The sequence below is a fragment of the Aeromonas sp. SG16 genome (assembly GCF_024436135.1).
Classification (GTDB): Bacteria; Pseudomonadota; Gammaproteobacteria; order Enterobacterales; family Aeromonadaceae; genus Aeromonas; species Aeromonas jandaei.
Map to the genome: position 1 here is coordinate 864,998 of NZ_JANFNW010000001.1, position 57,671 is coordinate 922,668.

The 57,671-nt window shown below is 51.5% G+C and carries 40 protein-coding genes and 3 pseudogenes (2 of these 43 running past the window's edge); 17 read left to right on the forward strand and 26 right to left on the reverse strand.

The genetic code is table 11. From position 1 onward, the window contains the following. Together fadJ and fadI are read right to left on the reverse strand one after the other, a co-directional pair. On the reverse strand, positions 1-1,425 hold the 5' portion of the coding sequence (gene fadJ / locus NOM67_RS03915) for a fatty acid oxidation complex subunit alpha FadJ (protein ID WP_255933962.1). It extends 699 nt beyond the left edge of the window; only the first 1,425 of its 2,124 coding nucleotides appear in the window; its start codon is at positions 1,423-1,425; its stop codon lies off the left edge, out of view. Next, the gene (gene fadI, locus NOM67_RS03920) at positions 1,425-2,735 is read right to left on the reverse strand and encodes an acetyl-CoA C-acyltransferase FadI (protein ID WP_255933964.1); all 1,311 of its coding nucleotides are present in this window, start codon (positions 2,733-2,735) and stop codon (positions 1,425-1,427) included. The genes fadJ and fadI overlap by 1 nt, the downstream gene beginning before the upstream one ends. A 183-nt stretch (positions 2,736-2,918) precedes the next feature. Here fadI and NOM67_RS03925 point away from each other — a divergent pair, with 183 nt between their 5' ends. From NOM67_RS03925 to NOM67_RS03975, 11 genes are all read left to right on the forward strand, one after another. Continuing rightward, positions 2,919-3,869 (forward strand): MoxR family ATPase, encoded by a 951-nt coding sequence (locus tag NOM67_RS03925; RefSeq protein WP_203976340.1) that lies wholly within the window; start codon positions 2,919-2,921, stop codon positions 3,867-3,869. Continuing rightward, positions 3,860-4,762, forward strand: coding sequence for a DUF58 domain-containing protein (locus NOM67_RS03930; RefSeq protein WP_255933967.1), 903 nt, complete (start codon positions 3,860-3,862; stop codon positions 4,760-4,762). Before NOM67_RS03925 ends, NOM67_RS03930 begins: the two co-directional genes overlap by 10 nt. Continuing rightward, entirely contained in the window at positions 4,747-5,289 is a 543-nt protein-coding gene (locus tag NOM67_RS03935; protein ID WP_156852710.1) for a DUF4381 domain-containing protein, read from the forward strand. The genes NOM67_RS03930 and NOM67_RS03935 overlap by 16 nt, the downstream gene beginning before the upstream one ends. After that, complete coding sequence (locus tag NOM67_RS03940; protein ID WP_156852709.1) at positions 5,286-6,275, forward strand: VWA domain-containing protein; 990 nt, start codon at positions 5,286-5,288, stop codon at positions 6,273-6,275. The genes NOM67_RS03935 and NOM67_RS03940 overlap by 4 nt, the downstream gene beginning before the upstream one ends. Beyond that, positions 6,266-7,729 (forward strand): VWA domain-containing protein, encoded by a 1,464-nt coding sequence (locus NOM67_RS03945; RefSeq protein ID WP_156852708.1) that lies wholly within the window; start codon positions 6,266-6,268, stop codon positions 7,727-7,729. The genes NOM67_RS03940 and NOM67_RS03945 overlap by 10 nt, the downstream gene beginning before the upstream one ends. Continuing rightward, positions 7,723-9,219, forward strand: coding sequence for a hypothetical protein (locus NOM67_RS03950; protein WP_255933972.1), 1,497 nt, complete (start codon positions 7,723-7,725; stop codon positions 9,217-9,219). Before NOM67_RS03945 ends, NOM67_RS03950 begins: the two co-directional genes overlap by 7 nt. A 20-nt stretch (positions 9,220-9,239) precedes the next feature. Beyond that, positions 9,240-9,842, forward strand: a complete 603-nt coding sequence (locus NOM67_RS03955; RefSeq protein ID WP_255935127.1) for a sigma-70 family RNA polymerase sigma factor — start codon at positions 9,240-9,242, stop codon at positions 9,840-9,842. Continuing rightward, positions 9,835-10,593 carry a DUF3379 domain-containing protein gene (locus NOM67_RS03960; RefSeq protein ID WP_156852706.1) on the forward strand — a complete coding sequence of 253 codons (759 nt, stop codon included), beginning with the start codon at positions 9,835-9,837 and terminating at the stop codon, positions 10,591-10,593. The genes NOM67_RS03955 and NOM67_RS03960 overlap by 8 nt, the downstream gene beginning before the upstream one ends. A 388-nt stretch (positions 10,594-10,981) precedes the next feature. Further along, complete coding sequence (locus tag NOM67_RS03965) at positions 10,982-12,304, forward strand: outer membrane protein transport protein (protein WP_156852705.1); 1,323 nt, start codon at positions 10,982-10,984, stop codon at positions 12,302-12,304. Between the two features lie 252 nt (positions 12,305-12,556). Next, the gene (locus NOM67_RS03970; protein ID WP_156852704.1) at positions 12,557-13,825 is read left to right on the forward strand and encodes an OmpP1/FadL family transporter; all 1,269 of its coding nucleotides are present in this window, start codon (positions 12,557-12,559) and stop codon (positions 13,823-13,825) included. A 116-nt stretch (positions 13,826-13,941) separates the two neighbouring features. Then, entirely contained in the window at positions 13,942-15,165 is a 1,224-nt protein-coding gene (locus tag NOM67_RS03975; RefSeq protein ID WP_041207627.1) for an EAL and HDOD domain-containing protein, read from the forward strand. Here the strand turns inward: NOM67_RS03975 and NOM67_RS03980 are convergent. Beyond that, positions 15,162-16,325 carry a thiolase family protein gene (locus tag NOM67_RS03980; RefSeq protein ID WP_255933977.1) on the reverse strand — a complete coding sequence of 388 codons (1,164 nt, stop codon included), beginning with the start codon at positions 16,323-16,325 and terminating at the stop codon, positions 15,162-15,164. The genes NOM67_RS03975 and NOM67_RS03980 overlap by 4 nt on opposite strands. 122 nt (positions 16,326-16,447) lie before the next feature. On the opposite strand from NOM67_RS03980, the gene NOM67_RS03985 reads away from it, so the two are divergent. Next, a complete protein-coding gene (locus NOM67_RS03985; protein ID WP_033112630.1) occupies positions 16,448-16,843 on the forward strand; it encodes a MerR family DNA-binding transcriptional regulator in 396 nt (131 codons plus the stop codon). A gap of 107 nt (positions 16,844-16,950) precedes the next feature. Here the strand turns inward: NOM67_RS03985 and rplY are convergent, their stop codons facing one another. The 7 genes and pseudogenes from rplY to NOM67_RS04020 form a co-directional block, all read right to left on the reverse strand. Continuing rightward, positions 16,951-17,238 carry a 50S ribosomal protein L25 gene (gene rplY / locus NOM67_RS03990; protein ID WP_042030867.1) on the reverse strand — a complete coding sequence of 96 codons (288 nt, stop codon included), beginning with the start codon at positions 17,236-17,238 and terminating at the stop codon, positions 16,951-16,953. A gap of 115 nt (positions 17,239-17,353) precedes the next feature. Next, positions 17,354-18,187 carry a hypothetical protein gene (locus NOM67_RS03995; protein ID WP_255933982.1) on the reverse strand — a complete coding sequence of 278 codons (834 nt, stop codon included), beginning with the start codon at positions 18,185-18,187 and terminating at the stop codon, positions 17,354-17,356. 94 nt (positions 18,188-18,281) lie between these two features. Then, positions 18,282-22,181: an ATP-dependent RNA helicase HrpA gene (hrpA, locus tag NOM67_RS04000; RefSeq protein WP_255933985.1), complete on the reverse strand. Its 3,900-nt coding sequence runs from the start codon at positions 22,179-22,181 to the stop codon at positions 18,282-18,284. A 216-nt stretch (positions 22,182-22,397) separates the two neighbouring features. Further along, a complete protein-coding gene (locus NOM67_RS04005; RefSeq protein WP_216994397.1) occupies positions 22,398-22,817 on the reverse strand; it encodes a CBS domain-containing protein in 420 nt (139 codons plus the stop codon). Positions 22,818-22,915: 98 nt separating this feature from the next. Further along, positions 22,916-24,196 (reverse strand): HD domain-containing phosphohydrolase, encoded by a 1,281-nt coding sequence (locus tag NOM67_RS04010; RefSeq protein ID WP_255933988.1) that lies wholly within the window; start codon positions 24,194-24,196, stop codon positions 22,916-22,918. 774 nt (positions 24,197-24,970) lie between these two features. Next, positions 24,971-26,045: pseudogene (locus NOM67_RS04015) on the reverse strand (IS3 family transposase). Positions 26,046-26,237: 192 nt separating this feature from the next. Continuing rightward, positions 26,238-26,651: a hypothetical protein gene (locus tag NOM67_RS04020; RefSeq protein ID WP_232354330.1), complete on the reverse strand. Its 414-nt coding sequence runs from the start codon at positions 26,649-26,651 to the stop codon at positions 26,238-26,240. Positions 26,652-26,661: 10 nt separating this feature from the next. Here NOM67_RS04020 and NOM67_RS04025 point away from each other — a divergent pair. Then, positions 26,662-26,883, forward strand: a pseudogene (locus tag NOM67_RS04025) (integrase core domain-containing protein); the annotation flags it as partial. Positions 26,884-26,962: 79 nt separating this feature from the next. Here the strand turns inward: NOM67_RS04025 and NOM67_RS04030 are convergent. The 11 genes from NOM67_RS04030 to NOM67_RS04080 are packed head-to-tail and all read right to left on the reverse strand — an operon-like array spanning position 26,963 to position 48,240. After that, positions 26,963-31,009, reverse strand: coding sequence for a DUF2357 domain-containing protein (locus NOM67_RS04030; RefSeq protein ID WP_156852699.1), 4,047 nt, complete (start codon positions 31,007-31,009; stop codon positions 26,963-26,965). A gap of 3 nt (positions 31,010-31,012) precedes the next feature. Continuing rightward, positions 31,013-33,739, reverse strand: coding sequence for a chromosome partitioning protein ParA (locus NOM67_RS04035; protein WP_156852698.1), 2,727 nt, complete (start codon positions 33,737-33,739; stop codon positions 31,013-31,015). Beyond that, positions 33,739-35,880 carry a hypothetical protein gene (locus NOM67_RS04040; protein WP_255933989.1) on the reverse strand — a complete coding sequence of 714 codons (2,142 nt, stop codon included), beginning with the start codon at positions 35,878-35,880 and terminating at the stop codon, positions 33,739-33,741. Before NOM67_RS04040 ends, NOM67_RS04035 begins: the two co-directional genes overlap by 1 nt. Beyond that, positions 35,877-39,257 carry a DEAD/DEAH box helicase gene (locus NOM67_RS04045; RefSeq protein ID WP_156852696.1) on the reverse strand — a complete coding sequence of 1,127 codons (3,381 nt, stop codon included), beginning with the start codon at positions 39,255-39,257 and terminating at the stop codon, positions 35,877-35,879. The genes NOM67_RS04040 and NOM67_RS04045 overlap by 4 nt, the downstream gene beginning before the upstream one ends. Beyond that, positions 39,254-40,750: a serine/threonine protein kinase gene (locus NOM67_RS04050; protein ID WP_255933990.1), complete on the reverse strand. Its 1,497-nt coding sequence runs from the start codon at positions 40,748-40,750 to the stop codon at positions 39,254-39,256. Before NOM67_RS04050 ends, NOM67_RS04045 begins: the two co-directional genes overlap by 4 nt. Next, positions 40,747-41,475, reverse strand: coding sequence for a PP2C family serine/threonine-protein phosphatase (locus NOM67_RS04055; RefSeq protein ID WP_156852694.1), 729 nt, complete (start codon positions 41,473-41,475; stop codon positions 40,747-40,749). The genes NOM67_RS04050 and NOM67_RS04055 overlap by 4 nt, the downstream gene beginning before the upstream one ends. Then, positions 41,468-42,055: a VWA domain-containing protein gene (locus NOM67_RS04060; protein WP_156852693.1), complete on the reverse strand. Its 588-nt coding sequence runs from the start codon at positions 42,053-42,055 to the stop codon at positions 41,468-41,470. Before NOM67_RS04060 ends, NOM67_RS04055 begins: the two co-directional genes overlap by 8 nt. After that, positions 42,052-43,812, reverse strand: coding sequence for a Card1-like endonuclease domain-containing protein (locus tag NOM67_RS04065; protein ID WP_255933992.1), 1,761 nt, complete (start codon positions 43,810-43,812; stop codon positions 42,052-42,054). Before NOM67_RS04065 ends, NOM67_RS04060 begins: the two co-directional genes overlap by 4 nt. Position 43,813: 1 nt before the next feature. Beyond that, complete coding sequence (locus NOM67_RS04070) at positions 43,814-45,955, reverse strand: AAA family ATPase (protein ID WP_255933994.1); 2,142 nt, start codon at positions 45,953-45,955, stop codon at positions 43,814-43,816. Positions 45,956-45,957: 2 nt separating this feature from the next. Continuing rightward, entirely contained in the window at positions 45,958-47,529 is a 1,572-nt protein-coding gene (locus NOM67_RS04075) for a hypothetical protein (RefSeq protein WP_255933996.1), read from the reverse strand. 9 nt (positions 47,530-47,538) lie between these two features. Further along, positions 47,539-48,240 (reverse strand): VWA domain-containing protein, encoded by a 702-nt coding sequence (locus NOM67_RS04080; protein WP_156852689.1) that lies wholly within the window; start codon positions 48,238-48,240, stop codon positions 47,539-47,541. Positions 48,241-48,551: 311 nt separating this feature from the next. Here NOM67_RS04080 and NOM67_RS04085 point away from each other — a divergent pair. Continuing rightward, positions 48,552-49,228 (forward strand): annotated as a pseudogene (locus tag NOM67_RS04085) (IS5 family transposase); the annotation flags it as partial. Positions 49,229-50,471: 1,243 nt separating this feature from the next. On the opposite strand, the gene NOM67_RS04090 reads toward NOM67_RS04085, so the two are convergent. Then, complete coding sequence (locus NOM67_RS04090; RefSeq protein WP_232354329.1) at positions 50,472-51,116, reverse strand: ADP-ribosylglycohydrolase; 645 nt, start codon at positions 51,114-51,116, stop codon at positions 50,472-50,474. 6 nt (positions 51,117-51,122) lie between these two features. Continuing rightward, positions 51,123-51,413 carry a DUF4258 domain-containing protein gene (locus NOM67_RS04095; protein ID WP_075113529.1) on the reverse strand — a complete coding sequence of 97 codons (291 nt, stop codon included), beginning with the start codon at positions 51,411-51,413 and terminating at the stop codon, positions 51,123-51,125. 100 nt (positions 51,414-51,513) lie between these two features. Between NOM67_RS04095 and NOM67_RS04100 the strand changes: the two genes are divergently transcribed. Then, the gene (locus NOM67_RS04100) at positions 51,514-52,440 is read left to right on the forward strand and encodes a WYL domain-containing protein (RefSeq protein WP_255934004.1); all 927 of its coding nucleotides are present in this window, start codon (positions 51,514-51,516) and stop codon (positions 52,438-52,440) included. Between the two features lie 131 nt (positions 52,441-52,571). Here NOM67_RS04100 and NOM67_RS21725 read toward each other — a convergent pair whose 3' ends face one another. The 3 genes from NOM67_RS21725 to NOM67_RS04110 are packed head-to-tail and all read right to left on the reverse strand — an operon-like array spanning position 52,572 to position 55,699. Further along, a complete protein-coding gene (locus tag NOM67_RS21725) occupies positions 52,572-52,844 on the reverse strand; it encodes a YkgJ family cysteine cluster protein (RefSeq protein WP_156852686.1) in 273 nt (90 codons plus the stop codon). Continuing rightward, positions 52,841-54,475 (reverse strand): hypothetical protein, encoded by a 1,635-nt coding sequence (locus tag NOM67_RS04105; RefSeq protein WP_255934007.1) that lies wholly within the window; start codon positions 54,473-54,475, stop codon positions 52,841-52,843. The genes NOM67_RS21725 and NOM67_RS04105 overlap by 4 nt, the downstream gene beginning before the upstream one ends. A 48-nt stretch (positions 54,476-54,523) precedes the next feature. Beyond that, entirely contained in the window at positions 54,524-55,699 is a 1,176-nt protein-coding gene (locus NOM67_RS04110) for a hypothetical protein (protein ID WP_198037946.1), read from the reverse strand. Positions 55,700-56,018: 319 nt separating this feature from the next. Here NOM67_RS04110 and sbcB point away from each other — a divergent pair, with 319 nt between their 5' ends. Next, positions 56,019-57,446 (forward strand): exodeoxyribonuclease I, encoded by a 1,428-nt coding sequence (gene sbcB / locus NOM67_RS04115; protein ID WP_156852684.1) that lies wholly within the window; start codon positions 56,019-56,021, stop codon positions 57,444-57,446. Positions 57,447-57,580: 134 nt separating this feature from the next. After that, positions 57,581-57,671: the start of a hypothetical protein gene (locus tag NOM67_RS04120; RefSeq protein WP_124242060.1), read on the forward strand. It continues 410 nt past the right edge of the window; the window shows 91 of its 501 coding nt (coding positions 1-91); its start codon is at positions 57,581-57,583; its stop codon lies off the right edge, out of view.

Below are 57,671 nucleotides of genomic sequence, written 5' to 3' on the forward strand. Positions count from 1 at the left end.
CGTGGTGGCCACGGTCTCGGCACTGGTGCCGGCGTGGGGGATGATCTCCGCCAGCGGCATCTTGTCGACCGGACTGAAGTAGTGCAAACCGATAATCCGCTCGGGGTGGCTCGCCACTGAAGCTATCTGGTTGATGGGCAGTGACGAGGTATTGGAGGCAAACACTGTGTGTTCACCACACTCACGCTCCACATCCTTCACCATCTGGTGTTTGAGATTGAGATCTTCAAACACCGCCTCCACCACCATGTCGACCCGGTGGAAACCGGAGTAGTCCAGAGTACCGGTCAGCAAGCTCATCTGCTTCTCAAGCTCACTGCGCAGGATATGACGGCGCTTGAGTTTCTTGGCCAGGATGTCGTAGCTGTAGCGCATGGCATTGCCGATCCCGGCGCTTGCCACATCCTTGATCCGCACCGGTACGCCCGCCTTGGTGGCGGTGACGAATGCGATGCCCCCCCCCATCAGACCACCACCCAGCACGGCCGCGTGGCCCACCTTGCGCGGCTCGGCCCCCTGATAGGTGACCTCTTTCTTCATTTCTGTGGTGGCAAAGAAGATAGAACGCAGGGCAGCAGACTCGGCTGTCATCACCAGCTCGCCGAAGTGGCGGGACTCGGCGGCGAGGCCAGCCTGCATCCCCTCCTCCACACCAATGCGCACCACATCCAGGATCCGCTCCGGCGCAGGGTAGTTACCACGCGTCTTGCTCATCACCCCTTTACGTGCCTGATCGAACAGCACCTTGCGGCCAAGCTTGTTGGTCTCCAGCAGCTTGCCCTGCAGATCCCGCTTCAACTCGTGGCGGGGCTTGCCCTTCTTGGCCAGCTTTATTGCAGCATCCAGCAAGATGGAGGGCGGCACCATATCGTCCACCAGCCCCAGTTTTTTGGCCTGTTTGGCCCGCACATGCTTGCCGGTCAGCATCAGATCAAGCGCCTTGGCCACCCCGATAAGGCGCGGCAGGCGCTGGGTACCACCGGATCCTGGCAGCAGACCAAGTTGCACCTCGGGCAGACCAAGCACGGTTTTACCGTGATCGGTCACCACCCGACCATGACAGGCCAGCGCCAGCTCCAGCCCGCCGCCGAGGCAAGGGCCGTGAATAGCGGCGATCACCGGGATGGTCAATGACTCGATCTCGGCAAAGATAACCTGTCCTTCTCGCGACAGGGTTTCTGCATCCTTGGCACTGGTGCAGGCGGCCAGCATAGTGATGTCGGCTCCGGCGATGAAAGAGTCCTTCTTGCCGGAGGTGATCACCAGACCGATCAAATCCTTGTTGCGTTTCACCTCGGCCAGCACGGTGCGGATCTCCTCCACAAAGGCGGCTTTCAGGGTATTCATGCTCTCGCCTGGCACATCCATGGTGAGAATACCAATGCCATCATGGCGAACATCCAGGGAAAAAGTCTTAGCGCTCATTATTCAACCTCCAACACCATAGCCACGCCCAATCCACCCGCCGCACAGGCGGTGTTGAGTCCCAATCCCCCACCACGACGACGCAGCTCATGCAGGGTCTGGGTTATCATCCGCGCACCGGTCGCGGCAAAGGGGTGGCCATAGGCCAGCGAACCACCGAGGACGTTGAACTTCTCCATGTCCACCTCGCCGATGGCCTGATCGCGGCCTAGCTTGTCACGGGCAAACTCGGTGCTGGCAAACATCTTGAGATTGGCCAGGGTCTGGGCGGCAAAGGCTTCGTGCATGTCGATCAAGGTGAGATCACTGAGCGTGATACCGGCTCTGTCCAGCGCCAGTGGCGAGGCATAGGAGGGCCCCATCAGCATGTCTTGCCACACATCGATAGCCGAGAAGGCGAAGCTGCGGATATAGCCTAGCGGTTCCAGGCCCAGCTCTTTCGCCCGCCCTTCCCGCATCAGCAACACAGCGGCGGCGCCGTCGGTCAGCGGGGTGGCGTTGGCTGCAGTGACGGTGCCATGAATCCGATCAAACACTGGCTTGAGCTTGGCGTAGCTCGCCAACTCCGAGCTTTCGCGGATATTGTTGTCCCGCTCGAGCGGCGACTTGTAGGGCGGTACATGGGCGGTAAACACCTCGCCACTAAGCTTGCCCTCGGCCCAGGCCTGTGCGGCCAGGGTGTGAGAACGATGAGCCAACGCATCTTGCGCTTCGCGGCTGATCTGGTGGCTCTTGGCCATCTGCTCGGCGGTCTGCCCCATGGAGAGGCCAGTGGAGTATTCCGCCACCGCAGGCGGCACCGGCAGCAGATCCTTGACCCGCAACTGGCGCAAAATATTGAAACGCTGCTGCAGATTGCGCGCCTTGTTGAGATCCACCAGAGCGCGTGCCAGCTTCTTGCTCACCCCGATAGGCAACACGGAAGAGGAGTCAGCACCACCGGCGATGGCGATATCTACCGTACCGGCCATGATGGATTCCGTGACGTTGGCCACCGCCTGAAAACTGGTGGCACAGGCACGAGAGACGCTATAGGCATCAGTGTTGACGCTCATACCGGTGCCGAGCACGATTTCACGGGCAATGTTGGGGGCTTCCGGCATCTGAACCACCTGGCCAAACACCAGCTGGTCGATAAGCTTGGGGTCGAGATCGGTGCGGGCGAGCATCTCGCTCACCACCAGCTTGCCGAGATCCACCGCAGGGACGCCATGATAGGCGGTCGCCTGCTTGGCGAATGGGGTGCGCAGCCCCGCCACGACGGCAATCCGTTCGCCCTGGCGAGTCGTCAGTTTCAATGGCTGTTTCATCCTGGCTCCTTGGGTTTATAAGGGAGAGGTCTGACCTCATTGCGCCACATCTTAACAATCCAATCACAAGTTTCATACAGCTGATTGAAACTAAATTCAGCAAGGCTGGCGCCCTTCACTCGCCCTTGTGGCTCAAGTGGAGTATAAAAAGATCAACTTCCATAAAAACAACGGGTTTATCGCATGGCAGCGGCGGAGTTCAAACAACTGAGGGACTATCTTGCCAGTCAAATTCTGGGACAGGATGAGCTCATCGAAGGGCTGTTGATCGCCCTGTTATGTGAAGGACATGTATTAATCGAAGGGGCTCCCGGCCTTGCCAAAACCCGCGCCGTCAAGGCACTCGCTGGTGCTGTCGAGGGGCGCTTCGCCCGCATCCAGTTCACCCCCGACCTGCTGCCGGCAGATCTGACCGGCAGCGAGGTGTTTCACCCGCAGGATGCCAGTTTTGTATTCCAGCCCGGCCCCCTGTTCAATCATCTGATACTGGCGGACGAGATCAACCGGGCGCCGGCCAAGGTGCAATCTGCGCTGCTGGAGGCGATGGCAGAACACCAAATTACCGTGGGCAAAAAGAGCTGGCGCCTGCCGCCGCTCTTTATGGTGGCCGCCACCCAGAACCCCATCGAGCAGGAGGGAACCTATCCCCTGCCGGAAGCACAGCTCGACCGTTTTTTGCTCAAACTGATAGTCGATTATCCGAGCCCGGCCATGGAGCTCGCCATCTTGCAGCTCAATGCCGGTGGCGAACAGCTTGGCGCAGCGCCAGTGACCCTGAGCCAGACCGCCTTGCAAGTTGCTCGCAGCGAAGTGCTGGCGGTCAGCATGCAGGGCAGGCTTGAACACTATCTGGTAGAGCTGGTCTGCGCAACTCGCCCCGGTAGCGGCCTCTGCCCTGCCCTTGAACCGCTGCTCGCGGTGGGGGCAAGCCCGAGAGCCACGCTGGCACTGGCCCGTACAGCCCGTGCCCGCGCCTGGCTGGCGGGACGGGATTTCGTGCTGCCGGAAGATATCCAGCTGCAAGCCTATCCGGTGCTGCGTCACCGCCTTATCCCAAGCTATCAGGCCCTGGCGGACAATCTGGATAACGACACCCTGATCGCCCAGCTACTGGATCAGGTGCCATGCCCCTAGCGCCGGACCTCCATCCTGATATCGCCCTGCCGCTGCCACAGTTGATCAAGATCCGCTACTGGGCCAAGGCCAAGGCGCCCCCCCGCGCGGGCAGAAGTAGCAGCGAACGCGGCAAACCGGGTCGCACTCCCGGGCTCACCTTTCGCGAGCTGCGCGCCTATCAGGCGGGTGACGAGGTACGTCATATCGACTGGCGGGTGACGGCGCGCCTTGGGCGCCCTTACACCCGTCTATATCGTGAAGAGCAGGATCAGGCGCACTGGCTGCTGCTCGATCTCTCCCCCGCCATGTATTTCGGCTCCACCATGCAGCTCAAGGCTCGCCTTGGCTGCGAGCTGGCGGCCGCCCTTATCTGGCGACATGAGAAACAGCACAACACCCTGATTTGCCATGGGATTGCCCCCCATCGCCAGAGCCAGCGGGGCAACGTGCTGCCACTGCTCGAATCCCTTTGCCACCACTACCGGCAGGGGCTGGCCCGCCAGCCGCTTTCCCAGACACTGGCCGATACTCTCGGACAAACGGCACTCCCCCATGGAGCCAGATTGACCGTCATTACCGATCACCGCCCCTGTGAATCAGCGCTCTGCCAACGACTGCAACACCTTTCGCTGCGTCACGATATTCACTACTGGCAGATCCGTGATCCGCTGGAAGCCGTGCTGCCACCAAGTGGTTTGCTGCCGGTAGCCATCAACCGGGCTTCAGCCCCCTATCAGGGTTGGCTCGATGGACAGCACAGCGGTTTTTCCCATCGCTACCAGCAGGCGGCCGAGCAGCAACTGCAACTGGGCAGGCAACAGCTGCTGCCGCTGGTACAGCGGCTCTATCTGCTCGATAACGGTCGGACACTGCAACAACAGTGGCAGGAGGGGTTATGTCATCAGGGATAGCGCTACTCCTGACCAGCAGTCCGGCATCAGAGGCCATTACTGCCCCCCTGAACGCCCTGCTGAAAGACAAGATACGGGACATTCATCCAGGCCCCGAGGTTGGCGAGCAACTCCTCGATCCCCGTTTACAAGCTCTGTTATGGCTCCTGATCCTCGTTTTGCTACTGGTGCTGATCATCAGATTGGCAATGCGAGTACAGCAATACAGGCGCTGGTGCAGGCAGCTGGAAGGCGATCCACAGCTGCTGGTCAATCGCATCCAGGATCACCTGCGCCAGGAGGCCCTGCATCGCTGGCCCGAGTCTCGCCTGTTGCAGGGCGAGGAGTGGCTCGCGTTTCTGGATCGTCAGGGCAGCACCCGCTTCAGCCAGTTTGCCCACCACTGGAGCAGCTGGCTTTATGGCAATCAGTCACCCGACCACGAACAGAGCGAGCAGCTTAAACAAAACTATTACCGCTGGGGACGTACCTATTTTCTGTACAAGCCACGGCAGGCGAGCAAGAGCCGAACAAGGGGAAACCGATGACCCTTGCCTGGCCCTGGTTTGCTCTCGCGCTGGTACTACCATTGCTGATGCGCTTCGGCCTGCCGCCCCTGCGCCACGGTTATCTTGCCCACCCCGGCTTTCCCCTGCTGCACGCCCATGCAGGCATGTCTTTGTGGCGAGCGGGGCTTATCTGGTGCGCCCTGATTGCGGCGCTCTGCCGTCCCCAGTGGTGGGAAGAGCCGGTGGTGCGCTATCAGGGGAGCCGTGATCTGCTGCTGGCGGTCGATCTCTCCGATAGCATGCGCACCCCGGATATGCTCGATAGCGGCGAGCAGCTGGCGCGCCTGACGGCGGTTCGCCAGCAAATCAAGAGATTGATCGCCCAGCGCGCCGGCGATCGGATCGCGCTGGTCGTCTTTGCCGATCACGCCTACCTGCTCTCTCCCCTGACCCAGGAGATCCCTGCGCTGCTGACATTGAGCGATGAACTCGATTTTGATCTGGTTGGCCGTACCACCGCCCTTGGTGAAGCGATCCTGCTGGCACGCCAGCATGCCGAGCGGGGTCGTCCGACGGCGCTGCTGCTGGTAACCGATGGGCGCAATACCGCAGGCAGTGCCGATCCGGAGCAAGAGGCCAAACTCGCCACAGCTCAGGGGATACGTATCTACACCCTTGGGGTCGGAGCCGACCCCGATACCTTTGTGCAGCCTTTCAATGACGCTGGCGCAGATCAGAGCGATCCCAGCAGCGAGCTTGATGAGCCCCTGCTCAAGCAGCTGGCCCAAATTGGCAATGGGCGCTATTTTCGCGCCCGCAGCCAGAACGATCTGGAGGCGATCAACGAGGCCATCAACCAGCTGGAACCGACCGCCCACCCCGTCGCCCACTATCAACCGGTGACAGAGCTTTACCCCTGGCCGCTGGCGCTGGCCTGTGCGTTGTTACTGCTGCCCGCAGGCCATGGCGGGGTAGATAACCGATTTACCCGCGCCCTGCTGCTGAGAATGAGACGATGGATCTGATCCTGCTCAGGCCACTTTGGCTACTGGCGCTCATTCCCTGGCTCTGGCAGGGATGGCGGCGGCGTCGCCAGCCCCCCATGCTGGCTCCTGCCATGCGTGCCTACCTGTTGCCAGAAGCTAAACCGGCTCGCCCCTGGCTCTGGCTGGCGACGCTACCGGTCATTCTGGCACTCAGCGGCCCCGCCCTGCGCAGTGAGGGGCAAGCGCAACCGGCCGCGCCGCTCGATATCTGGATCCTGGATCTCTCCCGCTCGATGCAGGCCACCGACCTAAAACCGGATCGTGCTACCTGGGTCAGGCTGCAACTTCAGCAACTGCTTGGCACTGCCAACAACGCCCGGATTGCGCTCGTTCTCTACGCTGGCGACGCCTATCTCGCCATGCCCCCCACCCGGGATCATCAAGCCATCGCCCTGCTGCTGCCCGATCTGCGCCCCGACATCATGCCGTTGCAAGGCAGTAACCCCGCGCGGGCCATCGCCCTTGCCATGAAACAGATTGCCCCCGGTGAGCAGGCACGTCTGCTGCTCATCACCGACGGCCTGAGTAACAAACAGATGGATGAGATTGCCGCGCTGTGGCCCTGTCAGGAGAGCCTTTTCTGTCACAACAGCAATAGCCCTCGACTCGATATTCTCCTTGCCAGCAGTGCAGAACCTGCGGCCATGCCACCCATTCCGGCCAATGAGCTGGGTTTTGCCACACGCTCCCCAGCCCGACTGGCCGCACCACAGAGCGAAGCCATGGCTACCCTGGCACGCAATCTGGGTGGCGAACTGCAGTGGCTGGGTAGCGAGCCTCCCCGTTTTGCCCCGCTGCCGACCACTACGGTGGCGCTCGCCCCGGCGCCGCGCGATCTCGGCCCCTGGCTACTGTTGCCGCTACTGCCCCTGGCGTTGCTTGCCCGGGTGGGCACCCAACTGCTCATTGCAATAACCATCGGCTGGTCACTGCTGGCGCCAGCCCCGACGCAAGCCTCCCCCACACCGGCATCACCAGACGAGCAGGCGATGCAAGCCTATCTGAAAGGAGAGTACCGGCTGGCAGCCAGCATATTCGGCAACCCGGTATGGCGCGGCAACGCCTGGTATCGTGCTGGCGATTATCGGCAAGCCGTTGCGGCCTACGAGCAGGAAACAAGCGCGACCGCCCACTACAACCGGGGCAATGCGCTGATCCAATTGGGGGAACTGGCCGCAGCCAAAGAGGCCTATCTGGCCACACTGGCCCTTGAGCCGCGCCATGAGGATGCACTCTATAATCTCTCGCTACTGCAAGGCGGTGAGTCAACGGCACCTGCAGAGGCTACGCCCAACAACGTATCCCGTAAGCCGGAGCAAACACCGGCTGAAGCGGTACCACTGCCCCCTGCGCCGCCAGTGCTTTTGCTGGAACAGCGGCTGCGCAAAGAGGCGCTGCGCCGTGAGCTCATCAAGGTAGAAGAGCCATGGTGAAGCACACGTTCTGTTCGCTACTGCTTGTGATGTTGAGCCTCCACGGCTGGGCACAGCCACGTGCCGAATTGCTGCCTGGTGCCACCCCGGCTGACTGGTTGCTGGTGATCGAGGCGGATGGGGTCCGTCAAGGCAACGAGCTCGAGATCACACCGCTGCTGCGCCAGTTTGCTGTGGGCAGAGTCACCATGAGTCGGGTATCCACCCCGGTGCAGCAGTTGACCCGCTGGCAGATCCCGTTGCACCTGACCAGCCAGCCAAATGATCCTGCCAGCATGGTGATAACCCCGCTCAAGCTTGGCAACGAGTGGACACCCGAACTGACACTCAAGGCCCCCCCACCACAGCCGACTCTGCCTGCACCACCTCGCCCAGCCGCACTGGAGATGGAGGCCCAGATTGATCATCAGGGCCCCCTCTATCCCGGTCAGCCAGTGATCTATCGGCTCACGCTCTGGCTCCCCACCACCATGCAGCAGCCCGGGCTCAGTGAACTCAACTCGCCCCATTTCATCATTCGCCGCCTTGGCAGCGATGAGTGGCTTCCCCCAGTGCAGAGCGGGCTGCCCGGCAGATTGACCCGAAGCTGGCTTATCCAGGCCAAGGCACCGGGCCTCTGGCTTATCGACTCCCCGCGACTACAGGGGCAATTGCCCCAAAACGGAGGCCAGCTGCAGCGCCTTGCCGCCCGAGCTGCCCCCCTTCAGGTACGCGTAGATCAAGCACCCGCGACGCCGGTAGCCAGTCGCTTGCTACTGACCCAGCGGATAGAGCCATCGGCAGAGGGGCACGCGGGGGAGCCGCTGATCCGGGTCATTACCATCACGCTCGAAAATGGCGACAGCAGTCAGGTGCAGCTTGCCCCTCTTATGGCGCAGCAGCTCCCCGCCGGGTTGCAAGCGCACCCCGATGGCGAGCAGCAGCAGGAGCGTTATCGGGCGGGCAAACTGCTGTTTGAACGGGAGTGGCGCCAAACTCTGCTGGCCGGCGAGGCAGGAGAGTATCAGCTACCAGCGCTCACCCTGCCCTGGTTCAATACCGCAAGCGGTCGTATAGAACAGGCGAAGCTGCCTGCCACTCGCCTCGTTTTCCAACCGGCCAGCCGGCAAGGTGCGGGCGAGTCACTGCCACTGGCCAACGAGAGCCTCTGGTGGGTATTGCTGGCGCTGCTGCTGCGAGGCATAAGACGCAACAGTCCGCGCTGGCTCGCCTTCTATCGTCTGCAACGAACACTTGCCAGCCAGCAGAGCGAACAAAGCCGCCTGGCCCTGCGCCATTGGGTCTCGCTTTTCGCCCCATCCGTTTGGGCCAAACCGGCCAATACAGAGCAGTTGCAAAGATGGCAAGCCGAGCTGGATCGCGCCTGCTTTGCGCCCTCGGCACCGGTCGTGCCATGGCACACAATCTCCCGTGATCTCTGCCATGTTGAAACAGCGGGGATTGCTCAGCTCCTTGCCCTGATGGCCCACCGGTTCCCCTTGCGGGGTTAACGCAGCCTCCACCACAGGAGATACTCCTATTGCTCTTTTTTAGAAAAAAGCGGGGTCAGCCTCATAAAAGTGGTAATGATCCGGCCACTTTGCCGGTCTATGACCCTATGGCTGACAAACAAACCAAATTCGAAGCGCTGGTTCATGCGCTGCACAAGGATATCTATCGCTACGCCTACTGGCTGGTGAGGGATCCTCACATCGCGGAAGATCTGGTGCAGGAGACCTTCCTGCGAGCCTGGAAGGGTATCGACGCCCTGCAGGATGATCAGGCAGCCAAAGGCTGGTTGATCACTATCTTGCGCCGGGAGAATGCCCGCCGTTTCGAGCGCAAACAGTTTGATCTGGTGGATCTGGACAACCATCCCCAACCCCAACCCGATGCGCTACACAGCGAAGAGGAGATGGAGAACGAGTGGTTGCATCGTCACATTGCCCGCCTGCCCGAAGAGTATCGGGAACCCCTGATGCTGCAGGTGCTGGGCGGATTTAGCGGTGAGGACATTGCCGAACTGCTCGGGCTCAACAAAAACACGGTCATGACAAGACTTTTTCGCGCCCGCAACCAGCTGAAAGAGGCGATGGCACAGAAGAAATTATCAAGAGGAGATGGACATGGATGAACTGGAGTTTCGCCGTCGCGCCATGATCCAGCCCGACGATCCGCAACCCGACTTCCTCGAGGCTGCCCGTGCCAGCCCTGCCAATCAGCGCTATCTCGACGAGATGAAAGCGCTCGAACAAGACATTGCACGTACCATGAGTATCGAGCCGCCGTCAGGACTGGCAGAGCGGATCCTGCTCAAACAAGCCCTGCAACAGAGTGAAGAGAAACAGGAGAACACGCGGCATGTTGCCAGCAGCACTGTGCCGAAATCCCATTGGCGGGCCTTGGCCATGGCTGCATCCGTCGCTTTTCTACTCGGAGTGAGTACCCGATGGATAAGTTGGCCTGCCAGCTCCGATCAAACACTCTCCCTCGCTCAGGTGGCGATGGCCCATGTCTATGGTGAGGAGCCGTTTATCGAAGGTATCGATGAGCGGGTCAATTTGCAGAGCATCAACGCCAAGATGGAGAAATATGGCGCGACCCTGAGCGGTATGGATGGTCTCAAGGTAACCTATGTCAACCACTGCGCCTTCTATCAGGGGCCGGCACTGCACATGGTGATCCAGGGCAAGATGGGACCCGTTACCCTCTTCCTGGTTCCCAAGCATGTTCCTCTCTCTCTGCAGCCCAGTTTTGAAGATGGCACCCTCAAAGGAGAGATCGTCCAGTTTAAAGGAGGAAATATGGTACTGATTGGCCAGATGAAGGAGCCGCTTGCCCCCGTCGCTACGGCCCTGCAATCACGACTTCACTGGAACATTTAACGAACAGAATCTATCGATAAAAACAGGCAGCGACATCAGCCAGCTGCCTGTTTCCCCTCTCTTTCCCGACCCATTACCTGCTTTTTGTCGCAAAATTGCGAAAAACAGCAAAATTATTTTTGTGAGCAGGATCAACCGTTTCGCCTAAAAAACACCCTATCCCACCCCGTAAATGATGAATTAAACATCAGGTTAAAACAAATGATTAACAGATCGATCACTTTTATGTATTCTGCTGTCACTGGTCTGATTTCTTACCTCCTACCAGATACATAGAATCACGCCAGAATTGATTCGGAAGAAGCTGAAATAAAAACGGATTTTGTCGAGGTTTGCATTGAACATGCCGCCAATATCGACAAAAAATCTGCCTACAAGAGAGACCACCATGACGACAACTATGTTTAAGAAGAGCCTGATTGCCGCCACCATTGCGCTGGCCACCGGTCAAGTCCATGCAGCGGCATTCCAGTTGAACGAGCACTCAGCCTCCGGTCTGGGTCGTGCCTATGCTGGTGAAGCAGCCATTGCCGACAACGCCTCCGTTCTGGCCCGCAACCCTGCAGCCATGACTACCTTCGACAAGATGGCAGTTTCTGTATCCGGTACCTATATCAAGCCGGATGTGGATGTTGAGGGGAAAACCAGCGGAAATCTGACCACAAAAGCAGGTACAGTTCCCAATTACTTCAATCGTGATGCGTCCGCTTCGGATATCGCTCCTGCGGCTTTCGTCCCTGCGTCCTATTTCATTCAGCCGCTGAATGATAAGTGGGCATGGGGTATTGGGCTTTTCTCCAACTACGGTCTCTCTACCGAGTACGACAAGAATTTTGCCGCTGGCTCAGGCGCTGGTGATACAGAACTCTTAACTTTCAATATCAACCCGAATATCGCCTACCGCATCAACGAACAATTCAGCATCGGTGCTGGTATCAACGCCGTGTATGCTGAAGCCGAATTGAACCGTTATGCAGGGGTATTGGCTCCTACATTGACTGCGGCAACAGGCGTACAACATTCTGCTGATACAAAAATTGCAGGGCTGAAGGGTGATACATGGGGCTTCGGCTGGAACGTTGGTACTTTGTATGAAGTTAACGAAAACCACCGTTTTGCTTTGACCTATCGCTCCCAAGTTGATCTCAGTTTTGATGGCGACTTTAACGGCACCAGCTCTAACTACAAAACTGTTGACGGAAACCTGAAACTGGATCTGCCAGCTCAAGCCGAGTTTGCAGGTTATCACCGTTTGAACCAGCAGTTTGCCGTCCACTACTCTGTCAACTGGACTGACTGGAGCGCCTTCGAAGAGCTCAAAGCAACCAGTTCTCAGTGTTCAAAAGGTGTCTGCCTGCAAAAAGATGAGAAGTTCAAAGATTCTGTTCGTTACTCTATCGGTGGTACTTGGTACATCAACCCGTCATGGGAAGCTCGTATGGGCTTTGCATATGACAACTCCCCTATCGAAGCTGAGTACCGTAGTCTGAGTATCCCCGACTCTGATCGTATCTGGTACAGTGCTGGTGCCACCTACCATATCAACCCTGATATGAGTGTTGATTTCGGTATGGCCTATCTGGATGGTAAGAAGGTTGATGTAAACGAAGGCCTCGTTAGCCATGATGGCACAGTGAATAACCCACGCTGGCAGGGCACTTCCCACGGCAACGCCTTCCTAGCATCTGCCCAGTTCAACATGAAGTTCTGATTGTTGAGCAATCAAAAAGAGCGCCGCAAGGCGCTCTTTTTTTATGCAAGATCTCGCTTTCAGCGCACACATGTAGCACACACCTGTTTATTTTTCTTTTTTAATCAATCTATTAGAGCTAGTTTCATCAGCATTTAATCCCGTTTTTCCCTGATGTACTCCCTCACCGTTGCCTTGCTGGTCGTACCATATAAAATCCCGCCCTCAATGATATGGCCGACTGAACATTCGGTATTCACGCAAGGATAACTCATGCATTCAACCCTCAAACTATCCGCCCTTTCCCTACTGGTGATTGCTGGTCACGCCCATGCAGCCGGTTTCCAGCTGGCTGAACAATCGGCAACCGGGCTTGGCCGAGCCTTTGCCGGAGAAGCAGCTATCGCAGACAATGCCAGCGTTCTATCTCGCAACGTGGCTGCCATGACTCGCTTCGACAAGATAGCTCTCTCTGGCGGAGCCATCTATGTCAGCCCTGACGTCAATATTGAAGGTAACACCCGCTTGCCGACCAAAGCCGGCATCGTCACTTCCGATGCCAGTGCACACGATATCGCCTCCGCAGCCTGGGTTCCCAATGCCTATCTCATCATTCCACTCAATGAGCAGTGGCGTCTCGGATTCTCGGCCACTTCTTATTACGGTCTCGGCGTCAAGATGCCGGATAACTACAGCGCCGGTCACTTTGGCAATGTCTCTGATATCAAGACCATGGATCTGGGTACCTCACTCGCCTATCGCATCAATGAGATGTGGTCAATTGGTGCCGGGATCTCTGCTATTCAGGGCGAGGGCGAAGTCGGTGGCACCTTCCCTTCTCGCAACCTGATAGCAAAACATCTGCAAGGGGATGGCTGGGCATGGGGCTGGAATGTAGGCACTTTGCTCGAGTTGTCGGAGCAAACCCGGATTGGCCTCTCCTACCGCCATGATGTCACTTTGACCCTCTCGGGTGATGCTATCGTGGGCCGACCCAATGCAGATAGCTCCGTTACCGAGATCAGAGATACCGGCAGTCTGGATCTGCCGTTGCCCGCAACGGCTGAATTGGCGGCATTTCATCAGCTGACAGACAAGCTGGCTCTTCATGGCAGCCTGAACTGGACCAACTGGAGCAAATTCGTCCAGCTGGAAGCAGATCTCGATAACATGTCCAACATGCATATCAAGGATGAGCACTGGGAAGATAGCTGGCGCTATGCCATTGGCATGACCTATCAGCTGACCCCCCAATGGCAACTGCGCTCCGGGGTCGCTTATGATGCAAGTCCGGTACCTGCAGATCGCCGCACCATCTCCATACCGGATGCTGACCGCCTCTGGTACAGCCTTGGCATGGGTTATCAGTTCACACCCAACCTGACTGTGGATCTGGGGCTGACCCTGATCGACGGTAAAAAGGTCGATGTCACCGAGAAGATGGAACTGCAACCGGGCAACCCGCTAACGACATCAACCTTCCAGGGCACTTCTGAAGGGGATGCCTGGCTGGCTGGCTTACAAATGAGCTATCTCTTCTAAATTCGGCTCTGACAGAAAAACACTATGCCAATTATTGCCTTACTCAATAGGGTCAGGACTGGCATAGTGTTCTGCAACACCATAAAATCAAGCCAGTACCCATATCGGAGCCAGGCATGTATTCCTACGTTGCAAGACAGCCCATTCTCGACAGAGACCTTAATACCTACGCCTATGAGCTGCTCTTTCGCGATAGCCTGAATAATGTCTTCCCGAGCATCTCCTCACGGCAAGCAACGTCGAGTCTTGTCGTTGAACAGTTCCTGCAACAAAACATCGATCAGCTACTGGGCGGCCGCCCCTGCTTTATCAATTTCCCCCACTCCCTGTTGCTGGATGGTTTGGCAGAGTGCCTCCCCCCAGAGAAGGTGGTGATAGAAATTCTGGAGGATGCTGCACCGGACGATGCCCTGCTCGAGAAGGTCAAACAACTCCATAAACTGGGCTATACGCTGGCGCTCGATGACTTCACCATGTCGCCAGACTGGGAGCGTTTCCTCCCCTTTATCAAGATCATCAAGTTCGATCTGCGGGCAACACCGCTATTGCAGATCAAGGTGTTCATTCAGCGCCACCAAAGCATGAATCTCACCTATCTGGCCGAAAAGGTGGAAGACAAGGCGGAATTCGAGCGGGTCAAGCAGCTGGGGATCCAGCTATTTCAGGGTTTTTTCTTCAGTCGCCCCGAGATGGTCAAGCAGGCGACCATGGAGCCAGCCCAGGTCGTCGTGATGCAACTGCTCAACGTGGTCAATCAGGCCGAACCTGACATCAACCGGATCGAGCAGCTGCTAAGCCAGGATATCTCCCTTTCCCTCAAGCTACTGCGTTACGTCAACCATCTCAAGGGACACACCAATCCCATCTCTTCATTTCGCCAGGCCGCCATCTACCTTGGCAACACCCAGCTAAAGCGTTTTGTCTCGCTGGTGGCTGCCACCAGTGCAGGCAAGGGCAAGAGTGCAGAGCTCTATCAGATGTCGCTTATCAGGGCCCGCTTCTGTGAGCTACTGGCCCATGCTCATGCCCCGACCCAGCAGGCGCCACAGGCTTTTATCACAGGCCTATTTTCCCTGCTGGATGTGTTGATGGAGCAGCCGATGGACAAGCTGCTCGGCACCATTCCGTTGATCGATGCCATCCGGTTGGCGCTGCTTGAGCGCAAGGGTAATCTCGGCTTCTATCTCGCATTTTGCGAAGACTACGAGAATGCCAACTGGTCACGGGTTACAGCCAGAACCGCCAAATTGGGCTTGAGCGAGGAGAAGGTCAGCCACCTCTATCTGGCTGCGACCACCTGGGTCAACGAGCAGCTGCAGGCGATGGAAGCAACCGACTAATCGATCTCCACCGCGATCGCTGTCGCCTCTCCCCCTCCGATACACAGAGAGGCGACCCCTCTTTTTCCTCCCCGCTGACGCAGGGCCGAGATCAGGGTGACCAGAATACGGGCACCACTCGCGCCGAGCGGATGCCCCAACGCACAGGCCCCACCGTATACATTGACCTTGTCATGGGGAATACCACATCCCGCCATAGCCAGCATGGTCACCATGGCAAATGCCTCGTTGATCTCGAAGAGATCCACCGCCTCCACTGACCAGCCAAGCCGCTCCCGCAATTTGGATATTGCGCCAATGGGTGCCGAGGTAAACTCGGCTGGCAAGGCTGCATGGCTCTGATAACCGACGATCCTTGCCAATACGGGCACCTGCCGGGCAACTGCCGTAGCGCTATCCATCAATATCAGCGCCGCCGCACCATCAGAGATGGAGCTCGCATTGGCTGCAGTAATGGTCCCCTCTTTACCAAACGCAGGTTTTAACGTTGCTATCTTTTCCGGCCGTCCTCGGCTGGGTTGCTCATCCTCTGCCAGCAGCAAGCGCCCCTCACGATGGCAAGGCGTCAGCTCCGAACTAAACGAGCCAGCCTGCTGGGCATCAAGGGCTCGCTGGAGCGATGCCAAGGCAAATTCATCCATGGCACTGCGGGTCAAACCGGCCAGATCAGCGCTGCGCTGGGCATGGATTCCCATCAACTGGCCATCGTAGGCATCCTGCAATCCGTCGAGAAAGAGGTGATCCAGCGCCCGCTGATGTCCCATCCGAAAACCGCTACGAGCGTTATCCAGCAGATAGGGGGCACGACTCATGCTCTCCATGCCACCAGCAACCACAACTCGGTTGTCGCCAAGCCGGATGGAATCTGCCGCCAACATCACCGCCTTCATACCAGAACCACACACCTTGTTGACTGTGGTTGCGGGTATGGATGGCGGCAATCCCGCCTTCAACATCGCCTGCCTAGCGGGAGCCTGCCCCACCCCGGCCGACAGCACGTTGCCCATAAACACTTCGTCAACCTGCTCCGGATGCAGGCCGCTTTGCTGCAACGCTGCCTCAATGGCACACGCCCCCAACTCAGGCGCCGTTACCTCTGCCAATGCGCCCTGAAATGCCCCCATCGGGGTCCGCTTTGCCGCCACAATCGCAATATCCATTTGCCAGCCTCTTTTTGTTACATGGCCATAACATAGGTTTTCTACGTCACGGGAACAAGAGTTGCAGTGCAGTTTACGTTTAGGTAAGGTGCCAGCAGGATTTAGTTCGCCAAGAAGTCTGTATGAACAAAAACAGGGATGAAGCCCGGCGCTACAGCATCAGTGAGCTGGCTCGGGAATTTGATATTACGACGCGCAGTATCCGATTTTATGAGGATCAGGGATTGCTCAATCCCGCGCGAGAGGGCCAGACCCGCATCTACAGCAAGCAGGATCGGGTTCGCCTCAAGTTGACCTTGCGTGGCAAACGTCTTGGTTTCAGCCTCGCCGAGATCCGCGAATTGTTTGATCTCTATGATGCCGACAAGAGCAGCCGCACCCAGCTGCAAACCATGCTGGGACTGGTAACGGATAAACGTGAAACGCTGCAGCAACAGATGGAAGATATCAGGATGGTGCTGCTGGAGCTGGATGCCGCCGAACAGCGCTGTCAGCAGGCGCTGAACCAGCTGGGGTAATGAAACCTGAGGGCAAAGCCCTCTTTTCACACAGTGAAAACAACCAAACGCCAGATAGCAAAAAGCCACTCCTGAGAGTGGCTTTTCTTCAACCTGACGACTCGCGATTAGACGCGAACGAAGTCCAGGTGAACCAGCTTGTAACGTACCGGGTGACGCTGGATAGCTTTCACTTTTACGTTAACTTCTTCGCCGTTGATGACCAGAGTCAGCACGGACTCATAGAATTCCGGCTTCTCTTGAGCCAGGATCATTTTCTTGTGGTCAACAGCTACGGACAGAGCTTCTTTGCCTGCACCGTAAACGATGGCAGGAACTTGGTCAGCTTGACGCAGGCGGCGGCTCGCACCTTTCCCCAGGTCAGAACGGACTTCAGCTTGGAATACGAAAGACATAGTATGTATCTCTTTTGGATGAATTTATGGTGCTAACTGCGACCGGTCAGCACCTCGCAAAACGAGCGCGAATACTACCATGGGCCAATAGCGGATACAAGGCTAATCCCGTGCCTTAACGCCCCTGCTCAAGGCGGGCAAATTGCTGCTGCCGCTGGGCCGGGCTCAGCGCATCAAACTGTGCCAGCGTCTCGGCGCGGGGACAGTAGAGACCATCCCCGGTTTTGACCCGAATGCTATGGCCAAGTCGCGCCTGATTTTCAGCCACCAACGCCAGCAAATAGCTGTACGTATCGGCCCCCATAGCACTGGAGAGCTGGTTCGCTATGCGCCACAGCGTCTCACCAGCCGCCACCTGATGGCACACTGCACGCTCACCTCCTGCCGCCGGGGCCGATAGCGTAAGGGTGACGCTATCGGTGGAGGCGGCAGCAGCCAGCTGGATATCAGCATTGTTTACCGATTCACGCGCAACGCTCCCCAGCATCGCCAGCAACGGTTCCGCCTCGTAGCGAGGCCTTCCCGCCAGCTGAACCGGCATGGCATCCAGGGTTCTGAACTCGGCAATAAAGGGGGCAAGCTGCCCATTTTCATCCAACGGTGAGAGGCTCTGCTGCTGCACTGCAGCAACAGCCTGAACGGATGCGACGCCATAAGCCATCTCGTCGATGCGCCGCAACCTTGCCAGATAAGCTTTGGAAAGCTCTGCCTCCCCCTCGAACAGATCAAAAGGGGGGACCAGACGGGCAGGAAAGAGGATCTGCCAGCGACCATTTTTTTGTTTCTGGGCCAGCGGCGGAAACTGGTTGCCGTGCCATGCCACAAACATGGCGGGCGGCGTGCGCGCTAAAGGGTAATACTCCGGGTTCAACTGCACCCAGGTTTGCTCTGCAATAGGCTGGTAACCGCTGATCACCACCTGCGCCACACTCAACCAGATCCCCAGCATCCTTGCCTCCCTGACTTCCGTTTAAAAGGTTCCACCACCTTGGCAACCCCTTCCCACACTCTATATCACGCAGTTAAAACAGACAGATAGCAGCTTAGCACTGGGCGATAGCATTCAGCACCCGTTTATCCGACACCGGATAGGGGGTTCCCAGATTCTGGGCAAAAAACGATACCCGCAGCTCCTCGATCATCCAGCGGATATTGGCCACCTCGGTGGGAATAAGCTGGGATTTGGGGATCTTGGCCAGCAGCGCCTTGTACTCCGACTCCACGCTGTGCACCTTGAGCATGTAGACCCGATCCCGGTTGGGATCGATGGCGAGCTTCTCGAGGCGCCGCTCGATGGCGCGCAGGTAGCGCAGCAAGTCAGGCAGCCGCTGCCAGCCGGTCTCGGTGACAAAGCCCTTGTGAATGAGGTTACCCAACTGCTGCTGGATGTCCGACATGGCAAAGGCGGTGTCGAGCTGCATCTTGCCCTTGAGCCGTTTTTTGATCTCATGGGAGAGGGTCAGCACGGCTTCCACCTGCTTGGCCACCTCCACCACCGCATCGTTGAGCTCGGCGCGGACATACTCCTTGAGCGCCTCGAAACCGGCCTCGTCCCAAGCCATGCCGCCGTGCTGCTCGATCAGCTTGTCGCAGCCGCAGGCGATGCAGTCGTCGATAAGCTCGGCCACCTTGCCAAACGGGTTGAAATAGAGCCCCAGCTTGGCCTTGTTGGGCAACTTCTCCTGCAGATACTTGATGGGCGATGGTACGTTGAGCAGCACCAGCCGACGCTGACCGGCCCACATCAGCTGCTGCTGCACCACCGGGCTCTCCACCAGCTGGATGGCGACCGAATCCTTCTGATCCACCAGGGCCGGATAGGCCTTAACCTCGAACCCGCCCCGCTTCTGACTGTACTCTTGCGGCAGCTCGCCAAAGCTCCACAGGGTGAGACCGGACTGCTCGATATCATCGTCCGCCACTTGTGACAGGGTCTCCTGCACCTTGCCGCGCAGCGACTCTTTCAAGGCCTCCAGATCTTTGCCTTCCGCCACCTTCTTGTGTTTGTCGTCCACCACCCGGAAGGTGAGTTTCAGGTGATCGGGCACCGCAGACCAGTCCCAGGATTCACGGGGCACGGTCACGCCGGTCATACGGCGCAGCTGGCGCTCCATCTCGTCCAGTAGCGGCCCCTGTTCGGGGTTGATGCTGGCTAGCAGCGCATCGGCATAGTTGGGGGCCGGTACGAAGTTCTTGCGCATCGGCTTTGGCATCGACTTGATGAGGGCCACCAAGAGTTCATGACGCAGCCCCGGGATCAGCCACTCGAACCCCTTCACCTCCACCTGATTCAGGAGCGGCAGCGGAATATGCAGGGTCACGCCATCCGCCGCCTCCCCCGGCTCGAACTGATAGGTCAACTTGAGCTTGAGGCGCCCCTGCTGCCAGAAGTTGGGGTAGTCGAGATCGCTGATGTGGGCTGCATCTCCCTTCATCAACATCTCTTTTTCGAAGTTGAGCAGCTCGGGATCCCGCTTTTGCGCCTCTTTCCACCACTTGTCGAAGTGGCGAGCGGAGATCACCTCCTCCGGCAAGCGGGCATCGTAGAAGCGGAACAAGTCCTCATCATCCACCAGAATGTCGCGCCGACGGGATTTGTGCTCCAGCGCCTCTACCTCGGCCAGGAGCTTGCGGTTATCGCTGAAGAAACGGTGACGGGTCTCGAAATCCCCCTCCACCAGCGCGCGGCGGATAAACAACTCGCGGCACAGCGCCGGATCGATACGGCTGAAGTTGATGGTGCGCTCATTGACCAGAGTCAGACCATAGAGGGTCACCTTCTCCTTGGCCATCACGGCGCCATTTTTCTTCGACCAGTGGGGGTCGCTGTGGTGCAGCTTGATGAGATGGCCCGCCAGCGGCTCCACCCACTCGGGTTCAATCTTGGCGTTGATACGAGCGTAGAGGCGCGAGGTCTCCACCAATTCTGCGGCCATCACCCACTTGGGTGGCTTTTTAAACAAGCCCGAGGCAGGGAAAAGGTGGAAACGGCCATTGCGAGCACCGAGGAACTCGGGCTTTTCCAAATCCTTGTTGCCGATATGGCTCAAGAGGCCGGTCAGCAGGGCGCAGTGCACCGTCTTGAAATCCGCCGGTTCATGGTTGGCTTTAAAACCAAGCTCTTTCACCGTCTGGCGCAGCTGGAAATGGATGTCCTGCCACTCGCGCACCCGCAGGTAGGAGAGAAACTCCTTCTGGCACATGCGGCGGAACGGATTGCTGCCAAGGGCATCCTGCTGCTCTTTCAGGTAATTCCACAGATTGACGAAGGCGAGGAAGTCGGAATCCTTGTCCTCAAAGCGCCTATGCTGCTCATCGGCGGCCTGCTTCTTCTCCATGGGCCGCTCGCGGGGATCCTGAATGCTGAGGGCAGCGGTGATCACCATCACCTCGCTCAGGCAGCCAGTCTGCGCCGCGCTGATCACCATCTTCGCCAGACGCGGATCAAGGGGGATGCGCGAGAGTTGGCGTCCGGTCTCGGTCAGCTGCAGTTTGGCTTCGCGCTCGCCGGTGGCTGGTAACTCGCGCACCGCCTCCAGCTCTTTCAAGAGAGTCAGACCGTCCTTGATATGGCGCGACTCAGGCGGCTCGACGAAGGGAAACGCCTCCATATTGCCAAGGCCGAGCGCCAGCATCTGCAGGATGACGGAGGCCAGGTTGGTACGCAGGATCTCGGGGTCGGTAAAGGCGGGACGGCTATTGAAATCCTCCTCCGAGTAGAGGCGGATACAGATACCATCCGCCACCCGGCCGCAGCGCCCTTTACGCTGGTTGGCGCTGGCCTGGGATACCGGCTCGATGGGCAGGCGCTGCACCTTGGTGCGCCAGGAGTAGCGGCTGATGCGGGCGGTGCCCGGATCGATGACGTAGCGAATGCCCGGCACCGTCAGCGAGGTCTCCGCCACGTTGGTAGCGAGCACGATGCGCCGCCCAGCATGTTGCTGGAATACCTTGTTCTGCTCGGCGTTGGAGAGGCGGGCGTAGAGCGGCAGCACCTCGGTGTCGCGCAGATTGAGCTTGCGCAGGGCATCGGCGGTATCGCGGATCTCCCGCTCGCCGTTCATGAAGATGAGGATGTCCCCCAGCCCTTCGCGGGCCAGCTCTTCCACCGCATCGAAAATCCCCTGCAGTTCATCACGCTCTTCCAGCCCTTCACTCTTGTCACTGGTGAGTGGACGGTAGCGCACCTCTACCGGATAGGTGCGGCCAGAGACCTCTATCACCGGCGCCTTGTTGAAATGGCGGGAGAAGCGCTGGGGGTCTATGGTGGCCGAGGTGATGATCACCTTGAGATCCGGGCGTTTTGGTAGCAGCTGTTTGAGATAGCCCAGAATGAAGTCGATGTTGAGGCTGCGCTCGTGGGCCTCATCGATGATGATGGTGTCGTACTGGGTGAGCATCCGGTCGTTCTGGATCTCCGCCAGCAGGATACCGTCGGTCATCAGCTTGATGTGGGTCTGCTCGCTCACCTGATCGGTAAAGCGCACCTTGTAACCCACGTAGTGGCCGAGTTCGGACTCCATCTCCTCGGCAATGCGGGCCGCCACAGTGCGGGCCGCCAGACGGCGTGGCTGGGTGTGGCCGATGAAGCCCTTCACCCCGCGCCCGAGCGCCAGACAAATCTTGGGGATCTGGGTGGTTTTGCCCGAGCCGGTTTCCCCGGCGATGATCACCACTTGGTGCTCTTGAATCGCCTTGGCGATCTCCGCCTGCTTCTGGCTGACCGGCAGGTTGTCCGGATAGGTGACCTTGGGTACGCCCGCAAGACGGGATTGGTAGCGCGCCTGTGCCGCATCCAGATCGGCGGCGATGGTCTCGAGCACGGCAGCCTGTTTGCCTTCAGGCAAATTTTTAACCCCGTGCAGACGGCTGGAGAGACGGCGGGCGTCAAGGTTCATGCAGGCAGGGAGACGGCGGCGCAGCGCCTCGATAGAGAGAGACAAGGTACGAATTCCTTAAAAGAGTGCCCGACAAGGGGGCCATATCGATAGCTGGGGCTGATCCTAAAGAGCGAGAAGGAGAGGTGCAAGCCTTAACATGAAGCTCGGGGCATACGAGTAGGCCCCTTTGCTTCATTGCAAACATCAGCTCGGCGAACTTACTGTCTACCAAAATAACGAAGCAGGCCATTGGCCTGCTCCAACATAGAGACGCAACACTCAACCGTGGCTATGGACAAAACAGGTAGTGAGCTGAGTGTGGATCGCCTGCATCACATTGTGGCGATTGATCACCCCGAGCAGCCTGCCCTCCTCCACCACCGGATAGATCTTGGGCTTCTGCCCCATCATCATCTCAGCCAGAGTCAGGATGCTGGTATCTGGCCCCACCGTCAGCACCTCTTTGCGCATCACATCCCGCACCTGTGCCACCTGTTCACAGTGATACGCTTCCTTGAGCATTACCGCGATGCAATCCTGCTCGGAGATCCAGCCGATCAGATGTCCTTTCTCATCGGTCACCGGGCCACCCAGCTGGTGACTGTTTAAAAATTTCTCGACTGCAGCTTGCACCATCATGTCAGCTTTAAAGGTGATGGGTCTGCTCTGCATATAATCCCTGGCTTTTAGCGATTCCATATCTGCTCCCCTATGGTGGTCAGTCAAGCCTGCTTATTGCACGTGGATATCGGCACCATGCACGGCTTATTCCAAGCATAGCTGGAAGCCAGAGCAGGTCAGCAGTACGCATACACCTCCTCTACCGCTGGAATGGCGGCCTGTACCATCTGTGGCAAATTCTCTGCCAGCACGGCAACAACGTCGCCATCCACCCGACCCTCTCTAACCAACTGCTTCATAAAAGAGAGTGCCTCGCCAGCAGAGAGTCCCTGTCGATATGGCCTGTCCTGAACCATGGCCTGAAAAATATCGGCTACCCGCAAGATCCTCGCCTCCAGTGCCATCGCCGAAGCCGGCAGATGAAACGGGTATCCCTCTCCGTCCGGTTCTTCATGGTGATAGGAGGCCCAGCACGCGATCTCTTCAAACCCCTCGATATGACGCAAGATCTGATAGGTCTCGAAACTGTGGGTATTGATGATGGCCCGCTCCTCGGAGGTTAATCGCCCCGGTTTATCCAGAATTTCATCCGGTACTCGCAGCTTGCCGAGATCGTGCAGCAATCCGGCAATTTCCAGCATGTCACAATGGATGGGACTGACACCCATACGCTCGGCCAGCAGACGCGAGAGACGAGCAACACCGAAGGAGTGAGCCATGGTAAACGAGCTTTTGGCATCAACAATGCCCGAAAAAATCAGCGCCAATGCTTTCAGCTCGCCATTGGTCGTCATGCAAGGCTCGCGCTCTTGCAGCATCTCAAGCATGTAGTCATTGATGGAACGAGCTTCCAGTTGCAGCCAGAAAGCCTCCGAGCGAGAAGCTTGCAGGAATGCCGCTACCAGCTCGGGGTCAAAAAATTCACCGCTATAACCCTGCAGCCGTTCGCGGATCTCGTTGGTATGCATCAAGAGCGACCCGTCGCTATAGTGAGGGGCCGCCAGCGCGTCACAACGGTCTACCAGAAAGATGAGATTGGCCTGACGGGCAACTTTCTTGTCCACTTCGGGTAAATTGCGCAGCAACTTCCAGTGGGTGTGGTGATAACGGATGGGAAGCGCCAAAGGAGCGAGCAGCCGGAAATCCTTTAATAGCTGATATCCCACTTCACAGTGAAGCTGTGACGACTCCCAGTCAAACTCGCTGACCAGGTGGTGATGGATGACTGTCGAGGAGACGCCGATGTCATGCAGGACGCCCAACTCGAAGAGCAGTCGGCGCTCCACATCGTCCATCCCCAGTACCCGACTGCACTCGGCTGCCATGATCCCGACTCGTTTACCATGGGCAACATCGCCAATACCCACCAGATCCAGCGATGCAGACAAGGCATATACCACCTGTCTAAGATCGACCTGCAACGAGAATGAGTTCTTCTCCGTCAGCATTCTGTCCATGATCACTATCCCATGCCGCCATGTTGTTATCAGAGGAGCAGTTTTACTCCGCCCATATAAACAATTTAGTCAACAGCCATCCTCTTGGCCTTGGTGGACAGACAAAAAGTGTGATTTTGCAGAGGATTACCGTGAACAGTACCTATGCGGCCTCCTACCTGCCGGAACATTTGCAAATCAGCGCTTTGTTACTGGCACACAAATGGTCCCCTTGTCTAATAAAGCGACGAATGAGGGCCCAACCCTTCGTTCTACCTGCGCTATGGTTTACCATGCTGGCCATTGTGGTGCATGGCACCATCCACCCAGGCGCTAGCCGCCGTCATCGGATACCTCATCTCGAGCAACATGAGCAAAACAGCACACGCCGGCAGCGAGCCGACATTCTATTTCCACGTTTTGCAATATGTCTTTTTTAATAACCTGATTTATAAAGGTTTATGGCTCTAACGCTGATGAGAGCGGTACACAATTGGGACGTGGTGAAATTTGAGGGGCATTGTTACAGATAGTAACAGTATTCGTCCGAGCAACTTCACCGACAGAACTTCACCCGTTTTTGCCGTAATAGAGCCAAGCAAGACCCGTCCAGCTGTTTCATATTTGAAACACCACATGCAGAAGTTCGTGGACATAAACTGCATAAGTTAATTTTTATGTTATATTTAAATAACTTGCTGAATAATTCAAACAACCTCACTCGAGCCTGAAAGGCTCCCCCATGTAGAAAGCCCCGGTAATCCCCCCATTTTTAGGGGCACTTAAAAGTAGAGATCATGCGGCCTGTGCCAGACGCTGTTTCGGCGTGTAGCCACCCAGTGCCATATTTGGCCGCTCATGGTTATAAACCCACAGCCAGTCCGTGGCAAATTCCTGTAACTCATTCAGTGACTCAAACAGGTAATGGCCCAGCCAGTCGTAACGAACTGTGCGGTTAAATCGCTCGATGTAGGCATTCTGCTGTGGGTTGCCTGGCTGGATATACCTCAGTGCAATCCCCTTCTGCTGCGCCCAGCACTTGAGAGCTTCGCTGATATATTCCGGGCCATTGTCACAGCGGATAGCGGCCGGTTTTCCCCGCCACTCGATTACCTGCTCCAGTGCCCGTTTGACTCGCGAGGCAGGCAAGGAAAAATCCACCTCGATGCACAGTGCTTCACGGTTGAAGTCATCGATCACATTAAACAACCGCACCGAGCGACCATCGCTGAGCTGGTCATGCATAAAGTCCATCGACCAACATTGATTCGGTTGGTCAGGGACAGCCAACGGCTCCGGCTTAGCGCGCACTAGCCGCTTCTTGGGTTTTATCCGCAGATTGAGCTCTAGCGCCCGATAGATCCGGTAGACCCGCTTGTGGTTCCAGCCAAAGCCTTTGACATTACGCAGGTACAGAAAGCACAGTTGCGCTGGTTGGCAGTGAGGCGCAGCAGCCAGTCGGCAATATCCTGGTTTTCATCGGCCAGCACGGGCTGATAGCGATAGCAACCCTCGCTCACCTTGAACACCTGGCAAGCTAGGCGGATAGAAATGGCGTAATGAGCCACTGCCTTGCTCGCCATCGCCCTGCGGGCAGATGGCGTTACCACTTTTTTGCCATTGCCTCGGAGATGAGCTCTGCCTTGAGGCGCTCCTCGGCATACATCTTCTTAAGCCGACGATTTTCCTCTTCCAGCTCTTTGAGGCGCGCCATGAGGGAGGCATCCATGCCACCGAATTTGGAGCGCCATTTGTAGAAGGTGGCGGAGCTGATGCCATGTTCACGACAGAGCTCAGGGACGGGTGAACCAGACTCAGCCTGTTTGAGGATGGCGATGATCTGTGCATCGCTAAAACGTGATGTTTTCATGTAGAACCTCCTGCATTCACAGTACGGGAATATTCTACTTATGAGTACCTCAGTTTTTCGGGGGGATTCCCCCCCCCCCCACCAGCAGACCATAAACAAGCCGCACTCGCTCATCCCGCCCCAGCAGTAAGCCGAGCAATACCTCGCCGCTAGCCGAATCGTCCCCATGCCAGAAGCACCAGAGAGCGGCTTCTACCACATCCAGCCAGCTGGCATGGCCCAGCTGATTGCGAGACTTGCACCGCCAGCGCCCGCTGTTCCATCACGCTTACCGTGAGTCCATCCAGCTTGGCTGACGACAGCCCCCTCTCCCCGCAGTAACTTGTCTAGCAGTAACGCCAACAGGCGAAATACATCCTGATCTTCAAAGCGGGCAGCCTCCCCCAGCAAATCGGCTGCACCGGTCATCAGTTGCTCACGCCCCAAATAGATGGGCCGTGACGTGCGATCCATCCGATGTTGCTCGACATGGATAGCCAATGCCGTCACCACCGCCAGTGGTGAAGTCTCATCCTCTTCGTGACACGCGCCTTTGGCAAGCAGACAGGTCAGCTCCCTAGCTCGCTCGGCTGACAGCAGGTAATAGATCCCCCTGCTCAGGGGCATGGCCGCCTGACGGCTGCATCGCACACTGCTGGATGAACACTTCCGTATCAAGGGGAGAACGACCTGGTATGAGTCGGTAGAGCAGATGCAGACAGACATGGATAGCTACCTGGAGCACTACAACACCCAGCGGCCACATCAAAGCAAGATGATGGAGGGTCAAACCCCCTACACCATGTTCAAGAAGGGTCTGAAATTGATACCGAAGGAAGTGCGCTCTAAAGTCGCGTAAACAAGACACCGGTTTGAGGCCGGTGTCAGGTGATAACTAGATCTGTACACAATCTTCAGATCGATGATTCAGTTTCCGATTATTCATCAAGTACTTCTGATATCAAGATTGCATTAGCTCCAGATTTACCTGTTAAGTACATTCCCAATGCATATAGTAGATCAGGGGTATTACGGTACGTTTCAGGCTTTTCAATTTTAAGGCTGATTCGGGACTTAAGCTCGATGTTATTATCGATCACTATTCTGGAAACATTATCTACCAATGTCACATATTTTTTAGTCAGGTCATTATCTGGGGCGAAAATCATTTTGAACTCTTCGCCATCAATCCGTCGGCTTCTCAGGAGAGCAAGAAGAAGCTCCAGATGCTTACAGAGAGTCGCTATCTGATATCCTTTCCCTTCATTAACAACTTTCTGGATGTCGAACTCTAGGCAACCATATAAGTTTCTGGATAAAGCTACGAGCTCCTCTTTCGTCAATTTGTTGATCAGTGTTTTGGATCGCCAGAGGGCTATTGACAAAACCTCCATGGTAATGGATTTGGTCAAGCCATCATTATCAATGGGGTTGATGACATTCTCCAATAGTTCTTGTTGGTATGGCAGTTCGGCATTACCGATGGCAAAAGAAATATTCCTACAGTACTCACGCAAAAGCTTTTTATCCTTAACAGCAACAAGAAGCCGAGAACCAACAATCCCAGGGGCATCTTTATGAAGACAGCACAGAAAGAAGAAAAGCTCCTCTTTGAGAGAGTCGGGAATATTTTCTGACTCAATTATTGATATGATTTTTTGCGTACCTTCGAATATCGCGCTTCTAAAATGGTCAGGCACATCTGAATCTGAAAGGGAGTGGCCATGATTCCAGATGGTTAATGTTGGGAATCGGAGGCTGAATATTCCTTTTTCAGCATACTCGATGGCTCTTGAACGCTTCCGATTGACGGTGTCCTTTGCTTTCTCCTGATGCTGTGGGGAAAAACGCTCTGAAAATGATATATTTGATCCGGAAGGACCTTTTCCATTTGTAAAAACTTCCAGATAAACTGGGCATTTTTCATATAGAGAATTTTCATCAACAGCCTCAATAAAATTAGAACTGTGACAAAACACACTCTCTCCATCTACATTGACTCGGCAAAAGTATTTACCTGCACGATCTTTGGCTCCCCATTCCAAATAGCCGACTTTTCTTCTATTCAGGATAGACTGAAATTCCTGTTCATAATCGAACGAGATCAAATCATTCAAACCTGAAATTTTGGAGCAACACCAGTCCAGAAGATCAGAAAATCCCTTACCATCTTCTTTAGGAAAATGCTGAAAATCGGACCAACTTTTACGGGCTGGGAAATCTGGGGCCGGCAAGTTAGCAAGATCGGCCGCTTCACCCTCTGATGCTGAGCGCCATTCAACCCGAATAGATTTAAACCCTGCTTCTACTGAATCCAACGGAATAAATTTCAGCTCGTATGGTTCATCCGCTCCATAGGTGTAGGTCATCTTTAGCTTACAGGTAGTGTCCTTCTTCAAAGGGAATGCTGGCGATTTCAAATATGCAACAAACTGCTTCTCTTTATTGCCTTCCCCCTGTTGTAGAGGAAACCTGTAATGAGTTTGCTCAGCAGGCAGAGTGAATGTCTCCTCTACTGGTATATTCACAGTTCTGCCACGTTGCGGTGTTACCGTAGCGTCTTTTACAAGATAAAAATTAACTTTATACCCTTTATCACTCGGTACTACTATAGATAACTTTGGCAGATGATCACGCCAAAGGGCAATATCATCAACTTCTTCCTGCCATCTGTTTAACGTTCGGCAGCCTTTAATCGGTGACCATGCAGACCCCAGCCACTTGTAATCCATTCGCATATCAGGTTTCCTGATTGTATCCTCGAGAGGCAGTATAAACACACTAACTCCCTGACAATCCCTATTTGTAGAGTTCAAGCAGTCACTGATAGCGTCGTTTGATAATATGTTGATATCTAAATCCTGGGTCAGAGCCTCCCGAATAGAGCTTGGTAAGTGATACAAGTGATCATCTTTTACAAAAGACACTTCCCCGGAATCACTAGCTAAACCATCGAAGCCGAACAAATGGATGAGTGCTTCAGATGTCTGACAGCCATTATGCTCAAGATTGCTGGCCATGATAGTATGAATGTCGGTGTTTGGAACAATAACTGTGGGATGTCTTTCCCAGCTGATACCTTGTGTCTCAGGCAATATTTTGTACAGATCTCTTTGGTATATTGCCTGAACTGGGGTTATTGAAATTCCGCTGTCAAATGAATCAACCACCAACACAAAATCATTATCTCGGATTCTGTCCTGTACAAATTTTTTCGATGATTGCCATGCAAAAATAGCAGCAATGCTTTTGGGAAGCGGGGTCGATTCATCAAAATAAAAATGGACGCTTTTCCTTACTCCCTCAAGATCGAAGTCATTGCCCCAATCAGGGACAAGATAGGTCAGCTTGTCTGTCTTGAGATAGTCACTCAGTTTTTTTGTAAAAAACATCGATGCACTGCTTTTGGTTGCATCGGGCAGTGTCGAACTATGTAAAAAAAGGCTTCTCATGCTGACCGTTACAACTTTTCCACTTAAAGTGATAGCTTTTGCTTCTCCGCAATCGACAACATGCTTGCTTCCATCTTGTAACGTCCAAGTTTGCTGAAGTAACCTGAACGGCAGATGCACCTGCGAGCCTGAATTGTTCATGAACGTTGGACGGATTGAACACAGATCAACAACAGATCTATCTATCCGTATTGGACCACTTTGATTATTAGTCGGCGCAAAGTTTTCAAATGTGGCGTCTACGACTAATGACAGTATCGCCTTCGATATCTCTTTGAGAGTTGCTGGCTCTATTTTTAATTTCTTTTTTTCGCCCTGAGCTTGCTCAATCACCAGACTCTCGGAAACAATCTGTAATAAATACTTATCTTCACCGACTTGTATCTTCCATTTATCGCCCGTAAAATTGAAACCGACAGGGATGATTCCTGCTGAAAGAGTTATATCTTCAGCACATTCACCCTGCCGGTTGCTGCCGATAACAAAAGAAACTTCATCTCCAGTAGATAATGAATCGAGCTTGAGCTTGATTGAAAGATTGTTTTGATGAAAAAATAAATCAACACCGCTTTCTTGTGTTACAAAGCCAAACTTCTTTTCATAGTTTATAGTTTTGATCTTCCCTTTGATCTTTGAGTCGGCTGCAGGAAATAAATATCCCTGGACTGGTAATTCTGGGGAGATAGAAAAATCATTATAATCGAGACCGACGGGCTGCTGAACTGTTCGAAAACGACCACTACTGTTAAGCAAGGAAAGAGTATTCCAATAAATAACACGGAGAATATCGCTATCGAGCCTTTTACTATCTCCCACGATCTGTTCATCGATAGCTTGGAGCCATAGCCAACCATCCCAGATTTTACGATAACGCTTATCCTGAAGAAGCGTGTTATTAGGCGGAAGATTGCCCCATACACCGATTTCAGCAGTATCTTCCGTTCTGAACCAGCGCTGGATGAAAACAAGCAACTCCTCACAAGTCTCTTCTGCCGCTGACGAAAAAACATTCTGTCTTTCAATTAGAATTTGTTCCAGACGGAACAGGAAAGCTCTCAAAAGTCGGTTTTCTGCCGTATCTACACTGGATCTCCGCCTAACAGCCTTCATATAGGGCTTACCAGAAAGCTTCTCACGGAGTGTTCTTCCCGGCTGACGACTAAGCCATTGAACACTGTTGCTGTCAACCTCTCTTGCCGCATGTATCGGGAGCATGGCATGCTCCCGTAATATCTTATCCCGAGTATGCTCCATGATAGCCAGAACTGATTCCTTCGAGTGCGATACAATTCGATAAATACGGTCCTTTATCTCAGCCTCTGGTGACTCATCCTGTACCGATTTTTCCACGGCACTCAAAAAATCGACAATGCCAGTATGCAGGGCATGCCCTGAAACAGGGTCGAAGCTCGAGACTTCCGTCAGCCAGTTGCGAACTATTAGTATCCAATTGGCTTGGTTCTTTACCTCATCTTTATCGTTTAGCGCCCTATAAAGAGATTCAATGGAGTCGAGCTTAATGGTGCTTTCCATTATCTATGACTCCTTTGTCTTATTACACAAATCCTTAAGTGATTTCGCGTCTTTTGCATCACATGACGTGGCCCTCATTATCTCTTGTGAGGTTAGCTGCCATAGCTTCTTTTGATTATCACTTGCAAATCTTTTGAGCTCGTCAGGGATATGACCATCTTCCCCTTTTGTACTATTATAAAAACTTGATTGTTCAGGTGAGGTAATTCTGTCCGCTCTGGAATCGTTATTTTTGTGCTCATTCAATAATGAGTCATCTTTTAAATAATTAGCACTATTCCAGATAAACTGACCGTAACCAAATTCACAAGCCAGATCGAAGTCCTCGATTATTGTGTAGTCGTCATTGACTAACTGAGTTCGTATTTTGTCAAGGCAGTCTATTTTTGATTTCCCTCGGGTTTCAATTCCTCGAAGTTTTGGCATAACCTTTTGAACAAGCTGGTCTTCAAAGGCAACTTTCATTGCTTTGCCCAAGCTTGCGTCATCGTTGTTTCTCTGGGCTTCCAACACATCTGGATAATTAGCCATGTAATACTCGATGGACTGCCACACCCTGTGCCCAAGAGCCCTGCCAACCTTGGACAACGAGGTATTCATTTCTTCAATGAACCCCTTGAAGGGTAAAATCTGATCGTCGTTGAATTTGGTTTCTCTACACCACCAGCTTTCCCACAGTTTTCGAGATAACAGAGGGGCTTGGTCGCCCAACGGTTTCAGCTGACGGCGTCTTTCCAAAGTGGTCGGCCGGGGAAAGTTGATTACAATCCCTCTATCGAGAACCTTGTCTGAGAGGGATTTGGTGGTCTCATCCTGATTCATTGTTCCAGCCCAGAGCACATTTCTTCCCAAGGGTAGATCATAGTGCTGAATACCTGCGCCAAGCTTAACTTCAAGGCTGGGAACCTCGTTGCCTTTGCGCCCGCGCCGCAGCTCAAGCTTACTCAAAAATTCCGCAAAATAGAGCTCTACATGGGCAAGGTTCATCTCATCCATCAATATCAGACTCATGACGTCTTCAAGACCGAGAGGATAGTCTTCAGCCTGAGCCTTTTGACTTTGGGCCAATAAACGCAGAACGGGCTGGGCATCGAACTTGTTATCGATGGAGTTAAAAAAGCCAAGCATGGATTCCTGACTGTCCCAGTTCGGCTGCACGGACAGGCTCAAAAAGTTGATGCCCCCAAAATGTGAATATAGTCTTGGCAGCTCGGACTTACCGGTTCCGCTTACACCTGCCAGAACAGTCACAGGAGACCACTCTGAAGTTTTTAGAGCGGTGTGGAATGCATGTAAAATTCGCCGTGGGAATCTCAGCCCATAATCAATACAGGATTTATTGATTCCATCTAGCCACTGAAGTTCATATTTGGCTTGCTCTTCATTTATTGGAAGCTTCGCACGAGGTAGTTCTTTTGAAATATAAGGAGCTTCTATATCACGCACTCTTGCATCCCGATCCTCTTCACGTTCGTAGGCAGACTGTAATCGCTTGATATCAGCTTGTAACTTATTGTTGTGAGCCTCAATATTATCACGCTGGTCTGAAAGTGTCTTATTTGCTCTTTCCAAAGAATCAATCCTTGCTTCTAGCTCATGTTGATCTTGTTGAGCAGAAAATAGTTTTTGATAGTCGTATTTATACTTGTCTTTTTCTCGATCAATTTGTTCCTTTTCAGAGTTCAAGCGATCAAAGGCTTCCTGCATTTCCTGTGTTGGACCATTGGAAAGGTCATCGCGTAGCGTTTTAATTTCCTCTTCATAGGTTTTTAACTTCAGTAAAACAGCGGCTGGGTCTTCATCACCGAGTTTATGCTTCAATTCTTCAAAGTTTGAAATTAGAGCACTGCTCGTTTTGATGGATTCTCTCAAACGTGCAATTTCATCATTAAGCGCAGACTTCTCATTCTCGAAAGATTGCTTTCGTTCAACAACCTTGGCATCCACCTCAACGTTCAAATTAGCTTCTCGTTCCTCAAGTCGCTCTTTGCTGGATTGAAGGCGCAGCTTTTGATACTCAAGCTCATCCTTGAGTTCATCAAGCTCAACCTGATCCTTCAGGAGAGCCATTCTTTTTTGCTCGAGCTCATCCTTTTCCTGTTGAATCGCCGCCTCATGAACTTTCAGTCTATCAGCTATCTCTCTCTCCAAGCTTGCTATTCTGGTTGACCTCTCCTCCGAAAGTTCTTTTTCAATGGCAGTCAGAGCGCTTGCCCGTTTTGACTCCTGCTCCTTTTCATGTTCTTTCCGAAGATTGAAGAGCTCGTCATCAAGCTTTGCCCGGGCATCTGCATACCCATTGTCCCTTTGGATTTCAGCCTTTTGTATCGCCACCTCTCTCTGCCGCAACTTCTCCTTTTCGGATTCAAGGGATTCCAACTCACTTACACATTGAGATTCCCGCTGCTCCAATTGTTTTTTGAATGCTGCGAACTTTTCCTCAAAGAGTTGCGGAAAACCGTTTTTGGCCTGAAGTTCCATCTCTTCAAGCTGAACACGCTTATCATTCAGCTCCGCTTCTTTTTTGACGATCGCGTCTTTATCATCCTTTAGCGTCTGTTCCTTTTGGGAAATAACCGATTCTTTATGATTCAGAGAATCTTCCCACTCCTGTAGTTCCTTATGTTGAATCAAGAGGCCAGATTCTTTGGTGCTCATTGTTCTATCATTCCAATCTACCTGATCATAATCCACAGATGAATGGGAATTCTGATTGTTCTTGTTATCCATTAGAATACCTTCGATATTATTTTGATTGCCATATAAATATTGTTTTTAAACAATGCCATTTCATGTGTTGAAAGAGATACAGTAAGTGCGTTTCCATCTCCACGTTTGCTCAATAAATCTGCTATGATTCGAATGATTTGAGCGTCTGTCTGATAAAGACATCGAATTTCATGATCTGAAGCAACAAATATGAGAGACAGCAAATCAGCTCCAAGCGAAGCAGCAAAGCCACCAATAGATTTTTTGATAAAGTCGCTTTTAACTGTTGAAATTGATGCGGGGATTTGAGCGCAAGCCTCGTAGAAACCGGCCTTAATTAATTTCTGAAGCGCTATTTCTTTTATTTCTTGGCTACTACTGTGTCCAATAGTCCTTCGGTCACATACTTTTTGCTGAAGAACAATTTGCATTGCTGAAGCAATAGCCTTGAAAATTTCGATTGTCATCTGGTCATCAGAAGGCTGAGCAAACATGCATTCTATGCGAATAAGTAGTTCTTTCAGTTCATATTTCATTTCATAGACAAAAAGTGTCCCAAAGAAATCATCTAATTGCGTTTCAGCTATGAGTCGTTGTTGGTTTACATCTATCTCACTTTCATAATGTTGCTTGCCTCCTAGCATTTCAGTGGCAATGGCAGGCAAGAGAATACAAATGGTATCTACTGTGCGCTTTACGCTACCCTTGAGCTCTTCAGCATCTTGTTTATAGTCAGAAATATCACCATGAGAAACAGGGTCTCGTAGTTTTTTCAGGGACAATGCAAAATCTAAGAATCCACTTTGTTTTTTTGCCAAATCATTGATTGGATGTTTTGGATATTTTGTTGCTGCACCCGTAATGACAATTGCCAATAATGGTTGAAACTTAACTTGCCCTAATTGGCTTTGGCGTATTGCCCCCGCTTTTACTTGGAGTAACTGCTTATTTCTGGGGGATAAACAGAAACCTATTTTTTTAGCGAACTCACAAAGTATGTTTTCGTTGCTTGTATAATTCTGACCAGAAAATACTTCTTCCCATTCCGCGGCAGGATATTCGGCAACCAATATAGCTAGCGCATATTCAAGTGAAGAATAGAGTTTTGTACCGATCTGTTGTTTATTATAAACATACTCTTTTTCTTCGTGCTCGGTTTTAGGAGATTCACTCAATTTTTCTAATAGTGTATAGATGCCGTTATTTCCTTTAAAGAATTTTGTGATGTTAGGGTAATTCCACTGAGTATTTTTTGAGAAATTTACGTCTTTTTTTTGGGGAGTAATCTTGTCAAAAACCCCCTTTTTCTTGATGTCCTTGACCCACTGATAATCCTTATCAGTAAGATATTTGGAAAAAGCTTCAGAGAAGCCAAAGCCGCAACCATCCGTCACTAGAAGGTCAGAATTGCCCACCTGAATAAGTGCCTCGCAATGCAAGTATACCAATTCAGGGGTATCGTTCACTGATATCGCTTCAGCCATTGGAACTGGTGGCGGGTATTGACCGACAGAATGATTCAAAAGAGCTTGCCGTTTGTATTTTTTCCTAAATTCTCTAATAGATCTGATAATATCATTGGTGTTAGGAACTGTTTCCCAATGCGAAATTTGTGATGGTCTAATTAATCGGCATCTTTGATTTGTCGGCTTTCCTGTTGATCCTATTTCGACTGTAATTAAGTCGTCATCAATTCGTATAATTTTTTCTTTTTTTAAACTACCCATATGGATATACGGAAGGAGTTTTCCCATATGTAGATCCACAAAAACAGTCCCCACCACATATTCGAAACTTGTTTCTGTTATGTTGCGCCAGCACTCAAGTAGATTTTTACCATTATCTGATAACTCATATCGGTCATTTAAAAGACCGAGTTGGTTGAGGCGATTCTGAATGAAAGCCACCAGCTCCTTTTCCAGACAAGTGAGCAGCGCAATCTTTTCTGTGTCGCCGGATTCAATCGCTGTTATCTTCAAGACAGTTTCTTCAAACACATTGAGGCCACTCTTTTTAATTTGCGGAATAGAGATGTTGAAAGCGTGACATGGCCATAGAACACTTTGTCTGGCAGCGATGTTCAATCCATCTAATGCTGTGCGAAAACTGATTACTTTAGGACGATGGTCTTTTGCTGATTTTTTTGTAGAGGGCGCACTCATAGGATCACCCCCTTTTCGTGGCACAAGTCATAAAAGTTTTTCAGAGCCGGAACTGCATCCACAGCAATCTGGGTGTTTGTAAGGACCCCGTCTCCCACAATGGCTAAGACCTTCTTCTGACGACTCATGCTCACACATAAGCGGTTTTCCGACATGAGATGGCCGAATAGTTTTTGTTGCTTCTTTTTGTAATCCAGCTCGTTGCGTATATGAGGCGGCAAGGCGTTCATATCCTGAGACCTCACCATGGAAAGAAACACAATATCAAATTCCATCCCCTGAAAGGCATCAACAGTGCCGATGCGGAGCCGCTCTTCGCCATTTTCAAGAAAGCGGTATTCCTGACATATCTGCCATGTACCATCCTGCGCCCACTCCGTGATGCCGAATTTTTGCAGGGCTTCATAAACAGCAAATACCTGGGCCTTATAAAAACTGATTACACCAAAACTCAGATTCTTACCTGCATCGGATTTAATCCAAGTATTTAATTTATCGGCTATAGTTTTTGCTTCAGCATCGCGTTTTCTGCTTCCACTTTCAAGACGTTCCTCTTTTCCACTGCCATTCGGTACATTGATCCAAACTGCGGCTTTTTTTTCAATTCCAGATAATTCCTGATGGAAGTATTTTGAATCGAGAGGAGACCTGTAGCCTTCATTGTACTTATCATAGAAATTGCGACTTGCAAATTCACCCAGCAGCGGGTGTGTTCGGTACTGAGCATCCAGCGTCACTGTTCGTTTGATGTCATCTTTCTCCTCCAGTTTCTTCAGGCGGTTGAACAGATATTCAAACATACTTTTCTTGACAAAATCGACATCAACCGGCAGGGAGGATGTATCATCTCCTTCCAAGGCTCTGGCGACCTCTTCATCAATCATGTGGGGAAGTTGACGATGGTCACCAACCAGAATGATCCGTTTTTCTGCCTGAGCCATGGGTATTAACAGATCTCTAGGGCTTACTCGTGCCGCTTCATCAATGATGACAGTGTCATATCTAACAAATTCATCGTCCTTAAATTTCTTTTTGGCTTTCCTTATCGCTCTTCCTTCAGAATGCCCCGTAGTAGCTGCAAAAACAAAGTTGTAATCCTCTATGGCCTCACGAACGCCATCAGGATTGCCTTCAAGCTCATGTAAAAACTCAGCCAGTATTGCATCCCGTTTATTGGTTGAATTGAGTTTTTTCTCCAGAAGCTGAGATACCGTTGCCACCAATCTTAAAACATCCTCTCTTGGTTTTTCTGTCCTGAAATCAGGCAAAGGCAGATATTTATAGAGTAGTGATTCTTTCAGTTCTCTAAGCTCTGGAAGAAAACCCAGCGGCTTACCGCTGCGCCAACGGGCCGATTTTTCAAGAACGCATAAATCTAAATTGGCTGATTCGTCTTCGATCTTATCCAGTAAATCGACGGCTCTTGCGGCACCGTCGTCAACAAAAGCAGTTTCACTGACACGCAGGGCTCGAACGAGCCGTAAGGTGGAAGGATCATTCGGCTTCAGCTCCGTTTGCAGGGAATTGATGATTTCGTCAGCCTCACCAAGGATATACTCAGAAATAACGTCTCTGGGCAAATCCAGAATACTCCTCATCAAACTGACAGTGTTGTTCTTCGAGGGACACAATGAATATGCGCCCAACAGTTCTGCCAGTCTTACCTGATCTTCAGTCTGAGCAATTTGAGGATTCTTGTTACGAATATTCTCGGCGATATTGGAACACCATTTGTTAATTTTTTCAGTGACGGCATCTTCCGTAAATTCCGAATCACCGGTTCTTCTGCCGAACTTAACTGCTGGAAGAGCATTAACACTCAGCCTGGCAACGATATTCTCAACGGCATCATGCTGAAAACCGGAGACAAGTATCTGACCTCTTATAGACTTGGTTTTGTCATATTCCTCGTTGAGCCTTTCAAGAATTGCTGTAACTACAGTTGTTTTTCCTGTACCCGGCGGCCCCTGAATAAGAGCGATGTCCGGGGTGTTTAATGCGACGTCGATGGCCTCCACCTGCCTGTCTGTGGGTGGGTGCTTAAAAATCTTCTCTTTCACAAAGGGCGTCAAAGGCTTCAGTTTGGTGACGCGCTGTATGTCCGGAAGCGTTCCTCCTTCTTCAATCAGCAGGCCGAGAAGCGGGTTTGCACAGCGTCCTTCCAGAATGGCTGAACGTGCCCGCATTCGTCTTTCAATCTGAATCTTGTCTCCATTGATGGACAGAATCAAAAACATTTGACCAGACGGAATTGACGGCAGATCCAATTCAATGCTGGTTTTTGAAAGTTTTAGGATCGGGGCATAAACAGAAGCGGCCATTTCAGCATCGTTCTTTTTCTGCTCCTTTTGGGTAGTGAATTCTTCTTCCAGAGCCTTGCTGTAAGCTTCCCATGTAAGATCCGGATTCTTGAGGTATAAAGGCTCCTCGGAGGTGATCTCTATCTCATCCCCTTCGGTAAGCTGATCCGGGATGGACGGCACAAAGAACTTCACACCTCTTGTTGTTTGCTCTGTGCTATGAAAATCTATTCGACCAACAGCTTTGGCCCTTGCCAGCAGCATTTCACCTTCAATTGCACCGTACTCGTCCCACTGTTTCAGGTAACTCCCGGTCTCTTTGGTAAGTTGACTCATCGCTCCAGCGGCTAACGCCCGAATGCGACCTGTTTTGCTGTAGTCAGAAAACTTGACAGCCCCCCTTGCCAGACGCAATGCTCCTTCACTCTGCTGCTTATCCTTAAAGAGCACTTTAGTCGCAAAATAGATGTCCTTTGACTTATCGAGGTTACGCCTTTCAACCGGAATGCGAACCCTCTCACCATAAATAGAGAATTCCCGGAACTTCTCCTGCACAACGGCTTGGGAGTCGGGCGAGTATTCATCCTCAGGAATATCTGCTTCAAAGTCAGCCTTGGCGGATGGGCCACTCATGAGTAGAAAGAAATCTTCGTCGCTAACGCTGATTTTGCATTTATCGTTTAATACGTTCCCCAGCTCTTCAGCCCCATTGAAGCGAATTCCATTTCTTTTAGCCGTTGATTCTATGCGCTCATCAATGCCGATCTCCACGTCGCCAATTTCAACGATTTCACCATTGAAAAAAATGATTTTAACAAGCGTACTGCCGTCCTTGGCAACCTGCATTACCTCGGCAAGATGCGCACAACCTCTTTTCAGATGAAAACTCAGATCCTTTCCGGCTGAGGGCTCACGAAGTTGCACGTTCCACTGCTGGCCATCGATTCTCAATCTGTATGCCTGCCCGGTATTGTTGGGTGCGATATATCCAATACCAATGTTTGGAGTCTCTCCGGACAGCTCCGGTATCAACCATAATTCAAAGGTAATTTCGGCATTTATGTCTTTCAGCCTCATTTAAGGCCCCCACTGATCATGCATTTAACCAACCGAGGACTATTCAAATGTGAGAACATCCAGAACTGAACATCCGGTGTTACCCGGTCTATTTTCATCTGTGAATAGATCTTCTGAAAACCACTTTGCGGGTGACTGTCAGCAGCAACGGACAAATCGGCTGTGCCATGGTCTGATTTTTTAATCAAAATGCCATTATTACTCAAAGAGATGAGTACCTCTGCTGTATCAGAATCAATCATTGCAAACTCATCAAAGACTCGTCTCGGTACTGTCAGCTCTGCCACCTGCGAGATCTCACGTACATACTGCCAGCATGGTGAGTTTATGGGTTTATCCGGTCCATTCCATCGATAAGACTCAAGAATGAGCATCTGCGGCCTCTGCGTTTTACAGTAAGGGCAATTGTGATCCTCTGTTTCCGGGTGAATGAAATCATAGTAATAATTCATCGAGCAGCCTGGGCATGTGACGGTCATATCCGCTGCCTGAGCGAGAGCTTCAGGCCAGTGATAGATGGTCGGCCGCAGCAATGGGGATGTCCTGCCCGGGCCGAATGTACCCTCAAATAAAGAAATCAGTTTTTCTGTAAGGAGAAGGGGTCTGGGCAAACCGCTGTCGGAAGAGTTTGAATCATCATCTTGGTCATCAACCCAAGGGAACAGCCCTGCATAGGCTTTATCTTCAACATCCTCACCATCATTTTCCTCATCAGCCCAGTCGCCTTCATCCGTTCCATCCACCTTTTTTCCGACAAAAGGGTGAATCAGCGAAAGAAGGTAGAAAGCCACGACCGCGAACGCATGACAATCGCTTGAAGGTCTTCCACCGTCTTTGCCCTGCACCAGCTCGGGGGCTCCGTATTTGGGTGTGTAAACAACACTTCCGCCTGCGGTGATTTCAAATCGAATATTGTCGGCATCAATCAGCCAGACTGCTGAATCATCAAGCCCTTCTGAAATAAAGATATTGTTGGGAGAGATGTCACCATAGACCATGCCATTGCCGTGAAGGCGTGCCAGCAATGATGCGCATTTGTAGAGCGCATGAAGCCTGCGTCTGAGCCCACCGGTTCTATAATAATGAACAATCTTTTTAGCTTCGTTCTCCGGCATTGCCGAAAGCCATACCGGGATATCGTCTGTACTAATATTTTCTGCGGACTTGCCATCGAGCCAGAAATGACTGAACGGAACCATTTCACTCAAAAGCTGCATCACATAACCGGCATTGTTTTGAAGCAGAGCTGCCGGTACGGATATATTCAGGTTTTCTGGGAGAGGCAGGAGCCGGACGCGCTTAAAGTGCTTTGAATACCGTTCCACAGACTCCTCATCGGTGACCGGAGTTCCGCTTTCATCTGTAACAAGCTTGATCGCCAGATCAGGGTCCTTGGTACGGAAAACGACCCCTTGGCCTCCTTGACCGAGCACCTTGTCCTGAATGTGTACATTCTGATATTCATCCACATACTCGTTGAATCTTTGACTCATTGGGAACCTCCTTTCTTAAACAGACAAGCAATCGTCTTGTCATCGGAGTGTCCCGGAACCGGCCATTCATTGAGCCAACGTTTAAGATCCCTCTTTATTTCCTCCGACTCCAGGTCTGCATAAGTGGAGTAGAGTTCCTGTGCAAAAGTCATCTGCTTTTCAGGTAACAGGTCATCGGATATGCCATCCGTGCATAGCACAACTGCATTGCATGCCGCGCTTTCAATCGTCGCGGTTTCCCACTGATCTGGCTTAAACTCCTGTTGAAGGCAGCTGGTATAGTTTGAGAAGGAATCTTGTTTGCTATCACTGAGAATAAGGTGGTTTTCGCCAGTTTCTCCAAGGGCGGCAATCATTCCGTCACCAAGGCGGCCAAGAGTGATAATTCCTTCAATCTGGATGGCGAAAAGGCATGTGGCCGAACACTCTGTTGAAGAGTACGGAGCTATTTTCACAAGCCAGTTGGCATGAATGAGCCTTAAAATATCAACGATATTGGCATCGGGGGTGTTCTGGTAGCTCTTGGCTGCATCAAACACAGCCAGACAGGCGGCTTTTGAACCGTGATCTGAATGTGCCTTGCTGCCCAGTCCGTCCGATACAACAACGACATTTCCCCATTTATACCGGCGTGCCATCCAAGAATCCTGATTGGGAATCCCTGCTTTAACATGTAGGGGGCCGATTACTGAGGCCCCCCAACTATTCCAGAGTTTGTCAAACATCCCAATCCTCCCCTGGTTCTTCTATTTCAGGCGGTGCAGATTGCAGAATCCGGGCTGTGGATGATGGCGCGGTCAACAGCTCATCATAACCAAAGATTGTGCTGTCAATCGCTGAAGCGATATTCTCCGAAAGGTAAACAGTGTTATTTGTGGAAATTTTCTTCAACTTCAACAAGTCAGCATCAGCGCCGACGGCAACTGTCCGGATGATCAGGTCGCTGAATGTGTTCAGTTGTTTCTGAAAACTTACGATGTCAGAATTGGGGAAATTGCCATCAGACAGAATGAGAACCATTAATTTCCCAGCCTCATTCAGATACTGAGACAGAAAATCGGAGATAACAAATAGGTTCGATGAGCCTTCAGCGTTTAAAGCTGGGATGTCCCCGTCGCTTTGCAAAACGACCTCGGAAACATTCTGTGCCCATTGATAAAAACTGATGTCAGAGCCCAAGTATTTTTCCGGGTCAGTAAGCCGCAGCTGAGCCGCATAACGGCACATATTCCGCTGAAGATGGATTTTGCCCATCTCATTCATACTGCCGGAAACATCAACAATGATATAGAGGGGGGCTTTCATTGATGACGCCCTCCGGGTTGAATCATTTCTTCCAGCAGCCTGAATAGGCTATTACCCGATACCGACTGGATGTTTTTCGAGTCGTCGATCTTCTTTCTTACGACTTTGTTTTTCGGGTAAAAACATGAAGCTAAAACAGCTCTGCCTTCAATTCCGCCAAAATAACGGACAATATTCTGAAGCTTCATGACATGCTCACTGTTCACATTGCCAGCTTTGCACTCGATGACATAGAGACGTCGTCCATCCGTGAAGGTAATATCAAGCTCCTGATAAGTATCCCCAAACAGGTTGCTCAGTTGTGCGCTAAAGCTTGATGAACTCTTGTCGGCATCATCCTCTTTGAATGAGACTTCAAGACCGATGCGCATATCCTTGATCAAACCCGCATCAACAAGGGGCTGAAGTTTCATGAAGGTGTATTCTTCAAACCATCCGCCAGAGAGGTATTTGGCAAAATCCGGCCACTCATTGAACTCAAAGTGTTTAGGGCCGATACTTATCTTCGCACTTTTATCCTTGGAGAGCTTTGCATAGATATCCCCATTGTGCAGTTCAAACGGCTGAAAGCTGTCGTTGTAACGGGACAGCTCTCTATAGAGCCGTGAAATTTTGGAACGCGCCTGCCAGAGTTCATTGGTTAGACTTTTCCGGTCAGGAGATTCTATGCCGGGGATATCAGACCAATGGCCCGCTTTCGAGATAAACAGATTATTGCCGTTAAGCTGGATAAAGGTTTCTACCGATGGAATCAGCTTTGTTTCAACGGTTTTAAAGTCATTGAGATAAACCACCTGATTATTACGGCTGTTGAAATAGAATGGCGTTGCATTCACCTTGCGACAGGCAGCAAGAGCCCCTGCATACATCAACTTGGTTCCGCCCGTTAAGTTGAAGCCGATCTTCGCATCTGCAGGCATTTTCGCGATCAGATCCAAAACCGTGGATCGGACATTCTCAGGGGCATACGGATCCACCGCGATTTCACCGTATTCAGCTTCTCCAAGAAACTGTTTCATGACATCGGCAGGGAACTGCGCGGAATTCACAAAGATATGCTTCCTGCTTGAAAACTGGATAACGCCAAGCAGGTTCGGCATCCGCTGTTCGCCAAACAGGTGAAAAATGGCATCATACTTATCAGAATCCGTATTGTTGGTTCGAACCTGTCTTCCGTGCCATTCCAGCCACTCGTTCGGCAGGACGATTCTTTCTGGAGGTCTTCCTGGGTGAGAGGATGCGATAAGACGTTTTTTTAGCGTTGGGTGCCTCAGGGCCGCAAAAGCCCAGACGAAAGCCATAACCGGAGTCCCCGGACTCAGGTAGAGCGTAACGAGCTTTTCACCTTCAGATGCGGCAACCGCATTCAGGGATTGAGTCGCGGCCTCATAGATGCCCTCGGTGTCATTGAGATGCATCAGCTCCACAGGGTAGAAACGTATATCGACCTTTTTACCGGCATCCCGAAGTTGCTTTTCAAGCCACAGATTAAAATGATTATGCGCCTCCGCTGTATTTGAAAACAAATCAAAAAACTGTCTCGCGGTTGCAGGATCAAAACCTCTGATCTCTGATGTTTTTTTCTGAAATTCATAGGATTTTTTTTCGGATTTATCTGGGCGCGTAAAACCAAGGATGACCACGTCGGTGTAATCTTCCGCTAGCAAAGCACCCAGAACGGGGCCGGTTGTCTGTTCCAATACGAGTGAGGCCCTGAAATCAGTCAGTCCGTACCATGTCATTAAATATTTCTTCAACTTATACCCCCTTGACTTTTGGTACGAGCATTTGAACTATCTGTTCACCTGCATTAATTGTTTCACCAATCTTGACGCATACCTTGACAACAAAACCATCAACATTGGCACACACTTTTTTGGTGTTACCTTCCTCGTTATCTATCTCAATAAGAGTTTCGTTATATTTAACGATATTACCTGTACGGCATGAAATATTCTGCACCATACCTGTGGCAATAGACCTAGGCATTTTTATCATCGCCGTATCAAATACTGTTTTTCGCTCTTCATCGGCAAGCTTATGGGCCAGTGACAATAACTTATTTACATCAATCAATTTCTTTTTATAGAGATCTAGAATGAGTTCCCCATTCATATTTGGATGCTCCAATGCCAGTTCGAACTCTTTTTTTGTTACTTGATTGTCACTCCATGAGCCGGGTTTGTTGAAATCAAATTTTCTATATTGACTTACCACTTGTTGTAAGGCTTCATGTGGACAGCGAGGGTTCTTTATAGCCGCTTGACGAACTAATGGGCTTTGATCTTTAACTAACTCTATTAGCTTTTCAGGTGCAATATACTCACTTGATGCAGCATTTTCTTTTTCAGCAGGTGTATCTCTTTCATTTATTGTATTAATGTGCTCAAGGTCTTCGTCTGTAAAAGAGGCGGCTTTCAGGCTAAATTTATTAAACAACTGCTGATAGATATAAATTTTATCCTTAAGAACGATACTTATTGGCGTAATTAGGTTTATATGCTTCTTAATAATGTGTTGGTTTAGAGCTGGCTCATTACTACGGAACACACTTTCTAACGCATCATTAATGACACATTCAATATCTGCGCCAGAGAAACCTTCAGATAGAGCTGCCAACTCTGCAAAATCGAGCCTTTTTGGTGGGGGGCTCAGTTGACTAGTTTTAACGGTAAAAATCTGTTTTCGCTCACGTTCACTAGGTAAATTAACATAAAAAATTTCGTCAAACCGTCCACGTCTCAATAGCTCTGGTGGAATATTGGTAATGTCATTTGCGGTTGCTACTACAAATACGGCTCCGGGCTTCTCTTGCATCCAGGTTAGAAAATAACCAAAAAGACGAGTTGTTATTTCTGTGCTTCCACCTGTTCCATTAACTCCCGAAAACGCTTTTTCAAGTTCATCAATCCACAAAACACAAGGGCTCGCTTGTTCTGCAACCTTTAGGGCTGCCTTCATATTTGCTTCACTCTCGCCCACAAATTTTCCCATCAAAGAGCCGATATCTAAGCGAAAAAGAGGAACATTAAATAATGAAGAAACGGCTTTTGCACTCATTGATTTCCCACACCCAGGCATACCAGCTAAAAGCACACCTTTTGGGGGCGAGATACCCAAGCTCTGAGCTTTTGTTAAATCATCAATAATGTGTTTCTTGTTACGTAACCAGCTTTTTAGCCGTTCCAACCCGCCTATTTGGTCAATATCTATTTTACTATCGACTAGCTCCAATAAACCTGAGCGAGATAATGTTTTCTTTTTCAAGCCCAAAGCATCACTTACAGATTCCGGCAAAAAAGTGTCAGCATATTTATTTTCCAATGTATCAAATATTTGATACACCATGTCTCGCTCCATACCTGAAAAGATGGTTCTAAGAGAATTACGCACTCCGGTAGAAACTGAGATTGAAGACTTGCGCAGGAGAATATCCAGAATCTCATCAACCTGATTTAACGAAAGAGGAGAGCAAGTGAAAGGGATTAAAAGATTCACAAGCTCTGGAAATTCTATACTTTCTTTGGCCACTAAAATGATTGCAGCCCGTCCCTTAAAGTGACGCTTGATCCTTAATAGTTCCTGTTGCAATCTGGCAATTGCCCTAATGTCATCTTTCAATACTGAATAGGCGTTCTGTATTACATAAATCCTGCCCGTAGGATCGTCATCAGCGATTGTTTTAAGATCTTGGTACAGCAATACCTCTTGATCCGGTTTCAAAGCTCTTTTTGTCTTAAAATCAACCCAACCGTACCCCAAATTCCACTCCTTCAGTTTGAAGCCAAATGGAGCAGCAGTAGCCTCGATTTCTTCGTCGATTCTATTGAAGTCCTGGCCAAGAATCTGAATTCCCGGGACGCCTGAACGAATGGCCTCAATAATTCCGTTAACATCCATGTTTAAAACCCAAATAGAGAGGCCACGCCACTAAAGACTGATGAAACACCACTACTTATCGCTGAACCAACCGATTTAACGGTATCAACAACTGTAGATACTATTTTCTTTCCACCTTCATATATAGCCTCACCAACCGTACTTCCTGCTATTCCACCTACTACACCACCGACCACACCACCAATGGCTGTACCAACTGGTCCTAGCACTGTTCCTAGCGCAGCACCTATGCTAGCTCCCTTGGTTCCACCAGCAAGTCCTCCCACAAGGCTGCATGTGGCACTGCCAGCCTGATCGAGTGCTTCTGCACCGGTAATTTCTCCCTTTGCGAATTTGTAGAGAATCTTGGTATTTTCAATACCGATACAAACAGCATTAGCAATTCTTCCAGCGGGTGTGTTTTTTAACACATTACCCAACCAGCCACTTTTTACTGCTACGGTTACAGCACCAGTGACAGCAACGGTTAGTCCCGAAGTTGCTGCCGATTTTAGGGAGCTCTGTACAAACTCTTGGAGGTCTTCTTCTGCACTATTATTTTCTTTCCCTGTTATTCCATTCCATATCCGCCTCCCTAGAATACGAGCCCCTTGAAATCCGACAGATAATAGAGCTGCAGCACCAGCTTTTTGTCCGATTTTTTTTGCAATATCGATCCTGCTTGTCTCGTTCCAATCATATTGTTTGGCTTCAGCTTCTTCTTGTGCTCTGCGTTGTCTCTCTTTGGCCTCTTGTTTAGAAAGTGGCTTAGATTCGACACCATCAATTTCGATTGTTTCAGTACTTCCTGGAATATCTTCAGACTGCCCTTCTGGCACTAACTTGCGCTGCCCTCGGTAATCTCCTTTTTTAAGCATGGTGTCTGTCGCATCCGCATCGGCACCATATTTTGCTTGGTAGCGACGGACAATTTTTCCTTCACCATCCTTAATCACAATATCAACTGAATTTTTGCCATATGTCTGGCCGGGTTTGGGTTTTAATACTTCGGCACGGTATTCACTACCTTTAGCTACCGCATCAAGGTTGAATGTATCAACATGATGTTGTTCAGCAATAAAACCATCCAGATTAAGCTGCTGATTCAACTGGCCATCATTTCGGTAAAGCAAATCAATATTTGCTTTGTTTGCCGTCACAATGGCTGTATCAATTTTAGTAGCGTAAGCTCCGAAGTTAGTCACCCCACCTGCGGTTGCACCTTGCTCAATTTTCCCCGCCAACCAGTTGTTAGTGCTTAATCCTTTACTGTGGTGTTCCGTCAACTCTTGCTGAGAAGACTCGAAAACCGCTACTTCCTCAACAATATCATCAGCAGCGTGTTTGAGATCTTCTTCATTTCTCCAAATATCTGGATATTTGGAGAATTCAAGACAAAGCCAAGCATTATTTGATAGGTCAGGCGATTTATCTCTGTACGAGCGAATAAATGAACCTATAACTCCGCGCGTTTTTTTTGCATCCTCGGGCGTAAACTCTATCTGTTCCGCTAATGCATAAGCCTGCGCTTCACCATTAGATACGCCATTAGCGATCAGTGCTGGTAAATCCAAATTATCCTGATTCCTATCCATTTTGCTCTCCTACCAATAACCTTGATCATCATTCTCAATAGAGATTGACGCAGCAATATTTGATTTCGAGCTCTCATCCAGTTCAATAGACGCTGGAACAACGTTCGGGTTCTTGGACTGAGTACGCATGGTCACCGACATGGTCACTCGCTGGAAGAATTCATGCAGCTGCCCGGCGTTTTCTGCATAGAAAAGGTCATGGGGCGTACCCTCGATAAAACGCTTCAAAACTGTCTCATCAGCATCCCGTCCAATAGCCATTGCCATGCGGTCACATTTGGAAGAGCGTCCTTCGGAGATAAAGTCCTCCAGCGGCCTTTCCCAGCTATCATTAGGCTGCCCATCAGAAACAAGAACAATCGTCGGTCGGTAGGCTCGTGACGGAGTAGTCTCCTTGTCTTCGATCATTGCCTTGGCCATCTTGAGGGCGGTTCCCATCGGGGTCATACCGTTTGCCTGCAGACCTTGCCACCGCACCTGAGAAGCCTTGGTGTAGGGAACATGCAGCTCCACTTGGTTGCCAAAAGTGATGACGGAAACAAGTATCTCAGTCTCCATCTTCTCTTCCTGCGCAAAGGTATCCAGCATATCCTCGACGGCCTTGTTAAGGTTCTCGATTTTATCTCCGGACATACTGGAACTGACATCCAGAAGCAGAACGACGGGAAGTGGCTTAGCTGTTGGAGTGGTGAATTTTTTGGGGTCAAACATGGCTCGTCCTCTTTATTGAATGTGATATCCTAATGGGGCCATTATACAAAAAAACTATTACCCCTCTAGGGGTGTATAAATCCACATGTCACATTTTCAGGCAGAAGTCAGCGCAAACCAGACTGTCACCCACCATCACAGCGCACTTACCGCCCAATAAATCACCACCTGCGCGGCTTGCCCTTCGTTCTGCCTGCGCTATGGTTTACTATGCAGGCAATTGTGGTGCCTGGCACCGCCCACCCTAGGCTGTGTTCTTAAAGTGATGAATATATAATCTCAAATCTTCTCAACAATTTAAGACCTATGCAGTGTCACGTCGTTACCAGTTGACCGATGCACAACGGGGGCTTATCGAGCCCCTTTTTCTATGCCGCCGCATAAGCGGACGCCCTACTCGTGAGCCGCGCCAAGTGCTTGATGGCATTCTCTGGATTCTTCATACCGGCGCACCTTGACGAGACCTGCCAGAACGTTTCGGCCCATGGAGCTCGGTCTATAACACCTTTCGACGTTGGCTGAGTACAGGTCGTATCGATGCCATCCTTGCTGCGTTGCAACTGCATCTCAATGAAGAAGGGCTTATCGACTTCGACCTGTGGTGCATTGACGGCTCCAATGTCAGGGCATCCAAAGATGCTGCCGGAGCGCGTAAAAAAACTCTCCGGTGAATCAAGCCCTTGGTCGCTCTCGTGGTGGTTTTGGCAGCAAAATTCACTTGGTCACTGATGGTAATGGTTTACCGCTGGGGTTCTGCCTTTCGTCGGGGCAATCAGCGGAAATCAGATATGCGACAAGTGTGTTGGCCATGGCAAGGATCCCGACTTCATCAGGCCATTATCGCACTCGGCCAACGCATCTTGCCGCAGATAAGGCCTATAGCAGCAGGGCTCTGCGGGCAGAACTTCGGCGCAGAAAGATAAAAGCGGTTATCCCGCAACGCAGCGACCTGCAACGACACCATAAGGGACGTCCACTGGTGTTAGACTAAGCACCATGACAGATATGTGTTAATAGCAATGCCTGTTTGATGGCATACAAGAGAGGCGATTGCCATATTATGGCAATTTTTAGCGGTGTTTTTTCCAGGATTTTCTCTATAATTTCATCATGTACACAAGCTCTGATCGCAATAACAACTTCACCTTAAAAAACATTTAGTTACGATTGTAAGTCTACTGACGCCATGTCAAAAACACGTGCCACCATATGGCAATAAGCGTTTGGCTCTGCCATATGGTGGCAGACACTTCCACATAACCACCTAGCTGAACCTGCTTGTTCCACCAATGTCCCACCCCACCCAATGAAAAACGCCAATTGATGAATATAAACTCAAGCCAATTAACTCTTTAATCATTAAAGCACTACTCTCTATGCACTGTCCAACAACAGTACAATGGGATGGCATTAATTATAACCAGCCCACTTAACAGCAACTCAAACGATTCCCTCTTGATAGAGGTCAAGATATGCACTTTATCCACCACATGTCGCCATCTTGATAGATATCCCAAAAAAAACATCTTTGGTTATGGCATTTATATTGTTTCAATACTGTTAACTTACGTTCTACTCTAATCATGTTGGAAGTTATTCCAACTTATTTACCATAGTGGTTCAGCTTATTTTATTTGGTATTGCTTTCCTGTTGCGTGATATATTATAAGCCTGTTGATGAAATACATTTTATAAGATGCGCACAAAAATATCCATAACCCACAATGATAACAGCATAAATTAATGAAAAACAAGTCAGAGAATTATAGATGATCTATCATACTCAGCGCGTCATCTGACCAAATTTAATACAATATGATTTTCCCAAGACGACATATAACCCTCTCTATATTTCCTTATACGAAGTCCAATGATTGATATGCACTCGACTTATTCAAGGTATCATCTAAACATATGTAAAGCATTATCAAAAATTGTTTTATATCCATCGGCGCCCCCAAAATAACGACCGTTAGTTTGATTCTGTGTTATCTGGACTGAAGCAGTATAACCACTCCCTTTTGTGGGCAACTGTCAGGTGAATACCATCTCCATACAGTCTGAGAAATTTAACAGACAGGACTTCATCCGTTTTTGCCGTAATAGCACCAAGCCAGACCTGTCCAGTTGTTTCATATTTGAAACACCACATGCAGAAGTTCGTGGACATAAACTGCAGAAGTTCATTTTACTTTTATATTTAAATCACTTGCTGAAGAATTCAAACAACCTCACTCGAGCCGGAAAGGCTCCCCCATGTAGAAAGCACCCACCAGCAGACCATAAACAAGCCGCACTCGCTCATCCCTGCCCAGCAGCACACCGAGTAGCACTTCGCCACTTGCCAAATCGTCACCATGCCAGAAGCACCAGAGGCCTGCCTCCACTACATCCAGCCAACTGGCATGGCCCAGCTGATTACGAGACTTGCGCCGCCAGCTACCACGCACCACCAAACCAGTATTCGGGGATATGGCCGCCAGCATCCGCTGCTCCATCACACTTGGCGTGAGTCCATCCAGCTTGGCCTGACGGCTGCCACGCCCTCCTCGCAGCAATTTGTCGAGTAGCAGCGCCAACAGACGAAACGCGTCCCGATCTTCAAAGCTGGCATCCTCCCCCAGCAAATCGGCTGCACCGGCCATCAGTTGCTCACGCCCCAGATAGATGGGCTGTGACGTGCAATCCAGTCGATGTTGCTCGACATGGATAGCCAATGCCGTCACCACCGCCAGTGGTGAAGTCTCACCCCCTTGGTGACACGCGCCTTGGGCAAGCAAAGCGGTCAACGCCTTGGCCCGCTCGGCTGACAGCAAGCAATAGATCCCCCTGATCAGGGGCATGGCCGCCTGACCTGATAACAGACTTGAGTTCATAGCGCCTCAGTGACGATCGCGTTTGAAGTGAGTGGTTTTATGACCGACGGTGACAATCTCGCCGTTTTGCAGTACCAGATAGTGACGGCGCAGCCGCTGGCAGCATTCCGCTGGCACTCCGTACTCGGCTTGCAGCATCGTCACGCCTTTGCGATCGAGATAAACCAGTTCGCGCCCCTGGTGATAAGAAGAACGTCCGATGCTGAGCAGCAGCTCTACCAGCTCGGGAGCAATACCGCGCTGCTGCATCCGGCACGCGGCGTGATGGCTGTACGCACTATCCAGCTTCCCGTTCATGACATGTTCCTTTGGCGCTCATTTAGATGGACTCATTATATGTAGCCTGTATACTCATGCCGATACTGGTTACATAAACATGTCGCATTTTGGAGCACGTATGGCACCCAAAGAGCTCACCTGGGATCAAACCCTGCGTTTTCGTCTGCTGGAGATCGTCTTGCAGTGGGAAGGACGGCTGACCACCAATCATTTGATGACAGCCTTCAATATCGGTCGCCAACAGGCGTCACGGGATATCAACCACTACCTGACCCACTACTCACCGGAAGGGTTGGTCTATGACAGAAGCCTGAAGGGATACAAACCCACAGAGCACTTTGTCCCGCGCTTTAGTGAGGGAAAAGTGGATGAGTATCTGATGCTGCTACATCGTGAAAAGCAGCACCAGCGACAACATGAAGCGGGCCTGTTGACACTGCCGCTGATGGATCTACGCTACGGCCATATCGAGATCCTGGATGTGCCAAACCGCCATATCGACCCCAAGATTGTGCGCGGTTTGGTGCAGGCGGCCCGTGGCCAGCTGCGGGTCGATGTCGATTACGTATCCCTCAGTTCAGAGGAGCAGAGTGGCCGAAATATCGTGCCCCACACTTTGGTCTATGACGGGATCCGCTGGCACGTACGCGCCTACTGCGAGAAGAAGGGGGAATATCTGGACTTTGTGATGAGTCGTTTTCGGGGCGAACCGGATCTGCTGGATGCCTCCCCTCACGGCAGGGATCAAGATCTGGAGTGGAACACCCAAGTGACCGCTGTAGTCGTTCCGAATCCAGGCCTCAGCGAGGGACAGCAGGCCATCATTGCCAGAGACTATGCCATGACCGGGAACCAGCTATTGATCAGCCAACGGACCCCCTTAGTACATTACGCATTAGAACGGATGCAGGTGAGCTATAACGGCGAACACCAACAACAACCCCTGCTCTACCCGCTGGTGCTGGCAAATCGGGAGGAGCTCATCCAGCAAGGCTGTACCTTCAAGCTCAAGAGTGCGGATTTGCAGGTACGGCAGGTAGAGTAATCAATACAACCAATTTTCCCTAGCATAAACGCTGGGGGCTTTGGCAAAAAGCTGGTTATGGTAATCCAGCAAAGAGACAAACACCGAACGAAGCTACTGCTGAAGACTAACAACTCATCACTGAGTCCACTTTATTTTATCACTTCACTCTGCAGTACCTGACAAACTTTGGCATTCGCCTCTACAAACTCTTCCCAACTATACAGACCTGAATAATTCATCCGGAATTGCCGTTCCACCCGGCAAATATCTGGCCGGGTTTCATAAATTCGGCATTGCTTGTCTGCATCACAGTAGTGCAGGCAAGCGCCATCCCCCCGATCCAGATATCGGGTTTCCTCCGCCAGATGTACATTGCGGCAGCACTGCCCGCATTGAGTACAGGGAAAAGCTGGTAACGTCATACCTTTGAAGCCAACCAGTTACGGGTGCTGGCGGCATTCCCCATCTCGAACGGCAGTTCTATACCGCGGGCCAGCACCTGTTGCTGCAACACCACACTACGCTCAAGTTCATCGTTACAGCTTTGCAGTTCGAGGGTAAAGGTCTGTAATTCTTCTACGTCTAGATTGAATTCCAATTGACTCAACTCGGCCAGATAACGATCCAGTTCCGCATTGATAGCCTGGAACTGTTTAAGCGTGCCTGCATGTGGCCCCATGGATTCGACATAGGCCCACAGCTTACAAGCCACACTGCTGTGCAGCAAAAAATAGTTGAGTCCGAGGGTAACAGTGCCTGTTATCAGAGCACTGGCAAAGGCTGCAAGCTCGGCACCGAACGGAAAACTGCATATTGGCAGCAGTTGGGTGTAGGCTATGGAGCCTACGGTGGTAGCTGCTCCGACTGACAACAATGAAGTGACTGCCTGGCACAATTCAACGACGCTGAGCTTGTCGGGATTGAAGGCCAATAACTTGATGGCTTTGACCAATACACCCCAGGTCTCGCGAATGATCTTAATAGCCATTACATGGGTGGTGGCGAGGATGTTGAATACGGTGTTGGTAAGGCTACCGAGGATGCCTGAAAATACGCCGTCTTTGAATGCAACCAAGAAGGCGTTAAAACGTGCTTTGACTCGTTCCCAGATGCCTTTAAGCGAGGCAGTGATGCTGCCTACGAACGTTTTGAAGCTGAAATTGACTTTGAGCTTGGTCAGCAGGGCTGGCAGTTGCTCGCGTAGTTCAAACCACACCTCTGCCATGACCATTCCGAGCATTTGTCGGGTACCCATGGCCAAGCCGGCTTTACCTGCGGCACTGGCGGTTTGGTGGAAAAACTTGCTGCTAGTGTAGTAGGTGTGGTTAATCTGTTGCTCATACGGCGCTCTAGCTTCAGCATCACGTTTACGCATGGCATCAGGATCGACCGACTTGAGTTTTGATACTTTAATTTCGGTTTTACGGATCGTGTCTTCCAGTTCCCGGGCCTTGTGCTGCTGCTCTGGTGTGTCGCGTTGCAGGGTAGCCAAGCGTGCTCGGTCTTTAGCCAGCTGAGTTTCGTGCTCATTAATCAGACCCGGTAGCCGTTGCAGATACTGGTTGATAGACGAATCTTTTTTCGATTTATTGACGGTTTCGAGGGTGGTTTGCAGGTTGCTACTTTGATTAGCCAGTTCCACCCCATTTAGACCGGCCAGAACACGACCAGGATCGTTATGGATTTCATTTGCACTGATAACGTGATCGAGGTTGCGCTGTTCGTTCGCGCCCATCATCGTATTGCGATAAGGGTCATGCAAGGTGCCGGCGGATTGCTTGGCTTTATCCCGCTCGCCGGTGGCAATGTAATTAGCGTGCTTATGGTAGAGCCCACTATTGTAATCTTCGCGTTGTTCATAACACAGCTGTTCATCCGTTGTGGCCCACACGCCATTACGAACATTGTGGATCGTGTTTACATCACCACCCTTCTGATCCTTAAACAACAAAAAGTCCAGTCCAAAACTGGTAACCAAGCTATTGATAACGGTTTTCTCGAGCTCTACAGCCCACGGGAAGTCTTGTGCGGCGGTGTGCATAGTGGCGTCCATGACTATCTCAACAATATCAAAAGGGGGCCTAACGGCCCCGCAAGTAAGTTACGCAGGCTCAATGCGGGCCGCGCTGGTTTTGGTGTCGCAGAGTTGTTTATCCAGCTGATCTGTATTGAGGATCATTGAGCCGTCTTCGTCCGTATCCATCACCGGCACGCCATGTGTGTCTTTCTGGATCTCACCGTTGACATGCTTGACCCGGAACAACGGTGTGGTGATCAGGTCAACGAGGATAGCTGCCAGTGCATAGCCGTTGCCAATTGCACGCATAATAGTGTCGCTCAATTGAGCCAGCGCCACTTGTGGATCCTGCTTGAGCACCTTAGCTGCTTCAATTTGGCGGGTGACTGCCTTGAGGATGTCGAAGTACTGGTCAAACTGGGCGTAAACAGCCTTCAGCACTTCGATAATTTCGAAAGCATAATCTTCTGTATTACTGAGCTGTTCCTGAGCCTTTTTAAGTTTCGCAATAGCACTACCAACTTGACTGTTTATTTTATTCGCATTCTTAATCGCTTCCTCGCCATGGCTGTTGTATGCCCAGCCAGCAATAGCTAGCACTGGACCAGCCACGGCTGCACCGAGGATCGCACTGCCTCCAGCCATTCCCAAGCCACCTGTGGCAAGAGATCCACCGCCAATGGCCGCCAGAGTAGCGTTGGTAGCGGCGACGCCAGATAACGCAGAAATACTTATACCGGTAGAGGCCGCCCCCAGTGCCATGACTCCACCATAAATGGCAAATCCAGCCGCAGCTCCGGCGGCTCCGGCTCCAGCCGCCGCGCCCAACACACCAATGGCCGTATAGCTGTAACCCTCAATTTTCTGTAATTTGTGCTTGGGAATACTGATCTCGAGTTTATTCTGGCGACCGCTGTTGAGCTTTTGCAGAATGTCATCAGCAAGTGTTTTGAACTCGTTGAACTGCTGTCCGATTTTTAGCTCTTCCTGCCCCAATACATCAAGGACGTCATTGGTGGCTTTTTCCTGTATGTCAAACGGCGCTCTTGTTTCCTCGTAACGCCTTTTTGCAGAGTTAACGGTATCGTCTGCTTCAGAGTGTTTCTGGTAGCCGTCATAACCCTTTTTGGCGCCGTAAGCTGCAGTAGCCAGTGCAGCTGCTCCGAGGATAATTGGAATTGGCATAATCAAGATCCCTTTAATAAATCGTAAACAATGGAATACACCAAACAGTTGCAGTTCACCGCTAAGCATCTGCATACTCGGGATACATTATTTCGTCGCATTAATTTTGCGAAGGGGTGGAACAATCTGTTTTTTGGTTCAGCTATCATACATAAAACTATATATTTCGGAACTGGTGTATAAAAAAACATGTCACATTTTCAAACACATATCGGATCGATCCACTCAATTACCAGACCACAACCACTGCGCACTTACCGCCCAATAAACCGCCACCTGCACGGCTTGCCCTTCGTTATGCTTGCGCTATGGTTTACCATGCTGGCCATTGTGGTGCATGGCACCATCCACCCAGGCGCTAGCCGCCGTCATCGGATACCTCATCTCGAGTAACATGAGCAAAACAGCACACGCCGGCAGCGAGCCGACCTTCTATTTCCACGACTACGAGACCTTCGGCATCAGCCCCGCCAAGGACAGGCCGTCGCAGTTTGCCGGTATTCGTACCGATGCGGATTTCAACATCATTGGCGAGCCGCTGGTCATCTACTGCAAACCGCCGGCGGACTACCTGCCAGATCCGGAGGCGTGCCTGATCACCGGCATCACGCCGCAAAAAGCGATGAAGGACGGGCTGTGCGAGGCGGATTTCATTCGCCAGATCCACGAGCAGTTCGCCACTCCGAATACCTGTGTGCTGGGCTACAACAGTATCCGCTTCGATGACGAGGTGACCCGCTACACCCTCTATCGCAACTTCTATGACCCCTATGCCTACAGCTGGCAGAACGGTAACTCCCGCTGGGACATCCTCGACATGCTGCGGGCCTGCTACGCCCTGCGCCCGGAGGGAATCGAGTGGGCCTTTGATGATGAGGGCAAGCCGAGCTTCCGGCTGGAAAAGCTGACTATCGCCAACGGCGTCGCCCATGCCAATGCCCACGATGCACTCTCTGACGTGCTGGCCACCATCGAGATGGCCAAGCTGGTGAAAAAGGCCCAACCCAAGCTGTTCGGGTACCTGTTTGACCTTCGCAACAAGAACAAAGTGAAGGCACTGATCGACGTGGTGACCATGAAGCCACTGGTGCACGTCTCCGGCATGTTCTCCCCTTGGCAGGGGTGTGCAAGCTGGGTCTCGCCCCTCGCCTGGCACCCCGCCAACCAGAACGCGGTGATCATGGTAGATCTGACCCGCGACCCCACCCCGCTTATCGAGCTCACCAGCGAAGAGATCCGCGAGCGCCTCTACACCAAGAAAGAGGAGCTGGGGGATCTGGCGGGCATTCCGGTCAAACTGGTGCACATCAACAAGTGTCCGGTACTTGCACCGGCCGCCACCCTTACGGCAGAGCGGGCCGACCAGCTGGGCATCGATCGGGAGCAGTGCCGCAAGAGCCTGGATCTGCTGCGCGCCCACCCCGAAGTGCGGGAAAAACTGGTGAAAGTGTTCAATCAGGAGTTTGCGGGCAGCAGTGACGGCGATCCCGATACCCAGCTCTACGCCGGCTTCTTCGGTCACGGCGACAAGTCCACCATGGATCTGGTGCGCGCCACCCCGGCAGATCTGCTGGGCGAGCGGGAGTTCGCCTTTACCGATTCACGGCTGCCGGAGATGCTGTTTCGCTATCGCGCCCGCAACTGGCCGCACACGCTGAGCGAAGCGGAGCAGAAACGTTGGCGCCTGCACTGCAGCGACTACTTCAGCAACCGTCTACCTGACTATGTGCCGCGCCTCGAAGCGCTGGCCGAGCAGAATCAGGGTAACGAACGAAACTTTGCGATTCTTAAGAGTCTCTACCACTATCTGGAAGATTTATGAGTTGTGAGTGATTTCACACTAAATCCTCCTCGCCAATCCCCTTCTTCAAGTCATAATGACGAAGGGGATCTTCTCAAAAACCAATGTGTTGCATCCCCTTCATCTTGCCCCGATCAAACGGAAGCCATTTGCTGATGCCTCGTCACCACGCTCTGCTGGGATTACTGGCCCTGCTGCCGCTGGCAGCCAACGCCGCATACCGGTTCGATATGCCGGACTACCTTG

Excerpts from the sequence above, each read along its gene's own strand:
- fadI (WP_255933964.1), bottom strand. The coding sequence starts at position 2,735 with ATGAAACAGCCATTGAAACTGACGACTCGCCAGGGCGAACGGATTGCC.
- NOM67_RS03925 (WP_203976340.1), top strand. The coding sequence starts at position 2,919 with ATGGCAGCGGCGGAGTTCAAACAACTGAGGGACTATCTTGCCAGTCAA.
- NOM67_RS03930 (WP_255933967.1), top strand. The coding sequence starts at position 3,860 with ATGCCCCTAGCGCCGGACCTCCATCCTGATATCGCCCTGCCGCTGCCA.
- NOM67_RS03935 (WP_156852710.1), top strand. The coding sequence starts at position 4,747 with ATGTCATCAGGGATAGCGCTACTCCTGACCAGCAGTCCGGCATCAGAG.
- NOM67_RS03940 (WP_156852709.1), top strand. The coding sequence starts at position 5,286 with ATGACCCTTGCCTGGCCCTGGTTTGCTCTCGCGCTGGTACTACCATTG.
- NOM67_RS03945 (WP_156852708.1), top strand. The coding sequence starts at position 6,266 with ATGGATCTGATCCTGCTCAGGCCACTTTGGCTACTGGCGCTCATTCCC.
- NOM67_RS03950 (WP_255933972.1), top strand. The coding sequence starts at position 7,723 with ATGGTGAAGCACACGTTCTGTTCGCTACTGCTTGTGATGTTGAGCCTC.
- NOM67_RS03960 (WP_156852706.1), top strand. The coding sequence starts at position 9,835 with ATGGATGAACTGGAGTTTCGCCGTCGCGCCATGATCCAGCCCGACGAT.
- NOM67_RS03965 (WP_156852705.1), top strand. The coding sequence starts at position 10,982 with ATGACGACAACTATGTTTAAGAAGAGCCTGATTGCCGCCACCATTGCG.
- NOM67_RS03970 (WP_156852704.1), top strand. The coding sequence starts at position 12,557 with ATGCATTCAACCCTCAAACTATCCGCCCTTTCCCTACTGGTGATTGCT.
- NOM67_RS03975 (WP_041207627.1), top strand. The coding sequence starts at position 13,942 with ATGTATTCCTACGTTGCAAGACAGCCCATTCTCGACAGAGACCTTAAT.
- NOM67_RS03980 (WP_255933977.1), bottom strand. The coding sequence starts at position 16,325 with ATGGATATTGCGATTGTGGCGGCAAAGCGGACCCCGATGGGGGCATTT.
- NOM67_RS03985 (WP_033112630.1), top strand. The coding sequence starts at position 16,448 with ATGAACAAAAACAGGGATGAAGCCCGGCGCTACAGCATCAGTGAGCTG.
- rplY (WP_042030867.1), bottom strand. The coding sequence starts at position 17,238 with ATGTCTTTCGTATTCCAAGCTGAAGTCCGTTCTGACCTGGGGAAAGGT.
- NOM67_RS03995 (WP_255933982.1), bottom strand. The coding sequence starts at position 18,187 with ATGCTGGGGATCTGGTTGAGTGTGGCGCAGGTGGTGATCAGCGGTTAC.
- NOM67_RS04005 (WP_216994397.1), bottom strand. The coding sequence starts at position 22,817 with ATGGAATCGCTAAAAGCCAGGGATTATATGCAGAGCAGACCCATCACC.
- NOM67_RS04010 (WP_255933988.1), bottom strand. The coding sequence starts at position 24,196 with ATGGACAGAATGCTGACGGAGAAGAACTCATTCTCGTTGCAGGTCGAT.
- NOM67_RS04020 (WP_232354330.1), bottom strand. The coding sequence starts at position 26,651 with ATGCCCCTGAGCAGGGGGATCTATTACCTGCTGTCAGCCGAGCGAGCT.
- NOM67_RS04030 (WP_156852699.1), bottom strand. The coding sequence starts at position 31,009 with ATGGAAAGCACCATTAAGCTCGACTCCATTGAATCTCTTTATAGGGCG.
- NOM67_RS04035 (WP_156852698.1), bottom strand. The coding sequence starts at position 33,739 with ATGGATAACAAGAACAATCAGAATTCCCATTCATCTGTGGATTATGAT.
- NOM67_RS04040 (WP_255933989.1), bottom strand. The coding sequence starts at position 35,880 with ATGAGTGCGCCCTCTACAAAAAAATCAGCAAAAGACCATCGTCCTAAA.
- NOM67_RS04045 (WP_156852696.1), bottom strand. The coding sequence starts at position 39,257 with ATGAGGCTGAAAGACATAAATGCCGAAATTACCTTTGAATTATGGTTG.
- NOM67_RS04050 (WP_255933990.1), bottom strand. The coding sequence starts at position 40,750 with ATGAGTCAAAGATTCAACGAGTATGTGGATGAATATCAGAATGTACAC.
- NOM67_RS04055 (WP_156852694.1), bottom strand. The coding sequence starts at position 41,475 with ATGTTTGACAAACTCTGGAATAGTTGGGGGGCCTCAGTAATCGGCCCC.
- NOM67_RS04060 (WP_156852693.1), bottom strand. The coding sequence starts at position 42,055 with ATGAAAGCCCCCCTCTATATCATTGTTGATGTTTCCGGCAGTATGAAT.
- NOM67_RS04070 (WP_255933994.1), bottom strand. The coding sequence starts at position 45,955 with ATGGATGTTAACGGAATTATTGAGGCCATTCGTTCAGGCGTCCCGGGA.
- NOM67_RS04075 (WP_255933996.1), bottom strand. The coding sequence starts at position 47,529 with ATGGATAGGAATCAGGATAATTTGGATTTACCAGCACTGATCGCTAAT.
- NOM67_RS04080 (WP_156852689.1), bottom strand. The coding sequence starts at position 48,240 with ATGTTTGACCCCAAAAAATTCACCACTCCAACAGCTAAGCCACTTCCC.
- NOM67_RS04090 (WP_232354329.1), bottom strand. The coding sequence starts at position 51,116 with ATGAACTCAAGTCTGTTATCAGGTCAGGCGGCCATGCCCCTGATCAGG.
- NOM67_RS04095 (WP_075113529.1), bottom strand. The coding sequence starts at position 51,413 with ATGAACGGGAAGCTGGATAGTGCGTACAGCCATCACGCCGCGTGCCGG.
- NOM67_RS04100 (WP_255934004.1), top strand. The coding sequence starts at position 51,514 with ATGGCACCCAAAGAGCTCACCTGGGATCAAACCCTGCGTTTTCGTCTG.
- NOM67_RS21725 (WP_156852686.1), bottom strand. The coding sequence starts at position 52,844 with ATGACGTTACCAGCTTTTCCCTGTACTCAATGCGGGCAGTGCTGCCGC.
- NOM67_RS04105 (WP_255934007.1), bottom strand. The coding sequence starts at position 54,475 with ATGGACGCCACTATGCACACCGCCGCACAAGACTTCCCGTGGGCTGTA.
- NOM67_RS04110 (WP_198037946.1), bottom strand. The coding sequence starts at position 55,699 with ATGCAGATGCTTAGCGGTGAACTGCAACTGTTTGGTGTATTCCATTGT.
- sbcB (WP_156852684.1), top strand. The coding sequence starts at position 56,019 with ATGAGCAAAACAGCACACGCCGGCAGCGAGCCGACCTTCTATTTCCAC.